This is a genomic window from Bradyrhizobium sp. SMVTL-02 (assembly GCF_051853005.1).
Lineage (GTDB): Bacteria > Pseudomonadota > Alphaproteobacteria > Rhizobiales > Xanthobacteraceae > Bradyrhizobium.
In genome coordinates, this window is sequence record NZ_CP182469.1 from 3,860,381 (window position 1) to 3,914,431 (window position 54,051).

Sequence of the window (54,051 nt, forward strand, 5' to 3'; positions counted from 1 at the left end):
ATGGCCCGTCGCGGACTCTGGCTGAGAGTGCTCCGAAGTCCGCGTCCTGATGGTGACCCGAGAAGGCCCTGCAAGCTGGCCAAGGCAAGCCTTTGACCCAGAGCAGAAGTCTGCCTACGGGATCGTTGCATGCCGCACTTGCGCTCTTTGCCTCGCAATGTCCGCTTCCGAAAGCCGAGCGGAATAGCATCGTGGATGCTGCCCAGGTCGGCCTTTGAGCGGAAATTGCTAGGTTTGCCGAAGGATGGTCAGCTATCGCGAGAGCAGAAGCTAGGTCGCCGCGAGTTGCTTCCTGAGCTTCTTGGGACCGCTTATTCCGCGTGACGCTGCTATTCCTTTCGGATAGCCGGTGCGGTCATCGTAGGTGCGGCGAGGACCGGTCCCCGGTGCATGCCGCGCGCTGACCTCCTTCGCGGTTGCCAAGTCGAGCAGAGTGATGCCTCCAACCATCAGCAAGGCAAGCACAACGTTGCCCCTCTTGGGATTGTCGGCGTGCAAGCCTCCCATCAACATTGCGATGTCGAGACCGTCGCCGGCGACGCGGCTCCACAAGCCTACATTCCTATCGGCCGACAGCGATAGCACGCCAGAGGCTATTTCCCTGGCTCCATAGGCGCGGACAAGCCTTTCCTGGCCTTGCATGCCGAGCGCCCGTGTGACGCGCTCCGGAGCCAGCATTTCCAGTGCGCCAAGCCCGAGGCTGAACCAGCCGAGATTGCGCGCCATCCGGTCCGAAGCTCCGAACGAACTCGGCCCCGTGCTGATGACCTTCGGATCACCCTTCGAGCGTACAAAGTTTGCGATTTTTCCAATAGCCACGGCGTCTGTCCTTCCTTGTCAGTTCTTGAGCACGACCTTCACACAGCTGTCCTGCTTGTCGCGGAACACCTTGTACATCTCCGGCCCCTGTTCGAGGCTCACCGTGTGCGTGACGACAAAGGAGGGATCGATGTGGCCCTCCTGGATGTAGCGGAGCAGCTCGTCGGTCCAGCGGTTGACGTGCGTTTGTCCGGTGCGAACGCTCAATCCCTTGTTCATCAGCTGGCCCATCGGGATCTTGTCGACGAGGCCCCCATAAACCCCCGGGATCGAAAGGATTCCACTGGGGCGGCAGACGTAGATCATCTCACGCAGCACGTGGGGACGGTCGTTCTCCGTCAGCATCAGCTGCTTTGCCCGATCGAGAATCGTATCCGGCTGGCCAAACGAAACATGGGACTCCATTCCGATGCAATCGATGCACTTTTCGGGCCCCTTGCCCTCGGTCAGCTCATTGAGCCGCTCGACGACGCTCTCCTTCTCGAAATTGATCGTGGTCGCCCCGCCTGCTTCCGCCATGCTGAGCCGTTCGGGAATGCGATCGATTGCGATGATCTGGTTTGCCCCGAGCAGCATGGCGCTGCGGATCGCCATCTGCCCGACGGGCCCGCAGCCCCAGATCGCGACCGTGTCGGTCGGCTCGATGTCGCATTGCGCCGCTGCCTGCCATCCGGTCGGCAATATGTCTCCGAGAAACAGCACCTGCTCATCGGTCAATCCGTCGGGCACCTTGATATGGGTGGCGTCGGCAAAAGGCACGCGAAGATACTCGGCCTGGCCGCCGGGATAGCCGCCGGTCAGATGCGTGTAGCCGAACAGCCCCGCGGTCGCATGGCCAAACACCTTGTCCGCAATGTGCTTGTTACGGTTGGTCCGCTCGCATACTGAGAAATTGCCGCGCTTGCACTGCTCGCATTCACCACAGATGATCGTGAAGGGCACCACGATGCGGTCGCCCTTCTTCAATTTTCCATTGACGCCGGAGCCGACCTCGACGACTTCGCCCATCATTTCGTGACCCATGATGTCGCCGGGCAGCATGGCCGGAATGAAATTGTGGAAGAGGTGCAGGTCCGAGCCACAGATGGCACAGCTCGTCACCTTGATGATCGCGTCTCTGGGGTCCTCGATCTCCGGATCGGTTACTCTGTCACACCTGATATCTTCTTTGCCGTGCCAAACGAGTGCCTTCATACCGAACCTCTCCGATTCACGCCCCAGCGAAGCGCGAACTCGTGGACCATTGAACGGTTTCTAATTTGGCAGAAAAGATTTCCGCATCGTCATTCCCGGCTTGCTCGTGCTGATGGTCGTTGCCGCGCGTGTTGCTTTGGACATGAGGGCCGCGACCAACCGGGCCTGCCAAGTCGGCCGGTGTGAAGGACGCAAAGTCAAGTGTCTGCCGAGCAGAGCGCCGGGATTCCGAAGAATGCTTCTTAACCCAGGTTTAGGCCTCCCATCCTCGGACGCGGTTTGAGGTCTCGCAACCGCTCACTCGAAGGAACGATGTCAGAAGGAGAGGATTGTGCCTTGAATTTTCAACGAGAGGACCACTCGATGCGTCCAAACGCGTTCGGCTGCTGCGCGGCAGTGCTAATGTCCATCTCGTCCGCTATCCACGCCCAAACGGCGACGGACGACATCAGGGCCAAGGCCCAACGACTTGTATCTCCTCTGGTCGACACTCGCGACGACCGGCTGCAGGTGGTCGCGACGTTCGAACATCAGGTGACCGGTGTCACGGTCGCACCGGACGGGCGTATATTCGTCAATTTCCCGCGCTGGACCGAGGATACGCCCGTTTCAGTGGCTGAGCTCATGCCGGATGGATCGATCAGGCCCTACCCGAATGAGGATTGGAATAGCTGGCGCAATGCACGGATGTCCGAGGTCTCTCCCAACGATCACTTTGTTTGCGTTCAAAGCGTTGTTGCGGACCAACGGGGATCGCTCTGGGTCGTGGATCCGGCAGCTCCGAACGCCGAGAAGACCATCAAGGGCGGGCCCAAGATTGTCGAGATAGATCTGAAATCAAACAAGGTGAAACGATCCTTCCCGATTCCTCCCGAGATAGCTGGTCCGGGTAGCTATCTGAATGATCGTAACCGGCGTGACGCCCCCACCTAGCCATCCCTCGGCTTGCGCGCGATACAGCCTGGCATGAGCGGTTCGGTGGAGGTGGAACGATGGCAAATGCCATGCTTGATGCCAGGCAGGAAGGCGATTCCTATCGTCGCGTCGAGGTGATCACCGGGGAGCGCCGGCGGCGACGATGGACGGGCGAGGAGAAGGCGCGGATCGCGGCGGAGAGCTTTGAGGAGGGTGCGAACATCTCCGAGGTGGCGCGGCGCAATGGCGTTTCCCGCGGGCTGCTCACGGTGTGGCGACGCCAGGTTGCGGCGGCGGTGGCCGGCAAGGCGCCGAGCTTCGTGCCGATCCAAATTGGTGCCGAGAGCGACGGCGAGACGGCCGGCGAGTCCGAGCGCAGTTCGCCATCACAGACGAGGCCTTTCGAGATCGCCGCGCCGCCGGCGAAGGCCTGCGGGGTGATCGAGATCGAGCTGAGTGGGGTTCGCATCCGGGTTGAGCCGGGCGTGGAGCTGGCGACACTTTCGACGGTGCTGTCGGCGCTTCGGGGCATCCGGTGATTGCACTACGCTCCGACCTCAAGGTGGTGCTGGCGGCGCAGCCGGTCGACTTTCGCAAGTCGGTGCACACGCTGTCGGCGCTGGTGAGCGAAGCGCTGCGTGCGAACCCGTATTGTGGCGACGTCTTCGTGTTCCGCAGCAAACGCATGGACAGAGTGAAGCTCCTGGCGTGGGACGGCAGCGGCATGGTGCTGGTGACGAAGTGGTTGCACCAGGGGCGTTTCACCTGGCCACCGATCCGCGACGGTGTGGTGCATCTAAGTGCGACGCAGCTCGCGATGCTGCTCGACGGGCTTGAGTGGACGCGTGTCTCACCCAAGCCTGTGAAGCAGCCGGCCGTTGTCGGCTGAGAGGTGAGGATTTCGCTGGAGCGTGTAGCGTGCGCATGTATCGTTCGATCATGGCGATTCGCCCCGACGCTCTGCCGACCGATCCGTCAGCTCTGACCGAGATGGTGCTCGCGCTTGACGCCGAGAACGAGAAGCTGCGTGTGGCGATGCAGACGCTCAAGGAGATGATCTTCGGGAAGCGCTCAGAGCGACTTGCGGTGCTCGTGGACGAGCAACTCGCGCTTGAGCTGGGCGATCTCGAGACCGATGCCACGTTGCCTGTGCAGGCCAACGACGATGTGCCTGCGGCGAAGCCGCCCGGCAAGGTGCGCAAGAAGGCGCGCCGCAACATCGGCGCACTCCCAAAGCACCTGCCGCGCTGCGAGCAGGTGCTGGAGCCGGAGGCGACGGCCTGCCTGTGCTGCCAGGGTCAGCTCCACAAGATCGGTGAGGACGTCAGCGAGGTGCTCGACATCATCCCGGCGATCTTGCGGGTGCTGCGCACGATCCGTCCCAAATACGGCTGCCGCAGCTGCACCGATGGCGTGGTCCAGGTGAAGGCGTTGCCGCGCCTGATCGAGAGCGGCATGGCCTCGACCGCGCTCGTGACTCACGTGGTGGTCTCGAAGTTCGCCTGGTATTTGCCGCTGTATCGGCAGGTGCAGATTCTGGCCGGCCAGGGCGTCAATCTCGACCGGGCGACGCTTGCCGGCTGGGTGAAGCGTGCAGCCTGGTGGCTCAAGAGCCTCTATGAGCTCCAGCTGCGCACAATTCAGGCCTCGCCGCGCGTGTTCTGCGACGAGACCCCGATGCCCGTGCTCGATCCCGGACGACATCGCACCCGCATCTGCCAGTTCTGGGCGCATGCCATGGATGACCGGCCATGGGGTGGCCCTTCGCCGCCGGCGGTCGCCTACGTGTTCGCCGACGGCCGCGGCACCGAGGAGATCGCCGGACAATTGACGGATTTTTCCGGCATTCTGCAGGTGGATGGTTATGCCGCCTACAAGGCGCTCGCCCGCGGCCATGGTGGCGCGATCCAGCTTGCTTTTTGTCTCGCCCATGCCCGACGCAAATTCGTCGAGATCTACAAGATGATGCAGTCGCCATTCGCGCACGAGGTGATCGAACGCCTGCAGGCGGTCTATGCTATCGAGGCGGAGATCCGCGGCAGCAGCGCCGAGCAGCGGCTGGCCGCCCGCCGCACCAGGAGCGCACCGTTGATGGCAGCGCTCAAGGCGCGACTGACCGCCATGGTCGACCAGCTCTTCTCGCAGTCGAAGCTGACGGAGGCGATCAACTACACGCTCAATCACTGGGACGGGTTGACGCTGTTTCTCCGCGACGGCCGCGTCGAGGTCGACAGCAATACGGTCGAGCGTTCCATGCGCCCGATTGCCATGGGGAGACGCAACTCATTGTTCAGCGGTAGCGACGGCGGTGCTGAGAGCTGGGCAATCCTGGCGTCGCTCGTGAACACGGCAAAACTCCATGAGCTCGATCCGCAGGCCTATCTGAACGACGTGCTGGAACGCATCGTTTCAGGGCGAACCAAGAGCCATCAGCTGCACGAGCTGCTTGCCTGGAATTGGAAGGCGGCACGCGAGCGCGTCGCACAAGCTGCCGCATGAGCCCACGTCGCCATAAAACATCGTCGTCGATGGCCGCCGCCGCGATGCCGCTTGCGGAACTCGAGAGATGGCTCCAAGCTCGCGTCGATCAGCATCCTGCCGCCACCAGTCTTCCCATGCTCGACGGCTACGTCGCCGCGATCGTGGCTGGACCAGTGTCGATGAGCCCACTCGACTGGATCTGCCCGCTGCTCGCCATCGATGCCGATGCTTTCAACCACGGCGGCACTCCGGAGTTCGCGGCGATCTCCGCCGTTGCGCTGCGTCATAACGAGATCAGCCAGACCCTTTCGACCACGCCTCGCCAGTTCGCGCCGATGCACCGGCGTGAAGTCAATGGCGATATCGATGCGCGTCCCTGGTGCCAGGGCTTCTATGTCGCGATGCGGCTCAGGCTGTCGGCGTGGGCGCCGTTGCTGGACACCAGCAACGTCAATCACGGCCTGCTGCTACCCGTCCTGCTGCACTGTCGCGACGATCAGGGCCGTCCGCTGCTCGGACCGCCGCGAAGCGGCCGCGAGACCGAGGACTTTCTCCGCAACGCCCACCTCGATATTCCAGCGGCCGTCGAGGCGCTGCGCCAATACTGGATGCCGATCCGCTACGCACGCGCCCGCTGATCACAGCGGACGTGGGAGCTCATACCGGTTACGAATGATCTCCGCATCGCTCCCGACGGAAAATACGCCTACCTGACCGACTCCGGCTCACCGGGCGGGCTAATCGTTCTGAACATCCAGTCAGGGCAGGCGTGGCGTGTGCTGAGCGACGATCCTTCGACCCAATTCGATCCGAGCGTCAATGTGATGACCGATGGCCAGCCGCTGCGGCGGCCAGACGGACGGCAACCGCTGTTCAATGCAGATAGCCTCGCGCTATCCAAAGACGGCAGCACGCTGTATTGGCAAGCCCTGACCGGGAAAACCCTTTACCGAATCCCCACATCCAGCATCCAGAATCCCGACACGGCAAGCCGCGCGCGTCCGGAGACGGTGGCCACGACGGAGCCGGCGGACGGGCTCTGGACGGGGGAGAATGACGAGGTCTACCTGAGCTCGATCGGCAACGATGCTGTCAAGATCATCAATCCCCGGGACGGCAGCATACGGCAGCTGTTGACCGACCCACGCCTGCGCTGGCCGGATACTTTTTCGCAAGGTCCTGACGGCCACATCTATGTGACGGCATCGCATATTCAGGATTCACCCTGGTTCCACATGGCCTGGACCGACAAGAAATTCACATTGTTCAGGTTCATGCCGCGCGAACCAAATGCGGCCGCGTCAGACGGTGCACCCAAGCGGAAGTAACAACGGCTGCAACCGGCGACTCAACTGAGGAGGCCGATGGTGCGTTGGTTCGAGCCCATCCTGGGCACCGTGCTGATGGCCGCGGTGCTTGCCGACGTCTTCCTCACGGTTCTCTACGCCCGAGCGGGCACCGGAATCATGAGCGATCGCCTCGCAAGACTGGTCTGGCTGGCAGTGCGCGCGGTTGCGTCGAACCGTAACAAACATCTGCTTTCGTTCTGCGGACCTCTCATCGTGGTCGCGTTGCTACTGACCTGGTCGATTCTGCTCGCGCTGGGGGCTGCACTGGTCGTCCACCCTCTGCTCGGGACGAGCATCACGAACAGCAACCAAGAGACGCCAACCGATTTCGTGACGGCGCTTTACGTGGCAGGAAGCAGCCTCTCGATCGTTGGCGGCAGCAGCTTCGGTCCGCAAAGCTCCGGAGCGAAGCTCTTATTTCTTCTCAATTCGGTGATCGGCACGTCAGTCATATCGCTCACCATCACTTACCTGATGCAGATCTACGGCGCTCTCAGGAGCAGAAACTCACTTTGTCTCAAGATTCACGCGCTTTCTGCCGAGACCGGTGATGCCGCGGAGTTGCTCGCACACCTATTTGCAAAGAACCAGCTCAGCGCGGGTTACAACAATCTCTCGGAGCTCGCGGCAGAGCTCACGGACGCGAAGGAAGCTCACCATTTCTATCCCATTCTTTTCTACTTCCGCTTCCCTGAGCCGATCTACGCAGTGTCCAGGTCGTGGCTTATCGCACTTGATGCTGTGTCGCTGATCAGAAGCGCGTTGCCGAAAGATGCGGATTGGCTGAAGCAATCGGGCGCGGTCACGCAGATGTGGTCCTCCGCGCTACTACTCCTTTCCACCCTCAACGGCGTCTTCCTGGAGAAAAACCCGTCGCATGAACCCGACGATGCGGATCGGCAACTCTGGCGCGCCCGGTGTGACAATGCGCGAAAGCGACTACAGAGCGCCGGAATTCGTGTAGCCGACGATCTTCGTGATTCGTTCGACACGTATATTGAATCCAGAAGAAGGTGGGACCGTCTTGTCCACCTGGTCGGCAACTCCATGGCTTACGAAGTTGCGGACATCGATCCAGCGATGCAGAGAACGCAAACGCCTATCTTTCTTTCGGAGCATCGCGGAGGGGCGCGATGACAAGGAAAGATCGCGGCGGGTGGGGCCATCGGCAGTCGAGACCATCCGAGCTGGCGCGAAGGTGCTCGAGCGACACATGGCCCAATCGCGTCGGCGCGGCTTAGTCGAAACTTGTCTCGGAAGGTTCATGCCCTCCCGGAATATTTTGTGGCTCCTCAGCGCCGATGAGCGGTCGTAGGATTGGATCGCCCGAGCCAACGGGCTCAAGGCTTCAACGCGTTCGTTTTGAACGCGTACGTGGCGCCGGGGGATCGCTCGTCAAAGCCGGCCGCATCCGCGAATAAAAGCACGGGGGTATCATGTCCGCGTTGTCACGCCGCGATTTCCTGGCACTTTCGACGTCAGCCGCAGCAGTTGGTCTCGCCGCGCCTGCGCGCGCTGCGATGGGGCCGAACGACAAGTACGATCTGGTGATCCGCGGGGGAGAGGTTCTCGACCCCAGCCAGTCGTTGCGCGCGAGACGCGATATCGGCATCCGCTGGGGCGTGATCGAAACCGTCCAGGAGACGATCCCCGCCGAGCGCGCCCTGAAGAGCATCGACGCGTCGAGCAAGCTCGTGATGCCCGGCCTCATCGATCTGCATTGTCACGTCTATCCCTACGGCTCGGCGATCGGCATTCCCGCCGACGAGCTGGTGCAATTCCAGGGCACGACGACCGTCGTGTCGGCAGGCGACGCCGGCGTCAACAATCTGGCGGCGCTGCGCCGTTTCATCGTGGCCCAGACGCGGACGCGGATGTACGCCTTCCTCCTGAAATGGACCCGCGGAGCGGGACCGCTTGAACCGGTTTGTTAGTTGGAAACTGACCGCTCCTGATCCTTTCTATCACGCTGCCAGAGACTCTGTCTGCTGCTGTTGCTGTGGGCATGTGGTCAACGCGTCAGCGTTGTCCACCATGTCCACAGCCTTCGCGGCCTGCATCCGTTCGCGCCAGACCGCCATCGGCGTGCGATAGCCGAGGGACTGATGAAGGCGACGATCATTGTAGAAGGCGATCCAGCTCGCGATCCCTGCCTTGGCCTCGCGGCCGTCGGCATAGCCCTTGAGATAGATGTCCTCATGCTTGAGAGACCGCCACAGCCGCTCGATGAAGACGTTGTCCATCCAACGACCGCGGCCATCCATGGAGATCTTGATCTTTGCGGCCGCCAGCGCGCCGGTGAAGGCCACGCTGGTGAACTGGCTGCCCTGGTCGGTGTTGAAAATCTCCGGCGTGCCGTACTTCGCCAGCGCCTCTTCCAGAGCCGCCACGCAGAACGAGACGTCCATCGTGTTCGACAACCGCCACGCCAGAACCGCACGGCTCGCCCAGTCGATGATGGCGACGAGATAAAGAAAGCCGCGGCCGATGGGCAGATACGTGATGTCGGCCGCCCACACCTGGTTTGGCCGGTCGATCGTCATGTTGCGCAGCAGATAGGGATAGATCTTGTGGCCCGGCGCCGGCTTTGTCGTGTTCGGCCTTGGTCCCAGCGCCGCGATGCCCATCTTGCGCATCAACCGCTGCACACGCTTGCGATTGACCTGAAGCCCCTCAGCCTTCAGCATCGCGGTCATTCGCCGCGAGCCCAGGAACGGCCAGGCGGTGAACAGCTCGTCGAGGCGCCGCATCAGGGCGAGGTCGTTGTCGTTGGCCGGCCGTGGCGGCCGGTAGACCCCAGAGCGGGCGATACCAAGCAACATGCATTGCCGGCGAATCGACAGCGCCATGTCGGCGCGATCGAGCATTCCTCGACGGTCCGGCGTGCTCATCTTCCGGACCTCCGCGCTAAAAAATCGCGCTCGACTGTCAGTTGTCCAATCTTGGCGTGCAGCTTCTCGATCTCTCGTTCGCGAGCGTCCTCGCTCTCCCGCCCGACACCCGCGTCAAAGGCCCGGGCCGCCTGGTCCAACAGCTGCTTCTTCCAGGCATAGATCTGGTTCGGGTGAACCTCATAGCGCTGGGCCAGATCGGCCACCGTCGTCTGCTCCCGCACGGCTTCCAGCGCGATCTTTGCCTTCAGTGCCGCGTCGATCTTGCGTCTCGTCTTCGTTGTCATCATGCGCTCCGTCTATCAAACGGAGCAGCCCCTTCCAACTAAGCACGTGGTCCCACAATCGGGGTCCATTTCACTCCACATCGCCAACAACGGGCTTTCGGCGTTTCCCGTCGCAGAGCTCTACAATATCGACTCCGCTCAAACCGAGGCCTGTGCCATGGCTCTCGCCGAGAATTCGGACTTCCTCCTCGGGGTCAAAGTGCGGATGTCGGAGAACGTGATCTTCAAGCACGGGCTCGAGCCGCTCAAGCGCGGGATCCAGGCGTGCGAGATGTGCGGCTGGCCGGCGAAGATGATGGTGCATATCGGCGGCGTCGAGTCCAAGGAGCTGATGTCGCAGATCCTCGACCTGCTGCGCCCGGGCGACGTGCTGACGCATGCCTATTCGGGCGCTCCGAACATGTCCAACAGCTTCACGAATATCGTCCAGGAGGGCAGGTTGCTGCCCGCGGCCCTGGCGGCCAAACAGCGTGGCGTCATGTTCGACGTGGGCCATGGCGGTGGCAGCTTCGACTTCACCGTGGCGGAAGTGGCGATCCCCGGTGGATGCATTCCGGACACCATTTCCTCCGACATCCACGTCTTCTCCGGCAATTCGCCAGGCATTCCCTTCCTGCCCAACGTGATGAGCAAGTTCATGACGCTTGGATTCACGCTGGAGCAGGTGGTCGCAATGGCCACGACAGCCCCGGCGAAGATCATCAATCGCGCGCCGAAAATCGGCACGCTGCAGGTCGGCGCGCCCGGCGACGTCGCCATCATGGAGCTCGTGGAAGGGCCGGTCAGCTTTGTCGACACCCGCAACAACAAGAGAGACGGGAAGGCCCAGCTCAAGCCGATCCAGACCGTCATCAACGGCGTGCCGTTCGGCCGGCCCTACCAGGCGCCGTTCGCTGTGAGGTAGCGAGCCGGCAGGCGCTCAGCGGTGGTTCAGGGGGCATCGAGTCCGGGCAATTCGCGACGAAGCTCGGAGCGCGCTTCGAGTCGGGGGTGAGACCTGCATCTTCGTCCTCCTGCCAAGAAGCGGGTCTCGTAGACCTGAGCTCACCTGCGGATGAAGGGACGGGAAAAAGCGGCAGCAGCCGGAACGTTCGAGAAGATTTCTGAGTTGAAAGTCATGAACGTTGCGGCACGGCTGATGCCCTTTTGGAAAACGACTCTGCGGTGGATTCGCAGCACTGCCGCTCGAGGATCGTCATGTACAAGACTGCGATATACGATGAACTGCGGCAGGTGGAGCGCGATGTCGCCGAAGGGGAACGACGGCTCGCAGAGCAAGAGGCACTCATTCTCGAGATGAGGCGCCAGAATGAAGAAACGGCCAAAGCAGAAGCCGAACTCGAGCGAATGCGCGCGGAGCAACGGTGCCGCGATCAGGACCGGCAACGTCTCCTCTCGCTGCTGCAACCCTGACATTGTGCCGGCGACGAAATCGCGTCACGGTCGTGGCAGCAATATCGCGCGAGATCGAGCAGGATTCATTCGCAGCGCTCGACGCTGATCTTGCCGGTGACGACCGGGATGACGGCGCACGGCACTTGGGCGGGCGCCGGTTTTCGTCGTTCTGAACCGATATTGTCGCCCCCTTCCTTCAGGGAACTCCGGGGAACATCGGTCGTTTTCCACGTTGCTCTCATTCGGAGACGTGAGCCCGTCCTCGCGGCCTGGGTCTTTGCCGCCACGATGGGGCTTCTCGTCGTGCCGAAGCTGCTGGCCTATCTGGTGATGATCAGCAATCGCGAGGAGCGGAGCGGCTTTGCAGGCAGCGTCCGCGTCCTTGCCGGCGTCGTTTGCGAGACGCTTGTCGCGGGATTGATCGCTCCCTGCATGATGATCTTCCAGAGCACGGCGGTCATGGAGATCCTCGTCGGCCGGGACGCCGGCTGGCAGGTGCAGCGCCGGAGCGATGGCGAGCTTGCTCTCGGTGAAGTCTGTCGCAAGTTCGCCGGACCACGTCCTGCGGGCTGGCCCTGTCGCTCGGCGCCTATGCCGTGTCCTTGCCTCTGTTGCTTTGGATGTCGCCCGTGGTGCTGGGCCCGGGTCGCCGGTATGTCTGGCGGAGATCCGTACCCCGCCGGGCTTCCCCTCGCGGGCACTATGGCCTATGACGCTGCAACGCAAAAATCCCCACAAAAGACCCCATGATCCGCCTCGACAACGTCAGCAAGCAAGCCGGCCACCAGATCCTGTTCATCGAAGCCTCCGCGGCCCTCAACAAGGGGGAGAAGATCGGCCTGGTCGGGCCGAACGGCGCCGGCAAGACCACGCTGTTCCGCATGATCGCCGGCGAAGAGCTGCCCGATGAGGGGCAGGTCTCGACCGATCGCGGCATCACGATCGGCTATTTCAACCAGGACGTCGGCGAAATGAGCGGCCACAGCGCCGTGGCCGAGGTCATGAATGGCGCCGGTCCCGTCAGCGAGGTCGCGGCCGAGCTGCGCGAGCTCGAGGCCGCGATGGCCGACCCTGACAAGGCCGATCAGATGGACGAGATCATCGCACGCTATGGCGAGGTGCAGCACCGGTTCGAGGAGCTGGACGGCTATGCGCTCGATGGTCGGGCGCGCGAGGCGCTGTCCGGCCTCGGCTTCAGCCAGGAGATGATGGACGGCGACGTCGGCAAGCTCTCGGGCGGCTGGAAGATGCGCGTGGCGCTGGCGCGCATTCTCCTGATGCGCCCCGATGTCATGCTGCTGGATGAGCCGAGCAACCATCTCGATCTCGAAAGCCTGATCTGGCTGGAAAAATTCCTGCACGACTACGAAGGCACGCTGCTGATGACCTCGCACGACCGCGAGTTCATCAACCGCGTGATCTCCAAGGTGATCGAGATCGACAGCGGCTCGCTCACCACCTACACCGGCAATTACGAGTTCTATGAGCAGCAGCGGGCGCAGAACGAGAAGCAGCAGCAGGCGCAGTTCGAGCGCCAGCAGGCCATGCTCGCCAAGGAGATCAAATTCATCGAGCGCTTCAAGGCGCGCGCCTCGCATGCGGCGCAGGTGCAGAGCCGGGTGAAGAAGCTCGACAAGATCGAGCGGGTCGAGCCGCCGCGCCGCCGCCAGAGCGTCGCCTTCGACTTCCCGCCGGCGCCGCGCTCGGGCGAGGACGTTGTGGCGCTCAAGAACGTCCACAAGGGCTACGGCGCGAAGCGCATCTATGACGGGCTCGATTTCATGATCCGCCGCAAGGAGCGCTGGTGCGTGATGGGCGTCAACGGTGCGGGCAAGTCGACATTGCTCAAGCTGGTTGCCGGTGCGAGCGAGCCGGATGAGGGCTCGGTGGCGCTCGGGGGCAGCGTCAAGATGGGCTATTTCGCCCAGCATGCGATGGATCTGCTCGACGGCGAGCGCACCGTGTTCCAGTCGCTGGAAGACCAGTTTCCGACCGCGGGGCAGGGGTCTTTGCGCGCGCTCGCCGGCTGCTTCGGCTTCTCCGGGGACGACGTCGAGAAGCGCTGCCGGGTGCTGTCAGGCGGCGAGAAGGCGCGGCTGGTGATGGCCAAGATGCTGTTCGATCCGCCGAACTTCCTGGTGCTGGACGAGCCGACCAACCATCTCGACCTCGCCACCAAGGAGATGCTGATCACGGCGCTCGCTGATTTCGAGGGCACCATGCTGTTCGTCTCGCACGACCGCCACTTCTTGGCGACGCTGTCGAACCGCGTGCTCGAGCTGACGCCGGAGGGCATCCATCAGTACGGCGGCGGCTACACCGAATATGTCGCGCGCACGGGGCAGGAAGCGCCGGGGTTGCGGAGCTAAGCGCTCATGGAATGATGCCGAGGCTGCGCCCGGCGGCAACCGGCCGGATGATGCCGAAGCCGTAATCGTAGTTGGGCACCGCGCCGCCCAGGGGCAGCGCCGTCGCCTTCAACGCCGCAATCATGGCTGCCGGATCCGTCGCCGTCGGCGATTGCACGGTCCGCAGCGCAGCGATGCACCCGGATGCGACGGCGCATGACGTCGACGTTCCCGTATCCGGCTCGAAGCCGCGCGGGCCTCGCAGGACCTTCGAGCCGAGAAACTCCGTATAGGCGGTGATGTCTGGCTTCTTTTGAGGCATGCCCGCGATCGATGGCCCTTGGGTGGAATAACAGACGCGCGCGTCGTGGATGTCGCAACCGGCGAGCGTCAGCACTTCGTCGTAGGCGTTCGCGCCCATGATCATTCCTGTCGTCCGCTGCAGACACACGGCAGCGGGGCAGCCGCCGCCGCAATTGCCGGCGGCGAAAACCACGTCGGCCCCGAATGCCGTGAGCAACCAGATGTACAGTCTGAAGGGGTGATTGGGGTTGTCGATGTAGCGCCTGGGATCACCGGGCGGGAAGTCGTCCAGGCTCGGATGGAAGATGCCCCAGCTATTGTTGACCACGAGCGCGGTTTGCGGGATGGTCCCAATGACCGCCCAGCGCCAGATCAGCTTCAAGTAACCGCTCATCATTTCCCCGATCGTGGCACTGACGGTGTGCTCCCCGGCCGGCCGTCCAAGCAGCAAGGGATAATCGAGCAGCGTCACGTTCGGGGCCACCGCGAGCACGCCGTAGGCACACATCGTTCCGTGTCCGATGCGATGGTGGCCCGGTGTCGTCGCCACGGTCGGTGGCGTCCACGAATTGCCGACGTCAAGGTCCGGGTTGAAGCCGAGCCGCTTCGCAAGATGCGGCCGGCAGATGCCGGTATCGACGATCGCGACGGCAACACCCGCGCCATAGAGGCTGTTGTCCTGCAGCACCGCGGTGTTGAGGTCCTGCCGAACCATTTCGATATCGCCCGTGGCCTTATTGGCAGGTGGTAAAGCAAGCTGGCCGCGCACGTCAGGATCCAACCAGACCGGCTCGCCATCGTTGAAATCCGGCTTGGCGAGGCTCTCGGGAGAAACGTAGGCGCGGATCAGGAATTTATTCGACTTATCGAGCGCGAGGAGCGCGGACGCTTTTTCGCCCCTGTCCCTGGTCGAGACTGCAAGTCGCTGATCGGCGCCATCCCAGAGCGGCAGCGCGCCGAACTCGTCGTCGATCAAAAAGTCGGGCGTCGCGTTCCTTTGAATGTATTCGCCCATCGTGCCGACCGGACTACCGCCCTCGAGCAGGTCGTTTGCCGCCCTCAAGAGCATGCCGTTCTGATTACGCTGCATGAGCACCCGGACATAGCCGGGCGGCAATTCCCAAGGCGTCATGGCTGCCTCCGCTGCCGTGGTCAGGTTGCGCGTGGTCTCACTGCCATTCGGTCTTCGCGAGGTTGAGGGTGGCTACGTAGAACGGGCAGGCCGTCAGATAGGGTTTCAAGGCGACCGCGGCCCTGGCGCCCGCGTCGATGTCCTCGCGATAGTGCAATCCCGCGATCACCCGGTTCATGCCGACTCGCGCGGCGAGTGCGCGCAACGCCTCCTTGTATCGAGGCAGCATGTCGGCCAGGCATTCGGAGGTGAGCGTGCCAATGAGCGCGTGTCCGGCCGGATAGGCCGGGTGCCCCGGGACCTGGACCGGCGGATACAGCGTCGGGCAGACCTGGCTTGGTCGCGGCTGGTACCAGTAGGGCGGGGGCGCGGCACCAGCCGGGTTTGGATACTGGAGCTTGAGCTGGATCATCGCAAACTCGCCGACCCGGGCCATGATCTTCATCAGCAGGAACGTATGCGGGTGGGACGTGGCGCTGATGTTGAGAAGCTGCAGCCAGCGCAGCTGAAAATTCTGGTTCTCCTCGACGATTTCGCCAAGCGCTTCCGGCCGCTCCGCGACAGCCAGCACCAGGACCTCGTCGATCATCTTCGCCGTGACGGGGTAGGTGGGTGGCGGCAGCGCGACGGCCGCCTGCCATAGCTTGCCTCCGATGTTCTGCGACAGAAATTCCGGCAGGATCGCTATGGCGCGAAGATCCGGGTCCCATTCCGCGTCTCGGAACTTGGCGTCGTAGTCCCGTGTGATCGCGATCTCGGCAAGTGGCCGATCGGCCCGCATCGCGAACACGGGCGATCCGCCGCCGCCCGAGCCGCCCGACCAGTTTCCTCCAAACCAATTGCCACCAAACCAGTTGCCTCCGAACCAATTGCCCCCCATGACGGGATCCTCCTGTGGTTCGCTGCAAATGCAGCATGGTTTCAATCCGGCAAGCCTGCCTCTCGCAAATGTCCGATGAAGCGTTCCCGCAAGCCAATTTTGAAGGGGCAACGCTCACGATAGGCCGAAAGCTTGAATCGAGGTTGGATGTCCAGAAGCATCCTGGTGACGCTCCGGGCCTCCTCGTCCTGGCCCTTCGCAATATAGGCGGCTGCCAGAATGCGCAGGTTGGCGGACAGCCGTCCGTTCAGAGCTGCGGTCTTGCGGGCCCACACGACCGCCTCGTCGTAATTGCCATTGATGTAATGCGCTTGGCCGAGGAACATCAGGTAGAAATATGCCTGTGTATCGGCGGGCGACAGCCGCAATCCCTGTTCAGCGCGCGTGATCGCTGACTGGCCCTCCTCGAGGTAGCCGTACACGCCACTGCTAAGGGTCCAAGCCATGGCATTTCCGGGCGATGCGCTCAACGCTCTGTCAAAGAGGTCGAGCGCTGCGTCGTAGTCCTTGAACAGCAGCGCCTTGGCGTGTCCCAGAACGGCAAGCGCGAAGCCGTCTGCCGGCGCACGATCGACCGCCGCCGTGGCGAGGCGCGCCGCTTCCGCCGCGTCGGGGCCGCCCTCGGCGCCCCAGCCCTGTGCGACATTGTGAATGTGCCAGAGCGCTGCATAGGCATAGGGCGTCGCATAGCCCGGATCTGCAGCGATCGCGGCCTGCAACAGCTCGCCCGCCCGGCCGAAGTCGAAGAAATTCATGCGATACATGAAGTCGATCGCCTTCATGAGCAGCTCGTAGGCATTGAGATTGTCCGAGCGCTTTTGCAGCGCGCGCTTCAGCTCCGCCTCGCGGACCTGGGGCGCGATGCTCCATACGATGCGTGTCGCAATGCGGCTCTGAAATTCGAACAGTTCGGCGACATCGCCATCATAGTGATCCGCCCAGAGCACGATCCCCGCTTCGACGTCCTGCAGTTCCACGCCGATGCGAAGCCGCTTGTCGGCGCGCCGGATGCTGCCGCTCAGGACGTATCGGACGCCGAGCTCCTGGCCGATGCTCTGGCTGTCGATCGGTCCGCTGCGATACGGAGAGGTGGACATGCTTGAAATGACGAACAGCCCGCGGAGGCTCTGAAGCGCCACGACGATCTCGTCGGCCGTTCCATCGCCGAAGTAGTCGTCCTCCGGGTTCGCGCCTTGCGTCCGAAACGGCAGCACCGCGATGTAGGGCACCTTGGCCTGGCGGCTCGCGTTGCGGCGGTCGCCCGCGGGCAGTCGTTCGGCCTCAGGCAGCAGGAGAGAATAGGCGTGAACGGGGCGTGCGAGATGCTTGAGCCGGAGCACGCCCAGATCCTGGACTGGCACGTCGAGCCGGTCCTTGATCTGCTGGAACATCTCGTCCGAAAGCACCACGCCGCCGGCGGGCGCCGACTGCTCGAGCCTCGCCGCGATGTTCACGCCCTTTCCGAAAATGTCCTCCGATTCGACGATGGTCTGCGCAACGTTCAGGCCCATTCGAAATTGAATCTTCCGGTCGTATCCTTCCCGGGTCTGCGCAGCCGCGACTTCGGCTTGCAAGGCGACCGCACAGCGCGCGGCATCAAGCGAGGAATCGAAAGAAGCGAGAAAGCCGTCCCCCGTATTCTTCACGATCCTGCCGCGGAAGGAGACGATGCACGGATTGATCACGCCGAAACGAAGCGCTCGCAGGCGGACGTGCGTTGCCTCCTCCGCCACCTCGGTCAGGCGAGCATAGCCCACGACGTCGGCCGCCAGAATTGCAAGCACGCGCCGCGATGGCGGGGCGACCTCTGCAATATCGATCCCCGGATGGTTCACCTTGACCACCCCGCTACTTGGCTGAACGAGCGAAGGATAGCAGACCGTTCCGCCGTTGACAGCGTCCGCCGGGCACCTCGTGCGCCAAACAAGGTCAACGCCCGCTTACGCGCACGCCGACATTTTGCTGAATGACGCGCCCCCCAAATCATCTACAGCAAACCTCCCGCCCGGTGAGCGCCATGTCAGCCGAGACCAGGTTGTCGTGTCCGCGCACCTTTGGGAAACGCGCTGCCCGAAACGGGTAGTGGGCCTGAGCCTGCCGGCCTTTTCAGCCAATCTTCACGGAGTCAAAATCAGTTTCAGCAATCCGACCGCAAGACGGAAGGTCCGAGAACCACCGCGTTGCGCAGCTGCACTTTACAGCCGAACTGGAAAAGCGCTGTGAATTAAATCATACATAAACGCATAAATTTATGCCACCCGCCCAGCGGTTGTGTTTCGCCGATTTGCTCGCGTTGACCAGAGCGAAGGAGGGACATGGAGATGCGGAATGGGCGCTGATTGGCGCCCATTCCGTGCGGCCCCTAATCAGCTACCGCAAAATCTCGCGCAGCACTACAGCTTTTGGGTGGATTGCGGGCGTTGGTGCAGGAATGGCCAGTCCGGGTCGAACGTAGGTTCACGGCGATAGCCGCGTCCAATCGACTGATCGCGATCGCAGTTCACGAAGTCAGCTTCCCGGTCTCGCTGACGTCCGGGAAACCGGCAGCATCCGCACGTTGATCTGCGCGGCTTCCGCCAAGCAGTGGGCGACCAGCAGCGATCAGGCGCTGACTTCGCACTTCTTCATAAAACTGTTCTTGGCCGCGCCGGCGAGCGGCTTGCCGTCGGCGCTGACGGCCTTGGGCGCGCAGGCCTCGGCCTTGCACTTCTTCAGGAACGAGGTCTTGGCCGCGCCGGCCAGCGGCTTGCCGTCCTTGCCGACCGCCTTGCTCTCGCAGGTGTCCTCCGCAAAGGCCGAGCCCGCCGCAAAGGTGGCAACGATCGCAGCCAGGAAAATCCGCTTCATCATGGGTGTCTCCCTAAACCAAAAGATGGCGGGCGGATTGGAGCCGGGAATCGTGGCGCAATCAAGCGGGATCGGCGCGTGGCGAACTGGCGTTGCGGATATTTCCGGCGCGATGAACGCACCGAGCGCCGGCCGATAGCGTAATCCGGGGCCTGGCCAACCGGATAGCTCGACCGCCGGTGTGGCTGGAAACCCGGATTACGCTTCGCTCCATCCGGGCTACGGGCTACGAAGTTCGTCGCATTCGCTATACCCCGCGCGCGAGCAGCGCCTTGAAGTCGGCGCGTGCACGCTGGGCCTCGGCGCGTGCGACGTCCGAGGCATCGCCCATGCCGAAATAGCCGTGGATCAGGCCTGGGCCTTCATGGTGCTTGACCCGCACGCCGGCGGCCTCGAGCGCCCGCGCATAGGCTGTGCCCTCATCGCGCAGGGGATCGAACCAGGCGGTGGTGACGACCGCGGGCGCGAGGTCTGCGAGGGATGGCGCGCGCAGCGGCGAAACGCGCCAGTCGTGCGCGTGAGCGGGATCGGCGAGATAATGGCCGCAGAACCATTCCATCGTGGCGCGCGTCAGGAAGTAGCCTTCGGCATTCTCGGCACGTGAGGGAAAGCGCGCGTTCTCGCCCGCATCGGCGTAAGCGCCTACGACGTCGGTCACGGGATAGACCAGCAGCTGCGCAGCGAGCCGGATGCCGGCATCGCGGCAGGCGATCGCCGTCGTCGCCGCGAGATTGCCGCCGGCGCTGTCGCCGGCAACGCCGAAGCGTTTTGCGTCGCCGCCAAATTCCGCGACGCGGCCAAACACGTCGCGCACCGCGGCAAAAGCATCCTCGAAGGCGCCCGGAAAGCGCGTCTCCGGCGGACGGCGATAGTCGACGGAGACGACGACCGCGCTGGTCTCGATCGCGAGATTGCGCGCCTGCCGGTCGTGAGTCTCGAGATCGCCCGCGACCCATCCGCCGCCGTGGAAGAACACAACGGTGGGCGCGGGCGTCGTGCCGGCACGATAGACGCGCGCATCGAGCGGGCCTGCACCGCCTTTCAGCTTGATATCCTGCACATGATCGACCGGCGGCGGCGGGATGGCGGCGCGCGAGGCAGCCAGTGCGCGCAAGGAATCGCGGGCGCTCTGCGGCGTCATGACCGCGGGATCGCGCATCGGCATCAGGGGAATGATCTGGGCGATGATGGGATCGAGCGGCGCGGCCATGGGCAGTCCTCACAGGGTTCTTGGTCTTGCTTGCGGGTTAGCATAGATTTTGCGCGCCGCATCGGCAACCGGCCACGTGTTGTGATGCGCGGGGATGAACGGGCAGGGAGGCCAAGGAGTGGAATTCGAGACGCTGGTCCAGTCGCGCCGCAGCGTGCGCGGTTTCAGAAACGAGCCGGTGCCGCGCGCGGTGATCGAGGCGATCATCGAGAGCGCCAAGCGCGCGCCGTCGTCGATGAACACCCAGCCCTGGCACGTTCACGTGCTCACGGGCGCGCCGCTCGAAGAAGTACGCCGCCGCAACATGGAGGAGATGATCGGCGGCGCCAAGGTCAAGCGCGACATCATCAGCCATGGCGAATACCAGGGCGTGCATCGCTCGCGGCAGGTCGACATCGCCAAGAAGCTGTTCGGCGCGATGGGGATTGCGCGCGACGACAAGCCGATGCGCCAGGACTGGGTGCTGCGCGGTTTCCGCCAGTTCGACGCGCCGGTCTCGCTGGTACTGACCTATGACCGCGTGCTCGATCCCGGCGCGGTCTGCCATTTCGATCTCGGCGCGCTCTGCTACGGCATCGTGCTCGCAGCCTGGGATCGGGGCCTCGGCTCCGTCATCAACGGCCAGGGCATCATGCGCTCCGACATCGTGCGGGAAGTCGCCGATATTCCGGAGGACGAGGTCATCATGACCTGCGTCGCCATGGGCTATCCCGACGACAGCTTTGCTGCGAACGCGGTTCGCTCGGACCGCGAGCACAACGACGAGTTCGTGCGTTACGTGGGTTTTGCGGATTAGCACGACAAAGAGAGGATTGTTCTTCGGCAAAATTTTTGGTGCGGAGGCGTCAGCAAGCTCTTGCAATCTCGATCGTGCGGGAGGAACAATATGCGGGCTGAAAGGTTTGTTGCTGGCGCGAGGGAATTGATATGCGGCGGCTGGCTAGCCTGGTGCGACGGTTGTTCGGCCCGCGAGTGCGGCGTCCGATCGATGATGATCCCAGCCTTCCTTTCACATCCGACGAGTTCGGGCGGCTGATCCGGAGCGGCAAACGCGAGGACATGAAGCGGCTGGCCGAAGGTCTGGCCTGCAACTCGATTCCGCGCGCCAAATACCGCGCCACGCACTAGAGCGCCACGCACCGAAGCTGCGTTGCCCTGGACCGCGGCCGCGGGCGATAGCCCGACAAATCGGTCGGGCGCGCCGCCTGCTTTCATGCTAGCCTGCCAGCCATGAGCAATCGCATCCTCGTCCTCTACGGTTCCTATCGTTCCGACCGCATGGGCATCCGCCTTGCGAATTTCGTCATCGATCGCCTTCGCAGCCGCGGAGAAGAGGTCGAGTTCATCGACGCCAAGGCCATCGGCCTGCCGATGCTCGACCGCATGTACAAGGAATATCCCAAGGGCGCGGCACCCGAGGCGCTGGAGAAGCTGGCCGGGCAGATCCGCGGCGCCGACGGGTTCGTCTTCGTCACCGGCGAATACAATTGGGGCATTCAGCCCGGCCTGAAAAACTTGACCGACCACTTCCTCGAAGAGTGGTTCTGGCGCCCGGCCGCGATCGTGAGCTATTCCGCCGGCCGCTTCTCGGGCGCGCGGGCGGCGACCGCCTGGCACGGCACGCTGTCGGAGATGGGCATGGTGGTGGTGTCGAGCACGATCGGCGTCGGCCCGATCGCGCAGACCTTGTCGGCGGACGCCGAGCCGATCGGCGAGGGCGGCAAGGCGCTGGAACACGCATTCCCGCGCTTTGCCGATGACCTCACCTGGTGGATCGAGGCGGCGAAGGCGCAGCGGGCACGCAAGGCGCCGCCGTATTAGGCGGCCCTGACCTCGCCGAGGAAGCGGTCGAACTGACCGGCGAGATCGCGCGACTGGGTCGAGAGCTGCTCGGCGGCGCCGAGCACTTCCCTGGCGGCGGCTCCGGTATCGTCGGCGGCGCGCTGCACGCCTGAAATGTTGGTGTTGACCTCCTGGGTGCCGCGGGCGGCCTCCTGGACGCCGCGGGCGATCTCCTTGGTCGCCGAGCCCTGTTCTTCGATTGCAACCGCAATCGCGGTGCCGATCTGGTCGATCTCGGCGATGACGTCGGCGACGTTGCGGATCGCGGCCACGGTCTCGTCGCTCGCGGTCTGGATCGCGGTGATCTGCTCGGAGATGTCGGTCGTGGCCTTGGCAGTCTGGCCCGCTAGCGATTTCACTTCGGAGGCGACCACGGCAAAGCCGCGGCCGGCATCGCCGGCGCGGGCGGCCTCGATGGTCGCGTTCAGCGCCAGCAAATTGGTCTGCTCGGCGATGCTCTGGATCAGCGGGACGACGTCGCCGATCTTCTGCGCGCCCTCGGCGAGCGCGCGTGCGGTGTCGCCGGTGCGGCGGGCGTTGTCGACGGCGCGGGCCGCGATCTCGGTGCTTTGCGCGACCTGGCGGCCGATCTCGGCGATGGAGGAGGTGAGCTCTTCGGTCGCGCTTGCGACCGTCTGGACGTTGGTCGAGGTCTGCTCGGAAGCGGCGGCGACGACGGCGGCGGCCTGGCTGTTGGTCTGGGCTGCCGTCGAGGTCATCGATTGCGCCGTGCTCTCCATGGTGGAGGACGCCCGGGCCAGGCCACGACGAGCTCGGTGACCTTGGCCTCGAACGCCGGAGAGGCGCGCTAGCGCGGCGCCTGGTCGAGCCTGGCCAGGATCTCCAGCGTCGCGCCGTCGCGCTCGCCTGCGAAATAGCGGGCGAGCGCCTGATCAAAGACGGGCTCGTCGGACACCGCGTTGAACAGCGTCATCGACGACCGGAATTTGGCGTCATCAGGCGCGCCGAGGATCGCGTTGATGGTGCGCCCTTCGACCGCGAGCACGAGGCGTGTGCATTCGATCAGGCGCGGGCCAAGGACTGGATGGGCGAGGTAGGCCACGGCCTCCGCGCGCGAGCCGATGGCGTAGCGCTGCGACATGGCGCTGAAGCCGAGCCCGGCTACTTGCGGGAAAACGAACCACATCCAGTGGCTCTGCTTCCGGCCCCGGGCCAGCTCGCCCTGGACGTCGCGAAAAACCGGGTTTTGAGCCTGGACGAACCGTTCTAGGTCGAAAGTATCGGTCATTGGATACCCCCGGAGCTGTCTCACCGGCCGCGATTATGCCTCACTTTTGGCTCCCAATGTGGTAGCTGGTATAGAGTCTCTCCGGGTGGGGGTTGGGTCCCCCGGGGGGTCGATTTGGGGATCTGATGGTTTCCGACGCAGCGCACGCCGAGAGGCTGTTGTCGCGCCGCCGTATTGGGCGAGCGGAGACGATAGTGCTGTCTTTGGCCGCCGTCGCGCTGGCGCTGGGCGCTGCTGCCTGGGTCGCCGATTTCGGCGATTCGACCCCGCTGGTCACTGCCGCCCTGCCGCCGGCCAATACTCCTTCGTTCGAGGACCGTTTCGCATCGGCGTCTGCGAACCCGCCGGCCCGCGAGCTCGGCCTGCGCGCGCTGGAGCGCTCCGCCATGAACGCGGTCCAGCTCAAGCTGCGCGACGCCAAGGCGATGCTCGCGCAGAAGCTCCAGGGCGACGAGTGGCGCTCGACCCTGACCGAGGACGACCGCACCGCAGTCGTCGAGGAGCCGCGACCCGCGCAGCGTGCCGATGCCGTCCCGATGCCGCGCTCGCGGCCGGTCCAGGCGGATTTGTCGGCTCAGATCGCCTCGAGCCAGGCCTATGCCGACACCAATCCCAAGGTCGACAACCGCAACTTCTTCGAGAAATTCACCGACAAGATCAGGCTGGCCTCCCTGACCCCCGGCGACGGCCTGCTCGGCAAGGCACCGGACCTCGCCGCGCTCGGCTATGATTCGCGCACGGCGGTCTACGACATCTCGGCCAAGGCGCTGTACCTGCCGAGCGGCGTCGCGCTGGAAGCGCATTCGGGCATGGGCGCGATGATGGACGACCCCCAGCATGTCGACCAGCGCATGGTCGGTGCGACCCCGCCGGCAACCTACGATCTGAAGCCGCGCGAAAAGCTATTCCACGGCGTCCGCGCACTGCGCATGACTCCCACCGATGGGACCAGCGCACTCGGCCGCGTCGGCCTGCTCACCCACAGTTACATGCTCGGGCCCCGCGGCGATTCCAACGGCTGCGTCTCGATCAAGGACTATGATCGCTTCCTGAAGGCGTACGACAACGGCGAGTTCAACCGCCTGGTCGTGGTGCCCAGCCTGAGCGGATCGGCGACCGCCTCGCGGCGCGCCAGCACCGCCTCCTGATATTGCTCGCCGCGGCGGGGCTGCCGTTTCCCCTTCGTTAAGCCGTCATCGTCCAGAAGCAGCCCATGAGTGATCCAGCAAGCTCCGAAACCCCGCTGCGCACCACGTTCAAGATCAAGCTGAACGGTGACACGCTGGCGATTGCGACCGTCGGACAGGCCTATCAATTCCTGACCAATTTCAAATCTGTCGAGTGGATGGAATTCCGCTCGTTGCACGAGGACGCCGTTCACGCGCTGGAAGGCGCGGCCGGCAACGCCATGCTGGCGGTGCAGGCGACCAACGCCGTGCGCGCGCTGTTCGTGAGCGCCAAGCTGCTCTGAGCAGGGTGTCCTTCCACTCCAGGTCGTTGCGATGTTTCCACATCGTCATTGCGAGCGCAGCGAAGCAATCCAGAATCTTCCCGCGGAGGCAGACCCGATTGCTTCCCTGCGCTCGCAATGACGGAGATCGGGGCGCGATCGTGCGCACTCTCGAGCATGCGGCGCGCGGTGACACCGCGCGCCGTGTTGTTCGTGATCTCGCGCCGTTCACTGCCTGCCGTCGCAGCGCCGGTCGTCATCGTCATGGAAGTCGTGGTCGTCGCCGCGCCTGAAGCCGGGGTCGATGCAGGCGAAACTGCCGGCGTCGTTGGTCGGGCCGCTGCCCTTGTAGGATGCGATCTTCGGATAGACGCAGAGCGGCCGCGTGCCGCTGGCCGGGAAGTCGCCGTTTTGCCGGCCGATGGCCGCGGCGCCATGCGTTCTGGCAGCTTGAACTCTGCCTCAGGAACGGGCAAACGGTCCGCCAAGGCCGTGGCCAAAGCCGGTTCACAACGCCACCCATTTCGAGCCTGACGTCAAGGGAGAGCCCCATCGTGAAACGCCGTACATTCCTCAAGGGCGGCGCGGTCGCCGGCGCGACGACGCTGGTTGCTGCCCCTGCGATCGCGCAGAGCGCGCCCGAGATCAAATGGCGCCTGACCTCGAGCTTCCCGAAGTCGCTCGACACCATCTACGGCACGGCGCAGACCTTCGCGAAATACGTGGCCGAGGCCACGGACAACAAATTCCAGATCCAGACGTTTGCGGCGGGCGAGCTCGTTCCCGGCCTGCAGGCGCTCGACGCAGTCAGCGTTGCCTCGGTCGAGATGGCGCAGACCCCGCTCTATTTCTACGTCGGCAAGGAGCCGGCGCTGGCTTACGCCACCGGCGCGCCGTTCGGGATGAACCATCGCCATCAGGAGTCCTGGTGGTATTTCGGCGGCGGTGCCGATCTCGCCAACGAGGCGCTGAAGCCGTTCAAGGCGCACGCCATCCTGTGCGGCAATTCCGGCACCCAGATGGGCGGCTGGTTCCGCAAGGAGATCAAGACCGTCGACGATCTCAAGGGTCTCAAATTCCGCATCGCCGGCATGGGCGGCCATGTGCTGGCGCGGCTCGGCGTGGTGCCGCAGCAGCTCGCCGGCGGCGACGTCTATTCGGCGCTGGAGAAAGGCTCGATCGACGCCGCCGAATTCGTGGGTCCCTATGACGACGAGAAGCTCGGCTTCCAGAAGGTCGCAAAGTACTACTACTTCCCCGGCTGGTGGGAAGGCGGCGCCATGCTGCACATGATCGTCAATGACGAGAAGTGGGCGTCGCTGCCGAAGCAATATCAGGCCATTCTCAACCAGGCCGGCTCTGCGGCCGGCGCCTGGATGCTGGAGAAGTATGACAGCGTGAACCCGGCGGCGCTGAAGCGGCTGATTGCCAACGGCGCCGAGCTGAAGGCATTCCCGCAGCCGGTGCTGGAGGCCTGCTACAACGCCACCCAGGAGCATCTGAACGAGCTCGCCGGCAAGAGCGACCTGTTCAAGCGCACCAAGGACAGCCACGACGCATATATGAAGGAGCTGCTGTTCTACACGCAGATCGCGGAGAATTTTTACGACAACTACTTGCTCAGCAAGATGCGCAACAAGACCTGAGCACGGCGGGCGTGGTCGTTAGGCCGCGCCCTGGAAACTGCACCGTCATTCCGGGGCGCGCCTGTTGGCGCGAACCCGGAATCCATTCACCGATCTGCTGCCCGATGGATTGCGGGCTTGCAACTTCGCCCCGGAATGACGGCAGAGGGGCGATCGCAGTGTATCAGGCCGCCCCCAAGCCCAACTTCGCATAGATCCGCCTTGCATAGGCGCCGAACGCGTCGGTGGTCTTCAGAGGCAGGTCGCGCGGGAAGGGCAGGTCGATCGGGAAATAATCGGCCATCTTGGCCGGGCCCGCGGTCAGCACGGCGCAGTGCGAGGACAGGAACACGGCTTCCTGGATCGAATGCGTGACGAAGATGATGGTCTTGCCGCTCTCGCGCCAGATCCGCAGCATCTCCAGGTTCATCTGCTCGCGCGTCAGCGCATCGAGCGCCCCGAACGGCTCGTCCATCAGGATCAGCTTGGGATCGTGGATGAAGGCGCGCGCGATGGCGGTGCGCTGCTGCATGCCGCCGGAGAGCTGCTGCGGATATCTCTGTTCGTAGCCGGCGAGTCCGACCAGGTTGAGCAGGTCGCGCGCCCGCTCGCGCGCGGCCTTCATCGGCAGTCCGACAATCTCCGCCGGCAGCAGCACGTTGTCCAGGATGGTGCGCCATTTCAGCAGCAGCGCCTGCTGGAACACCATGCCGATGTCGCGGGTCGGATCGAACGGGCTCTTGGCGTGTCCTATTCTGACGGTGCCGCCGTCGGCGCCGTGCAGGCCGGCTAAGATCTTCATCACCGTCGTCTTGCCGCAGCCGGAGGGGCCGACCAGCGAGACGAGCTCACCTTCCTGCACGTCCATGGTGACGTCGGAAACGGCGAGAAACCCCGCGCCGCCGCTGCGGTAGACTTTTCGCACGCCTCGCAGGCTGATGAAGGGCTCGGCCGTCATGCCAGCCATTTGTCCAGATTGGCGGCGACGAACGCGTCGTCGCTGAGGTCGGCATGCTCGCGGCAGACGCGGTCGATCTCCTCCTTCTGGCCGGGGCTGAGGCCCTCGTTCGGATCGAGGCACCACAGGCCCTGCATCAGGCCCTGGCGCCGCAGCACCTCGTGGCAGCCGGCGATGCAGCCGTGAAAATTGTTGGCGACGTCGAAGAAGGCGCTGTTGCAATCGGTGACGCGGGCATCGAGCGCGAGCAGATCGGCCGGCACGCTGTCCTGGTGCCGCGCCTGTTTGCAGCGCTCGAACTGCTTGATCGCTTCGGCCGTCCATACCGACCAGTGGCCGAGCAGGCCGCCCTTGAAATAGGTGCGCGTGGTGACGCCCTTGTCGCGCAGGTCGAACGGCAGCATCAGGTCGAGCAGGATGTGGTCGTCATTGCCGGTGTAGAGCGCGACGCGATCGAGCGCGCCGGCGGCCGCGACGCCGCGCAGCACGTCGAGGGTGCGATAGCGGTTGAACGGCGCGATCTTGATGGCGATAACATTGTCGATCGCGGCGAAGCGCTGCCAGAACCGGCTCGACAGGATGACGCCGCCGACGGCGGGCTGAAGGTAGAAGCCGACCAGCGGGATCTCGGCGGCGACCGCCGTGCAATGCGCGATGATGTCGTCCTCGGAAGCGCTCTTCATCGCGGCAAGGCTGAGCAGGCCGGCGTGATAGCCGATATCGCGTGCGGTGCGGGCCTCGCTGACTGCTTGCGTTGTGGGGCCCGCGAGACCCGCAACCATCGCCAGCGGACGCCTGGTCCAGCTCGCCGCGGTCTCGGCGGCGAGCTCGAGCACGGGGCGGTAGAGACCGACGTCGCGGATCGCGAATTGCGTGGTGTGCACGCCGACGGCAAGGCCGCCAGAGCCGGCGTCGATGTAATAGCGCGTCAGCGCGCGCTGATGCCGTTTGTCGAGCCGGCGCTCGGCGGTGAGGGCGAGGGGATGGGCCGGCAGCACGGTACCGTCGGCGATCAGCTTGCGGACGTCTGCGTTGATCTGGCTGTGGTGCATGATGTCCTATCCGAATTCGGGTCCGGCGACGGCGAAGGGCAGCTCCGCACCGGCGGACGTGGCGGGGCCGAAGCGCATGCGCTGGAACGGGCGCTCGATGGTCCAGCCCGAGGCAGTCAATCCCTCCAGGAACGCGGCTTGCGAGGCAACAGCGTCGATCAGGAGAGGGGCGGTCTCGGAGCGTGCGATCGCGTGAACCAGGTCCAGCCCTTCGGCAGCATGATCGGCAAACAGCGGGCCGATATGGCGCGCAGTCCTGCCGTCGCGGACCAGCGCGATCGCGCCGTTGGCGGCGACGATGCGCGAGCCGGAGCGCCGTGCGAAGGCGGAGAGGAGGGCAGTTCGATCGAAGCCGGTGGCGCGCAGGTCCCGTGCACGAAGCGCATCGATGCCAGCCGATGACGGCGGCGGCCCTTCGGCCCGCGCGGGCCTCACCAGCTTCAGCCGGCGCAATTGCAGCGTCGGCGTGAACCCGAGCGGCCCGTAGACGGCGGCGCCATCAGGCGTGGCGTCGAGCCAGCTGGTCAGACCGTTCTTGCGCGCGGTTTCCAGGCAGGCGTCGACGAGGCGCGTTGCAAGGCCGCGGCGGCGATGCGTTGCCGAGACCAGCACCATGCTGATCCAGGCGTTGTTGCCGGAATAGGGCAGCAGCGCCGCGGTCGCGACCAGCCGCATGCCGTCGCGGATGCCGAACACGACGCCATCGCGCAGGAAGATGCGCCAGTCCTCTTCGGTCTGGTTCCAGTGTGCCTCAGTCGACAGCGAGAGCCCGGGGATCGCGTCTTTGGCGCCGAGCTTGAGGATAAGCGGACCGTCAGTAGCGGCCATCGCGCACCTCGTATTTGGTGGGCTTGCCGAGGCTCGGCATGGCGCGGGAGACCCAGTCCGCGGTCCAGGCGATCAGCTGCTCGGTGCCGACCACTGGCCGGCCGAACAGTTCGACGGCCTTGGACGTGTCCGTGAGCCACGCGGTCGGCTCCTCCTTGCCGGTCAGCACCGGCGTGCGGCCGAACCTTGCGCCGAACTTTTGCGCGAGATCGCGCACCGCAAGAATCTCGTCGCCGCTGACATTGATCGGCGAGGTCGGTGCCGTGCAATGGGCGAGGCACCGCAGTGCCTGCGCGGAGGCATCGCCCTGCCAGATGACATTGACGTGACCGATGCCGACGTCGATCGGCGAACCGTTCAGGAGCTTCGTGGCGATGTCGTGCAGCACGCCGTAGCGCATGTCGATCGCGTAATTGAGCCGGAACAGCCGGCCCGGCGTCGAATACTTGCGCGAAAAATATTCGAACATGCGCTCGCGGCCGACGCAGGATTGGGCGTATTCGCCGGGCGGATTCGGCGCCATCTCCTCTGTCGAGCCCTTGCCGTCAACGGGGACGAACGGATAGACGCAGCCGGTCGAGAACGCCACGATCCGCGACGCGGAGAAGGCCTGCGCGACCAGCGCCGGCACATGCGCGTTCATCGCCCAGGTCAGCGACAGATCGCCCTCGGCGCCGAATTTTCTGCCGGCCATGAAGATGATGTTGGGCGCCTTCGGCAGGGCGTTGATCGCGGCCTCATCCAGCAGGTCGCAATTGATGGTGTCGACACCGCGCGCGTGCAGCCAGTCCTTGACGCTCGCGTCGCTGAAGCGGGCGACGCCGATGACGCGGCGATCGGGCGCGGCCGCCTTCGCAAGTCCGGCCAGCGTCGGTCCCATCTTGCCGGCGACGCCGAGAATCATGATGTCGCCCTCGACCTTGTTGAGGTCGTCGATCAGCGCCTGCGTCGGCCGGCACAGGAGATCGTCGAGGGCTGCGATATCGGGAATGGTTTTCGGCAGCGTCTGGCGGGTGAGGAGCATCGATCGGTCCTTCGTTAGGCTTGTCTGGCATCGCCGACCACGAACATGCGTTCGAGCGCGAGCACGAGGCCGTAGAGGGCGACGCCGAGCAGCGTCAGCAGCACCACGGCCATCACCATCGCGGGCGTGTCGAGCGAGGACTGCACCTGGATCATGAGGTAGCCGAGCCCGCGCTCGGACGCGATGAACTCGCCGACGATGGCGCCGGCGACGGCAAGGATGGCGCCGACCTTCATGCCGGAGAACACGTAAGGCAGCGATCCCGGCAGCTGGATCTTGCGGAACAGCGTCCAGCGCGAACCGCGCAGCGATTTGACGAGGTCGAGCAGGTCAGGCTCGACCTCGCGCAGGCCCCGCGCAGTGGTGAGCAGGATCGGGAAGAAGCAGATGCTGAAGGCGATCAGGATGTTCGGCACGATGCCGTAGGAGAACCAGACGATGAAGAGCGGGCCGAGCGCGACCTTCGGGATCATGTTCAGCGTCACGAACAGCGGCAGCAGCACGAGGCTGACCAGCGGCGCCCAACTGAAGATCACCGCGAGCCCGACGCCGACGAAGGCGCCGAGCGCAAAGCCGCCGAGGATTTCGACCGCGGTGACCACCGTGTTGGCACCCCAGGCGTAGCTCGCGGTTCCCAGTGTCTGCACCGTCGCAAGCGGCGAGGGCAGGATGAATTTCGGCACGTGGAAGGCATCGACCAGGACCTGCCAGAGCACGAGCACGGCAAGATGCACGATCAGGATGACCGCAAAGCTGCGCGCGGTGCGTGCCCCGTCGGCTGCCACGTTCTGCTCCCTGTTGTTCGCGGCCTCTTGGCCACGATCTCAGCGTAACCGGCCTTGGGGCAAGTTTCAACCAGTTGGTTGATTATGGCCGGAGCGACTGCATCACGAGATCGACCACATGGCGGCGGCGGGCGCGGCGCTGGGCGCGGCTCGACAGGTCCTTGCCGAAGATCGCCGACAGCGTCGGCGTGTTGGAAAAGAAGAAATAGCTGAGGCCCGCGATGGAGATGTAGAGCTGGACGGGGTCGATCCCCTTGCGGAAAAGTCCGCCGCGCACGCCTTCATGGAGGATGTGGGACACGCTTTTGACCAGCGGCGAATGCATCGCCTCCAGCCGGGTGGAGCCGCGGACGTGGCGGGCGCCGCCGCGGTTCTCGTCGTTCAGAAGCACGATGAAATCCGGGTTTGCCGCGAGGTGATCGAACGAGGCCTCGATCAGCCGGCGGATCGCCTTGTCCGGCGGCAGGCCTTCGAGATTGAGCTTGCGCTCCTGCTCGCGGATGTCCTCATAGACCCATTCGAGCACGGCGAGGTACAGCGCGTCCTTGTCGCCGAAATAGTGATAGACGAGCTGCTTGTTGACGGCTGCGCGCTCGGCGATCTCGTCGACGCGGGCGCCGGCCAGGCCGTGCCGTGCGAATTCGAGGCGCGCCGCGGTGAGCAGCTTCTTGCGGGTGGCGACGGGATCGCGCCGCTGCGGCGCGGTGTCGCCAGATCGTTTTGCGGGCATTTTCAACCAAACAGTTGACAAGCGGGAGGCGGACTTGTTGCATTGGTATCCTCACAAGGGGAGAGCGACAAGCCGGGTCGCTGGCAATGAGGAGGATGCGATGAAGCGTTTTCAGGCGGCCTTTATGGCGCTAGTGCTCGGCTTGCCGGCGGTGCCGGCGAGCGCAGGCGAGGCAGTCAATCTGATCCTGAATTGGACGCCGACCGCCGACCATTCGCCGTACTACTACGCCAAGGCCCAGGGCTGGTACGAGAAGGCCGGCATCGACCTCACCATCGAGACCGGCAAGGGCTCCGGCGTCTCCGCCGCCAAGGTCGGCTCGGGCGGCTCGCCGTTCGGCGTCGCCGATCTCGCCACCATGCTGGTGGCCAAGAGCAAGGGCGCCGACGCCGTCGCGGTGATGAGTGTCTATGCCAATACCGGCCAGACCTTCTACTGGCTGAAGAGCTACGGCGTGAACGGCGTCAAGGACTTTGCCGGCCACAAGATCGGCAATCCGCCCGGCGATGCCTCGCGCGTGATGTGGCCGGCCTTTGCCAAGGCCGCAGGCCTCGCGCCCGATGCCGTCGGCTTCGTCAATGTCGGGCCGACTGCGAAGATCGCGGCCCTGAAGAGCCACACCGTGGACATCATCAGCGACTTCTACAACGAGCACGATCTCAAGGTGATCGAGTTCGGGCAAGATCTCGGCTATGTCAACTGGAAGGACATCGGCCTCAATCCATACGGCAACTCGCTGATCGTCAACGGTGCGTATCTGCAGAAGAACCCGAAGCTGGTCGAGGATTTCGTCCGCATCACGCAGAAGGCCTTTGCCGCCTGCGTGGCCGACGCCGCGCCGTGCCTGAAGGCGCTGCTCGACCAGGTCTCCGGCCTCGACAAGGAGAACCAGGAGCGGCAGTGGGAGCGCATCAAGTTCCTGATGACCGACGAGTTCACCACCACCAAGGGCCTCGGCTGGATCGACGGCGAACGTATGAAGAAGGACTATGATCTGGTCCAGACGTACCTGGGCATGGAGAAGCCGTTCGACGTGACCACTGCGTTCACGACCAAGATGCTGGATCCCGGCATCAAGATGGATGCGAGCAAGGTGAAGAAGTAGGGGGCAGTAGCAGCCCATACTCCGTCATTGCGAGCGCAGCGAAGCAAATCCAGGGTCTTTCCGGGGGGGGGGGGGACGGCTGTGTCGCGTCGATCGCACACGGCGAGCCTCTCGACGGAATCTCTCGGAGGCATTAACGGGCCGTTAACCAAATCCGCCGCATCGTTAACCATTCAATAACGGGGAACGAGTCGGCCGCTATGGAGGCTGCAGCAAAAGTCCAACGCCAGATGGTGCGCCTGCGGGGGCGCTCCTATGTCGCCTTCGTGTTCGTGCCGACGGTTCCGATCCAGGACTGGCTCCAGGAGATCGACACCACCATCGCGCGTTCGCCGGGCTTCTTTGCCGGCCGACCCGTGGTGATCGACCTGTCCTCGGTCGATCTCAGCCAGGCCGGTATCGCCCATCTGCTCGCCAGCCTGCAGGACCGTAACATCCGCGTGCTCGGCATCGAGGGCGTCGAGGAGGGGCGGCTGACGGCGATGATGCCGCCGCTGCTGACGGGCGGGCGCAGCTGCGTGGTCGAGCCGAGCGCGGCCAAGAAGCCTGAGGCGAAGGCCGAGACCAAGCCCACCTCGCTGCTGCTCGAGGCCCCCGTGCGCTCGGGCCAGACCGTGATCTTTCCCGAAGGCGACGTCACCATTCTCGGCTCGGTCGGATCCGGCGCCGAGGTCGTCGCCGGCGGCTCCATCCACGTCTACGGCGCGCTGCGCGGCCGCGCCATGGCGGGCGTGAACGGTCACACCAGCGCGCGCATCTATTGCCAGAAGATCGAGGCCGAACTGCTTGCAATCGATGGGTTTTACCAGACCGCGGACGACATCGACGCCGCCCTGCGCGGCAAGCCGGCGCAGGCCTGGCTGCAGGGGAATACCATGCGAATTACAGCACTGAACTGACCAGCAAAGGAGACATTTCAGATGAGTAAGGTACTGGTCGTGACATCAGGCAAGGGCGGGGTCGGCAAGACCACGACGACCGCCGCGCTGGGAGCCGCACTGGCTCAGCGCGGCGACAAGGTCGTCGTCGTCGATTTTGACGTCGGCTTGCGCAACCTCGATCTCGTGATGGGCGCCGAACGCCGCGTCGTCTTCGATCTCATCAACGTGGTGCAGGGCGTCGCAAAGCTGCCGCAGGCCCTGATCAAGGACAAACGGCTCGAGAATCTCTGGCTGCTGCCGGCCTCGCAAACCCGCGACAAGGACGCGCTGACGGAAGAGGGCGTCGGCAAGGTCATCGCCGACCTGCGCAGCCGCTTCGACTGGGTGATCTGCGATAGCCCGGCCGGCATCGAGCGCGGCGCCTCCATGGCGATGCGCTTCGCGGATGAGGCCGTGATCGTCACCAATCCGGAAGTCTCCTCGGTGCGCGATTCCGACCGCATCATCGGCATGCTCGACTCCAAGACGGTGCGGGCCGAGAAGGGCGAGCGGGTCGAGAAGCACATTCTCATCACCCGCTACGATCCCTCCCGCGCCGCGCGCGGCGAGATGCTGACGATCGACGACATCCTCGAGATCCTCGCAACACCGTTGCTCGGCATCATCCCCGAGAGCCAGGACGTGTTGAAGGCCTCCAACGTCGGCACGCCGGTGACCCTGTCGAATGCGGATGGAGCGCCGGCGCGGGCCTATATGGACGCGGCCAAGCGCCTTTGCGGGGAGAACGTGACGATGCACGTTCCCGCCGAGCGCAGAGGTCTGATGGATCGTCTCCTGCGACGGAGGGCTGCATGAGCATGGGTCTGCTTCGGCTACTCCGCGGCAACAAGGCCTCGGCACCGGTCGCGCGCGAACGGTTGCAGATCCTGCTTGCGCATGAACGCGGAATGCGCGGCCAGCCCGACCTGCTCGGTGTGCTGCGTGAGGAAATCCTCGCCGTCGTGTCCAAGCACGTGACGCTGGACCCGACCAAGGTCATCGTCCGGCTCGAGCGCGGCGACGAGGTCTCGACCCTGGAGGTCGATATCGAGGTGCCCAACGACATCGAGCGCAAGAAAGTGGCGGTCGCCTAGGGGACGCGACCGACGACCCGCAGGTTTGGGGTGGGTGAGAAGGCGGTCCGCCGGGCATGGCGGGTCGCCTCTGTCATGTGTTCCGGTCTGGACGGAACGGGACCCGGGACTCCGTCGTTTTAGGACAGACGCGGGGCAATCGAGCGAACCCCATGCTTCCGTCAAATGGGAGAGCGCCCATGATGTCCGAGGTCCAGGTCCATACCGTTGCGCGGCAGATGCTCGAAAAGCACGGTTTTGCTGCGATTGCGAAGGCCGCGGAGCAGGCTCAGGCCTGCGAGGGCAGGGGCGAGGCGGACGAGGCCAAGGAGTGGCGCCATATCGTCGACGCCATGAAGATCATGCGCGGTCCGCACCAGAGCTGACCGCGGGAACGGGAGCGCTAGCGCTCCTCACGATCCGTTCCCTGTGCAGGGGCGCGGTGTTGGGTCTACGGCTGCCCGCGTTCGCAGCTTTCCCTGCAGGGAAGTTGCTGCCACGTACCGTCCGGCGCCTTGGGGCGGCGGTTCCGCCGCGCGATGCTTGATGCTTAACGGCTAGAAAAACCCGGTGAAGCCTCGTTCTGACTGACGCGGAACGGGGCTCCAGCTTGTTGTATTACGCTTTTTCTTGACGGATCGGTATCCGCTTCGCGCGAAAGCGCCGCTCAAGCGCGATGGGATTCGAGTGAGTCGTCATCGCGCTTTGGGTTGTTGTTTGCGCATGATCCGCTTCGCACTTTTCCGGATCATGCTTTAGCCGCCCTTGCTGCGGATCAGGCCGGCGAGGTTGGTCTTCTGGGCCTCGCACCAGCTGGACATGCCGAGACGGCGCTGGTCCATATCGGTGGCCTGGGTCGCGACCGCGACCTCGGCCATCAGATCGTCATCCTGCTTCTCGCCCATCTTGCCGCCGGTGTGCATCCAGGCAATCGCCTTGCGCACCTTCTCGGTGGTGCCGTCGGGCAGCTGCATCTGCTGCGCCTTCTGCACAAGGTCCTGATAGACGAGATCGGTGCCGGGACATTCGACCTTGGCGGCGAAGGCCTGGAGAACCATGGTCACGTAGCTCGCCCGCGGCGGCGCGTCCCCGGCCAGGGCCGGCCCGGCCAGCAGCAACAGGCCCGTCGTCAGAAAACCCATGCGCATCCTTGGTACCTCCTCGATTTTTGGAGGAGGCTAGCGTCCGGTACGCCGGTCCGCAATGGTGCGGGCGCGCAATTGTCGTGCCTCGTTGCTGCGCGCTAGATTGGTGGCAGAGGACCCCGGAGAGCGACATGAGCCTGTTCAGTGCGCCGTTCGATTCCGCAACCGACACCGCGCTCGTCACCGGCGCCGGCAACGGCATCGGCCGCGCGATCGCGCGGGCGCTGGTCGGCGAGGGCTTGCGAACCGTGTTTGCCGATATCAGCGCGGAACGGGTGAGTGGCGCGATCGCTGCGAGCGCGAGGCCCGAGTTGGCGGTGCCCTGGGTCGGGGATCTCGCGAAGCTCGACGCCTGCGACGCGCTGCTGGCCGCCTCTCATGCTTCGCTGGGAGAGGTGACGCATTTCGTGCACAGCGCCTCGCCGCCGCGGCGCGAGGCCGATCATGCGCTCGCGGTGGATCGCAAGACTTGGGCGGAGATGCACGCGGTCAATCTCGATGCCGGCTTCCATCTGGCGCGCGAGATCGCAAAACGGCTGATCGCGGCGAAGCGGCCCGGCTCGTTCCTGTTCCTCACCTCGCTGCATGCGGGCACGCCGCGCAACCTGCCGCATTACTCGACGGCGAAGGCCGGAATGGCGATGCTGGTGAAGGAGCTGGCGAAGACCTTCGGGCGGTACAACATCCGCGTCAACGCGCTGGTGCCGGGTGCAATTGCAGCGGGCGGGTTCGTTGCGGACGCGTCGCTGGCGAGACACATTCCGCTGGGGCGTCTCGGCGAGCCGAACGACCTCGCGCCGATGGCGCTGAGCGTGCTGTCGAACAAGCTCTCAGCTTACGTCACCGGCGCGGCCTTCGTCGTCGACGGCGGATTGTCGCTGACGAACTGGTTCGAAGCGCCGACCTGTGACGAGTAGCTAGCGTTGCCAGGCCGGCACGGGATCGAGCGGCGTGCGATAGACCTCGTTATGATCGCGATCGGTGACGCGCACCGCGCAACCCTTCTGCTGCAGCTCCGGCTTCACCTGCGACAGCTCGCATGCCAGCTGGTCCGCGCGGTCGGAAGCAACCTCGATGCCCTCGAGGATGATTCCGCCCTGGTTCTTGAACTCTTCACCAACCACAAGATCGAAGGAGTAGTACGGCATCTGAAGTCCCCCGGTGTGACGACCAAGTCTCAGTTGCAGTCCCGAAAGCAAGTCTTGAACACAAGTCTTCAACGGAAGTCCCGACACAACTCGGATGGTACACTGAGTCGATCTTTTTCGAATGAACAAGCCGCACAATCTCTGTGCCTATGGCGCAGAAATGATGTGCAGCAAGCGGGCTCGTTAAGATTTTATTAAATATGTTAACCCGATCATAAGGCATGGAATTGCAACAGAACCGGGCTCCAGGAACCGGCAGTTGCAAGAGAAGGCCGGCGGCATAGATCCCGACGGCCTTTTCTCTTTGATGGAAACGATCATGGCCTCGTTTCCCGTAATAACCCGGACCCAACGCATCACATCGACTCAGACAGCGTTCGTGACGCTGTTGCTCAAAGGCGCGACGAGATTTTAGCGTAGCGGCATCGGCGGGCGCACGACCGGCCCATCGTCATCGGCAACCGCTTGCGCCGTTGTGGCCGGCGGAGCCGACGGCGGGACGGCGGCAGCTTGCGACGGTGGTGGCGGCGGTGCGAGCGGCGCAGGTGAATAGGCCGGCATGTAGGTGTGCGACACGACGGGCTTCGGCTTGCGAACGGGCGGCGGCGTTGGCATTGGTGCGCGAGGCGCGAGCGCGGACGTGCGTGCGCGCGGATCGACGGGCGGCTTCGCTTCGACGACCGGCTTCGGCGCAGGCGGCTTCGCCATCTCGCGCGCCATCTGCTCCTGGCCGGCCTTCAGCTCGGCGATGCCAGCCTTGAGTGTTTCGATCTGCTGCGCCATGGCCGCGAGATCGCGCGTCATGGATTGTACCGACTGTGCTGCGTCGGTCTGTGTTGCCGCGGGCGCGGCTGCCGCAACCTGAACTGCAGGCGCTGGCGCAGGTTGATCGGCCGCAGCTTGTGCCGCAGCTTGATCGATCGGCTGATCCGTTGCGGCTTGCGCCGCGGCGGTGGCGGCCTGCGCGGCGGCGGCCGGTGCCGTTTGGGACGTCGAAGGCAGCAGCGAGGTCAAGACCGGTGTCCACTCCGCGAGCATGTGCCTCGCGGTATCGCCGTGCTTCTCCCAGGCAACCGCGGCAGCCGCGCTGCCGCCGGCAAACAGGAACGTGAGAAAGGCGCCGCGCAGCCACTTGCCGGCAGCGGAACGCCTGGGCCGGCCGGGACCGTCACCGGCCGCGACGCGCACGGCGGTGTCGACCGAGGGCACGGCAGCAGGCGGCTCCAATACGGGACTGAACTTCGGCTCAGGACTGAACTTCGGCTCGTGACCGGCTTTGGGCTCGGTGACGAATTGCGGCTCCGGGCGGGGCGTGATCTCAGGCGCCAAAGCGGGCGCAGCGCCAATGGGGCGCGAGGCCATGATGATCTCGGGCGAGATCTGGATCGCATCGTGCGGATCGTTGTCCTTGACCGTGTCCTTCACGATCTCATCGACGATCTGCTTGCTGTTCAACGTTGCGAGCATCGCAGCTCCTTCGAAGCTTCGTCGTTTCGCATTGGCGCGAGCCGATCTGTTGAGGTGAGCCCCCTCACGGGCAGATGACGCACGAGTCCAGCCGGGTTTGACCAAAGCAAGGCGAGGGGATGGAGATGATGCGACGCTCTTTCGCCGTTTGTGGTGATGGAACCCGGCCGACTGAACACGCGTAATTGTTCCGACCTGCCTTGTTTTCAGCACGATTTGGGCAGCATCTGGCGGGCGCTTCTATCCGCTATCGGGGGGCCGGTGGTGCCAAGATCTGTTCTCGCTCTCTTCGTCGTTGCCTTGCTGCCGCTGGGCGGTTGCATGCAGACGACGCTTTCGCCCTCGACCGACGCGAGCATGACGCCGCGCGACCGGCAGTTACTCGCGCACACGCCTTACGCCCAGGCCAGCGTGCCCGAGCAATATCTGCGTCACATCGTCGATTATCCGCGCAAGGAGCAGCCGGGCACGATCCTGGTCGATACGGATGCGCGCTACCTCTATTTCGTACTGCCCGACGGCAAGGCGATCCGCTACGGCGTCGCGGTCGGGGAGGAGGCAATGGCCTTCTCCGGCGTTGCGCGCGTCGGCCGCCTCGCGGAATGGCCTGACTGGGTGCCGACGGCGGAGATCCAGGCGCGGCTCGGACCGTATCCGGCGCGGGTACCAGGTGGCCCCGCCAATCCGCTGGGCGCGCGCGGCATCTATCTCTATGTCGGCAACAAGGACACGCTCTACCGCATCCACGGCACCAACCAGCCCGAATATATCGGGCAGGCGATCTCGTCGGGCTGCATCCGGATGCGCAACGAGGACGTGATCGATCTCTACGACCGGGTGAAGCTCAATTCGACCGTCGTAGTGCTGCCGCCCGGACAGAATGCGCAGGTCGGCCCAGGCGCGCGTTGGCGCGGCTAGGAGCTGCGCGGTCGGTCAATTCTGTGTCTGGTCGCGCGCGTAATCCGGCGCGCTAGTTCTCTGGCCGCGCGATATGCCACTGCAGGGTCGTGGCCGTGCCGTTGGCATCGCCCGGCGCCTTGTCGGCCGGCGAGGTGTAGAGTGGACGGTAGCGGTACGCCCACATCTTGCTGCCGTCGTTGCGGTTGATCACGGTGAAGTCGCCGACGGCCTTGGCGTCGGCGGTTGCGGCCAGCGGCACCCAGCTCTCCGCGCACTTGCCGTTGCAGTTCGATGTCTTGCCGGTGGTGTCGCGCTCGTAAGTGTAGAGCGTCATGCCCTTGAGATCGACGAGCTTCGGGCCCTGCTTGGTCAGCACCACCCTGGCCGGCGCGATGGTCGCTTCGGGCTTGGGCGGAGGAGGGGCATCTCCGCCGCCATGGCCGTTCGCGCGTGCAGGGAGGGTCGAGAGCGTGATGACCGCGGCGGCAATGAAGAACCTGAACATCCTGGTCTCCGAACGGCAAAGTCAATCGCGCGTTAAGCGCCGAATGGGGCCGACCGTAGCAGCCGAAGGTTAGTTCCAGGTTTCGTCGCACTGCGACGATTACGCACAAAATCTGCTCATTCGCGCAGCGGGGCCCGGCTGAGCTCGTTGCCGGCGGCGATCGCCTTGCGCAAGAGTCGCATCAGCTCCTCGCTTTCCCCCGACGTCAGGCCGCGCAGCATGACGCGCTGCGCGGACTCGACCGCCGGCGTGATCTTGCGCAGCGTGCGCCGGCCCTCGTCGGTGATCTCGAGCTCGCGGGCCCGGCGGTCGCGGGGACTGGCACGGCGCTCGATCAGACCCTTCTGCACCAGGCGATCGATCACGCCGGTGATGGTGGTGCGGTCGTAGGCGATCAGGCCTGCGAGCGTCACCTGGTCGAGCCCAGGATTGGCCTTGATGGTCGCGAGCGCGGCGTATTGCACCGGCGTGAGGTCGAAGCCGGCATCTCCGACCTCGGCCAGGAACACCGCCACCGCGATCTGCTGGAACCGGCGCGCCAGATGCCCGGGCATGTCGTTGTTGTCTTTCACCGAATTCTCCTCGAGTGCAGGGACGGTGCGGATCATTGACAAGTATACTGATAGTCAGCATACTGAGCAATATCAGAAGACTTTGACGGGAGAGGTGCTCATGCAATTCCATCTGAATGGATTTCAGCCCGGAGACCCCGAAATCGCCGATCCGGTCGAGCGCGTTCAGGCTTCCGGTGCTGCGGGCCCTGTGCCTGACGAGGTCGATGTCCTCATTGTCGGCTGCGGGCCTGCCGGACTCACGCTCGCCGCGCAGCTTGCGCAGTTTCCTGACATCAAGACCTGCATCATCGAGCAGAAGCCCGGCCGGCTGCTGGTCGGGCAGGCCGACGGCATCGCCTGCCGCACCATGGAGATGTTTCACGCCTATGGCTTCAGCGAGCGCGTGCTGAAGGAGGCCTATTGGGTCAACGAGACGACGTTCTGGAAACCCGACGAGCGGACGCCGGACAAGATCGGCCGCAGCGGACGGGTGCAGGACGTCGAGGACGGGCTGTCTGAATTTCCGCATGTCATCCTCAACCAGGCGCGCATCCATGACGGCTTTCTTGACGTCATGCGCAAAGCGCCGGGCAAGCTCGAGCCCTATTACAGTCGCCGCCTGGTCGACCTCGAGGTCGATCCGGCCGCAGGTCCAACGAATCATGCGGTGACGCTGCGGCTCGAACGCGTCGATGCCGGAAACGATGGCAAGGTCGAGACGATCAAAGCGCGCTATGTCGTCGGTTGCGACGGCGCCCGCAGCACGGTGCGCAAATCGATCGGCCGCGAACTGCACGGCGATTCCGCCAACCACGCCTGGGGCGTGATGGACGTGCTGGCGGTAACGGATTTTCCCGACATCCGCTTCAAGTCGCTGATCCAGTCGGCCAAGGACGGCAGTCTGCTGATCATTCCGCGCGAAGGCGGTTACATGGTCCGCATCTATGTCGAACTCGCCAAGCTCGATGTCGGCGAGCGCGTTGCCAACCGCAACATCACCGCCGACGACGTGATCGCGAAAGCGCGGCGGATCCTGAAGCCGTACAAGCTTGACGTGAAGGAGATCGCCTGGTGGTCGGTCTACGAGATCGGCCAGCGCCTGACCGACAAGTTCGACGACGTGCCGGAGGCGGAAGTCGCCAGCCGCCTGCCGCGTATCTTCATCGCCGGCGATGCCTGCCATACCCACAGCCCGAAGGCTGGGCAGGGCATGAACGTCTCGATGCAAGACGCCTTCAATCTCGGCTGGAAGCTTGCCGCCGTTCTGCGCAAGCAATCTGCGCCCCGCCTGCTGCATTCCTATTCGGCGGAGCGCCAGGCGGTTGCGAAGGAGCTGATCGATTTCGATCGGGAGTGGGCCGGCATTCTCGCTTCGGCTGCCAAGGCCGGTGGCGCGGATGCGGCCAGGACGCAGGACTATTTCGTCCGGCACGGCCGCTACACCGCGGGCACGGCGACGCATTACAGGCCATCGCTTCTCACCGGCGCGGCGTCGCATCAGCATCTCGCGCAGGGCCTCGTGATCGGCAAGCGCTTCCATTCCGCGCCGGTGATCCGGCTGGCGGATGCCAAGCCGGTGCATCTCGGCCACGCCGCGCAGGCGGACGGCCGCTTCCGCATCTACGCGTTCTCGCCCGCTGAGGATCCCGCCGCGTCGGGCTCGGCCATTGGTGCCTTGTGCAATTTTCTCACGGAGGCGAGGCAGTCGCCGCTCCGGCGATACACGGCTGCTGGCGCCGACATCGACAGCGTGATCGATCTACGCGCGGTGTTTCAGCAGGAGCATCGCGAACTCGCCATCGAGGCGATGCCGCCGCTGCTGCTCCCGCGCAAGGGGCGCTACGGCCTGATCGATTACGAGAAAATGTTCTGCCCGGATCTCAAGAGCGGCCACGACGTTTTTGCAATGCGCGGCATCGACCGGACAGCCGGCTGCATGGTCGTGGTGCGGCCCGACCAGTATGTCGCGAGCGTGCTGCCGCTCGACGACTTCGCCGGGCTCGCCTCGTTCTTCGACGCCTTCATGCTGCCGGTGAACTGACGCTGGAATTGCTGCGCTCGCCGTACCGATGAACGGCGGATGAATATTGAACTCCGCGCGTGGCGCGCTCCCGTTCTTTCGACCGATGCGACGAGACAGGCGGAACGCTCGTTCCGCCTACGCGTTCCGTCTCGCAGAGGAGGAACACGCCATGAGACTCAGAAGCATTCTTGTTGCTGCATTACTGCTCGCCCCGACTGCTGCGCTGGCCGCGCCGGGCATCGTCACCGTCTCGACCGGCCTGCGCGCCGGTCCAGGCGCCGGCTTTCCCCTGGTCGATCGCGTCCCCGGAGGCGCCCGCGTCAACATCCATGGCTGCCTGCGCGGCAATGCCTGGTGCGACGTCAGCTTCTCCGATGATCGCGGCTGGGTATCGTCGCAATATCTCGAATATCTCTACCGCAATCACTACGTCTATCTCCCCGACTATGTCGACGTGGTCGATGTGCCAATCGTCCCGTTCGTGCTGACCTCTTACTGGTCGAGCTATTACGAGGGGCGGCCCTGGTATCGACGCCACGCCTATTGGAATAATTACTGGACCTCGCATCAGAGCCTGGCGACCAGGATGACGATCGACCCGCGCGCAGCCCGGATCGGTCGTGCGGCGACGCGTGACGCGGCCATCGCACTGGAACGCGAAGGTGTGCGTGGCCGGGGTGCCGCCGCGATCTCCGGACGGGACGCTGCGACCACACGGCGCGACGCCGCGATTGCCACGCGCGACGCTGCGATTACGACAAGGCGCGACGCGGCGATCACGAAACGTGACGCTGCGGTTGCCCCCGACCGGACGCGTGCCGGACGGAGCGAGCGCATCGCGCAAGAGCGGACCAATGTGCAGACTCGCAACCGGCGCGATGGGCAGGCCCGCCTGATGCACGAACAGGCCGCGAGCCGTGCGGTGGTGCGCGCCCAGCCGACGCCACGTGCGCATGAAGCGCCGCGTGTGTCCGCGGCACCTGCCGCGACGCCGCATGTCGCGCAGCCGAATGTGAGCCACGGTGCGCCGATGAATGCCCGTGCGCAGATGCCGGCGCCGCGTGCCGCTGCGCCTGCAGCGCCGCACGGCGGTGGCGGCGGCGCTCCGCACATCAACGCCGCGCCGCGTGGCGGCGGTGCCCCGGCCGGTGGCGCCGGCGGCGGCCACGAGAAGCACTAGCGTTGCGATATGGAAAGCCCGGCCGTCGCGCCGGGCTTTCTGCTGCATCGATTCGGGTTCCCTGCGCGTACAATTTAAGAAAGTTCTTCGCGGGCAGATTTCACCGATCGTAAGATCTCTACCCAAAGATGCAATAATCCACTCGGGGCAGCGGGGGCACGGGAGGATGCGATGAGACAGAGCCAGGCGGAGACGCGCCGCCAGAATGTCGCGAAGCGGTCGATGACCAAAGAGGCCAAGCAGCTGGCCGGCCTGATTGCCGGACTGCGCAAATCCCTCGAGGGGATCCAAAAGGAACGGATGAGCACAAAGCTGACCGGCGCCGAAATGGGCATGCTCGACGAGCGCCGTAACAATCTGCTGCTCACCATCGCAGCCCTCGACGACCGCCTCTCGGCGGTGCAGGGGCTGATCGATCTCGGCCGTCCCCACATCATCCGCGTCCACTGATCGGGCCGCGGACTCAAGGTTATCGGTTTCGTCGCGGCGGCGACGAGGCCAGGCTTTGCTGCCGGCTCTGGGTCGCATAGGGATTGGCGTAGCACTGCGCGGACCTCCCGGAGGCCGTCGCGGCGCACTGCGCGATCGTCGTAAAACTGCAATCGATATTGCTGCCGTCGATGGTGTAGACCTCGATGCAGACGGGAAGGCGCGGGTCGTAGGTCTGCGCCGCTGCCGGCGCCCCGCCCAAGGTGATGCCGAGCAGGCCCGCGACAAGCTGAATCGCATTCATGATCGGGCGCACGATCACCTCCGTCTGACGCCGGAGCCACGCACAACGCTGCCTGCGGATGGCACCAAATTGCCACGCTCCCGGCGAATTGCCGCCAAAGCCCGCTGCCACGAGGGGGCGGGTTCAGGGCAACGCAAGGGGATGCGCATTGGCCTACAAAATGGTCGCAGAACGCGACAATGAGAAGTACAGTTTCGCCCGCGAGAGCCGGCTGCTCATCGTAGCGAAGGCAAAAGTGTGGGCGAGCGAGGGCTGGCACGTCGTCATCACCGACCAGGACGGCAAGGCCTATACGCCATCCGAATTCGATCAGTTGCTGGCGGCGTGACCGCAGGACGGGAGATTTTTGACGTGTTTTCTTGACGCGAACCGGTCATTCACTTCGCTTGAAAACGCTCTGGGGGACGACGTTGACATCGCTATTGCAGCCGGGGCGCGGTTTGATCGCGCCCTTGACCATTGTTGCCGCGGCCGCCGCACTGACGGCGACGGTTGCCTCCGCGCAAAACCTCGATGCCGGCAAGTCGCCCGAGAGGCTGTTTGCCGATGGTTGCTCGACCTGCCACCGCAGCCCCCGCGGCCTGGCCAAGGGGCGCTTCAGCCTGACGCTGTCCTGGTTCCTGAAGGATCATTACGCAACCAGTTCCGACTCCGCCAAGGCGCTCGCGGCGTATCTTCAGTCCGTCGATGCGCCTCCGCCGCGCGCCGCGGCCAAGCGTGGCGCAAGGCCGTCCAAGTCCGCGCCGCGTCCGCCCAAGCCCGTGCAGAGCCAGTAGCCGACACATTTCTGGCCGCACCGCGGATGGAGCTTCGCTCCATCCGGGCCGGAAAGGCAGGAGAGCGGTCGCTATCCGCGCCGATGGGTCTGCGCGATCAGCCGGTCGTGCACGGCGCGCAAATCGGCGCTCATGCGTGTCTGCCCGGTCGTCACAAAGGTCAGCCAGGCTCCGTCGGCAGCGAGACGCACGATCTGCAGCTCGGCGGTGCCGTCGGTTGCGCGGTGGCGCTTCAGTCGGGCCTTCATCCAGTCGCTCCAGAGCCGGCGCAGTGAGGGATCGGTGACGACGACCATGCTCAGTGCCGCCCACGGCGTAGCGAAGCCGAAGGCCTCGCCGGTGAACACGGCGTTGACATAGGCGCGCGTAAAACTCCCGCGCGGCTTGGGATCGGCTTCGATGGCGGCGTCGATCTCGGTATCGACCCGGCCGAGCAGGTCGGCGAACAGCCCCTCGATCAGCGCCTGCTTGCTGCCGAAGTGATGAAACAGCCCGCCTTTGGTGACGCCGGCCGCCGCCGCCACCGCCTGCACGGTGACGCCGGCGACGCCATGGTCCATGGCAATGGCCGCGGCGCGATCGAGCAGGGCGCGCCGCACCTGTTCGGGCTGCTTGGCGCGGGTATAGGCGTTTCCCGGCATCAATGCGCCGTCGTCTCCGAGAACAGGTTGATGATCACGACCCCCGATACGATCAGGCCGATGCCGACGAAGGCCGCGGCGTCCAGCATCTGGCGGAACAGCACGAAAGAGACGGTCGCGGTCAGGATGATGCCGACACCGCCCCAGATCGCATAGGCGATGCTCAAGGGAATGACCCGGATCGCGACCGACAGTGCGTAGAACGAGGCGACGTAGAACAGCACCATGGCCAGCGTCGGCCAGGGGCGCGTGAACTGCGCCGACTGCTGGAGGAAGGCGGACGCGGTGACCTCGAAGACGATGGCGAGAGCAAGCGCTGCATAGGCGTTGAAGGCGGAGGTCATGTCGGGCTCGGGCATGGCAAAGAAAGATACCGCGCGGTAGGTATGTTTAGCATGCAGAGCGCGGCGTGGCCGTCGATCGTTATCACGTGTCCGTGACGAGGCTGCGACAGGCGCGGAAGGCAGGCGAATGCCGCCGCTGGGTGAATCGTCGGCCCGATATCGCTTCTGATTTCGGCGCATGACGGGTTAGCCTCGCGGGAGAACCGCGGGCACGGCGATGCACTGCTCGCCGTCGCCGAGGCGCGTTTGCCAAAGGCGCCCTGGGACCCCGCATGGATGGAGCCGGGCAAGCGCGAGAGCATGCTGGCTGGGGTCCGCGTCATCGATCTCGTAGTCGATACGGTCAGGCCAGGCCAAGCTCAACCAGGACAAGAGCGATGCCGATCACGTCGCGATCGCGGGTCGGCTGGCGCGGTCGGAGGAGACGGCGCACCGGCGGCTGGCGCGGAAGATGCAGGCGCTGCGCCCAGGGCTTGGGTACGATTTTTCGTGATCGGGGCTGCGCTTGCCTTGCACCGCGATTGACCTTACGGACCTCCGCATGCTCGTCATCTCGATTCAAAGCCAGGTCGTCCACGGCCATGTCGGCAACAGCGCTGCCGCCTACGCCATGCAGGCGGAGGGGGTGAACGTCGCGGCGGTGCCCACCACGTTGTTGTCGAACCATCCGCGTTATCCGAGCCTGCACGGGCGGGTGCTGGAGACCGAGCTCGTCGCCGACCTCCTGAAAGGCGTCGAGGAGCGCGGTCTCGTCGATGAGGCCGCGGTGCTGGTCACGGGCTATCTCGGCTCGCCCGGCAATGCGGCTGTCGTCGCCGATTTCGTCGAGCGCGCCCTGATACGCAATTCCAGGCTCGTCTATCTCTGCGATCCCGTGATCGGGGACGACGGCCGCGTCTATGTCGCCGACGGCATCCTGGACGTGGTGCGGCGCCGGCTGCTGCCGGCCGCGAACCTGACGACGCCGAACCAGTTCGAGCTCGAGCTGCTTGCTGAACTCCCGATCGCGGATACGCAGAGCCTGCGCGCGGCGTGCGCGACGCTCGCCGGCGAGGGCCGCATCGACGTCGTTGCGACCGGTTGCACGCTCACCGACACGCCTGACGGGCAGGTGGAGACGATCCTTTGCGCCGACGGCCAGCTGTCACGCTTTGCGACGCCGCGACTGCCGATCCGCCCCTATGGCACCGGCGATCTGCTCGCCGGCCTGATCGCGGCGCATCTGGCCAAGGGCAAGGCGATGGAGGCGGCAGTACGGCTCGCGGTCGAGACCCTCTTTGCCGTGCTGGTGCGCACGCAAGAGGCCGGCACGGCCGAGATGCGGCTCGTGCCGCTGCCGACGGCGGGCCGCAAGCCGTAACGGCTCAGGTCGCGCGCTTGCCGATCGATTGCGCGGATCTCTGCGGCTTGGCCGAGGCTTTCTGCTCACGCGCGGCTTGCGCCTTTGGCAGCTTGGCATGCGCCACGGCCCGCGCCTTCTTCGGCCTGGCGCTGGCGACGTCCTTGCGGTCCGCCGTGCCACGCTTCGAGATGTATTCGGCGCCATCGATCGGGCCGACATGCGGCGGATCGCGGTCGAGGTAGGGCCGGCCGATGCCGAGCGCCTTGCCGTTGGCGTCGACCCATTTCCACAGCACTTCAGTCGAGACCCAGCGCTGTGCGCGGTTGTTGCCGGCGGTCGAGACGATGTCGGCCGCCATGCCGTGGCCATAACCGCCACGCGTGCTGCCGCCATGATAGGAGCGGTCGGAGGCGGCCTTCAGGCCGCTCGCGATCGACTGGCGGTAATCGTCCCGGAACGCGCTGGTGATGCCCGGCGACAGGCCTGCGGCTTCTGCCGCGAGCAGCGTACGGAACAGCTTGCGCTTGAAGCTCTTGTCCATGCCGCCGATGACGTAGTCCATCATCGACATGTTCGCGTGCTCGGCCGCCTTGGGATCCTTCCAGCCGAAATCCTCGTCGACCAGCTTCGTGAAGCTGCGCATCACCGTGACCATCTTGCCCCTGCGCTTGATGGTGACTGCGCGGCGCTCCTGCACCTTGATGGAGTCCTCCTTGGGCGTGCGCTGGTAGAGTGCCCAGAGATAGCGATCGATACAGGCGTCGATGACGAAGCATTCGTCGAGCACGGCGACGGTGTCAGCAGGTGGTGACGCCTTGCTCGCTGCGGGCGCCGGCCCGGTCGCGAGAGAAGCGGGCGACAATGCGTCCGTGGCCACGATCTCGGCGGGGTCGGCGGATGCGAGCTTGACGGGGTCCTGTGCCGGCGCGGCCTCGCTGGCCGCGGGCGCGGGCTCGGGCAGGATTTGCGGTGCGGGCGGCTCGCTCGGGAGGATCAGCGCAGGATCTGCGGAAGCGAGCTCGATGGCGGGTGCGGACACTTCGGGCGCCGCTGCCTCGGTGACCACCGGAAGTGGCATCGCGGCAGCAGCGGCGGCGATGTCGGCAGTCAACGCAATGCCATCCTCGATCGTCGCAGCGCGCGGAACGTCGGCGAGATCGAGACGGCCGAGGTCTTTCGCACCCGAGATTGCCACCGCATTGGCGCCGCTGTTCTCGATCAGGGCAGGGGAATAGGCGGACAGAGAGAGCGCCAGCCAGCCGGCCATGACGGCCGAGGGGCAGGCGACTGCCACCAGAAGAGACCGCCGATCATTCATGATCCCTGCCTCCAAACGGTTCTGCCCCGGTTATCTTGGCGGGCAGTCTTGCACAGAAAGGCACGCAGCACGCCATTGTTCGGGGGACCGTGTGGCGGCGCAATGGCGCAAATCGCGAAAACGGGCTTTTTGGGGGAAGTGTGGCCTTGGTGCCACGCGCGGGTTCCCGCCGTTGCCACTTCGATAAACGCGAAGCGGACGGATTACGGCAACTTTCCCGAGGGGCATGGCGTTTGTCGGCCATGACGCAATCCTCGCTTCGTCCCATGGACGCCTTCGATCCCACCGAGCCCGCCATCCTCCACGAGCGTCTCTCCGGCCGGATCATCACCTGGACCGCCGATCAGGCTGACGATTTTCGGCGGGCCAGCCGCCTACGCGGCGACGGGACCGTGGCTTGGAAGAGCTATGTCTTCGACGGCTGGGGCGATGTCCTCGGTGGCTGACCCGCCGAACCGGGAGGCGCTGGCGCGGCGGCAGCGCCAGGTCCCTCGAAAACGGGAAGGCCGCCCCAGGGGGCGGCCATTCAAGTCTCAAGCAGCAATGCAATCAAACGCGTCGTCGAAATGCCAGCCCCGGGTTGATGAAATAGCTACGCGATACAAAGGCCTGCCCGGCAGAAGGCAGATTACACATTTTTCCCGACTGGGTAAGGGGGATCGTGTGCTCCAGGGCAGGAATCGGCATTAGCGTTACCAGGGCCGGCCTGCCCCGTGCTCAGGCCTTCCTCACGAACTCCGATTTCAGGTTCATCGCGCCGATGCCGTCGATCTTGCAGGCGATGTTGTGTCCGTCGCTGGCGTCCTGGAGGCGGATGTTGCGAACCTTGGTGCCGCCCTTCACGACCGAGGAGGAGCCCTTGATCTTGAGGTCCTTGATCACGATGACGCTGTCGCCGTCGCTGAGCACATTGCCGTTGGCATCGCGCACGCCGGCGTCCGGCGCCGTGTCGGCGGCCGCATCCGCCGTGCCGCTCCATTCGTGGCCGCACTCCGGGCAGACCCAGAGGTCGCGGTCCTGATAGGCGTGCTCGGAGCTGCACGCAGGGCATTTCATCGTGTCGGTCATGTCTGTCTCGTCTGGCGCTTCGTTCGCGGCGCGACCGTAGGGGCGGGAACCGGCAAAGCAAGCGAAAGCTGAAGGATGCCGGGCCGGTCGTCGTCTGCGGGTACGACGTCACCGGAACAGGGCCACGAAGATCACGTAGAGCCAGCCCAGGATGCCGTGGATGATTGCCCACAGGATCGAATGGTTGTCGGTGTAGGAGATCGCGATGGCGAGCGCCGAGCCGAAGCCCACGCCATATTTCGCACCCTCGACGCGGACGCCGTAATAGCGATTGCCGTTCATGGTGATCCTTCCGTTGTTGAAGCCGTGATTCGCAGTGCCGTGGTGGAGACGTCGTGTTCTCTTGTCCGATGGACTCCCCGCTCGCTTGACGCAAATCAATTTGGAGACGCCGCGTAGTGCGGGCTACGCTTCGCCGGCCAATCGCGCAATGGGCCGCCATGACCTTCCTGCTCAACATCGACGTCCCCGACGTCGCGCAAGCCACGACGTTCTATACCGCCGCCTTCGGCCTCGCCGTCGGCCGCCGCTTCGGAAGCGACTTCGTCGAGCTGCTCGGCTGGCCGGCGCCGGTCTATCTGTTGACCAAGCTGGCCGGCACGGTTGGCGCCGGCGGCGACCGCCGCCGCTACGAGCGGCACTGGACGCCGGTGCATATCGATGTCGTGGTCGACGATGTCGATGCCGCGGTCGAGCGCGCGCTCCGCGCCGGCGCGATCCTGGAGGCGCCCGCGCGCGATGCACCCTACGGGCGGATCGCCATGCTGGCCGATCCGTTCGGGCACGGGTTTTGTCTCATGGCGTTCAGCGAGCGGGGATATGACGCGTTGCTCGAGAGATAGTCGCGCGACACGAAATTGCTCATCAAACAGAAACATCGAAAACAACCCCATGCACAGTAGAAATCATCATTGATTTCGGAGTTCTGCGATACCGAAAGTCGGGTGACCCCTCGGGCGAGGCTGACCCCTCAGGGGAATGGCGCGGCGCGAGACTTTTCGAGCCTGCCCAACCGACTTCGGTGATACCGAACAGCATTTGACCCGTCGGGCAAAACAGGGGCATGATGGCATGGTGGCACTGGCGCGACGGCCGGGAACTGATGCGTCGCGGGGCGACATGCCGAAACAACTCAAGAGAAAGCTGAAGACCTACCAGACCTCGCTCGGCTTCTACGACCAGGCCGTTGCTGCGCCCTCGATGAAGGCGGCGCTCGAGGCCTGGGGCGCCAGCTCCAATCTGTTCCATCAGGGCGTCGCGAGGGAGACCGACGATCCCGACATCGTCGCGGCGACCATGGCGAAGCCCGGTGTCGTGCTCAGGCGGCCGGTCGGATCGGACGGTTCGTTCACCGAGAGCTCGGCGCTGCCGTCCGATCTTGCCGACGCCGGGGACAAGCCCAAACGCAAGCCCAAGCCGGGCAGGCGTGCCGCCAAGACGGCACAGAAGCCGTCCCGCAAGATCGACGGCCAGCAGGCGCGCAAGGCCGCCGCGGCGTTCGAGAAGGAGGAGCGGCGGCGCGAAGCCGAGCGCCGGAAGGAGGAGGCCGCCCGCGCCAGGGAGAGCGCGCGCCGGGAGACGGCGGTCGCCGCGGCCGAGGCTGCGCTCGACGAGGCGAGGCGGGAGCACGAGGCGCGCAACAAGGAGATCGAAGCCGAGCGGGCCGCTCTCGACAAACGTGCCGAGGCCGAAGAGACCCGCTGGGGCAAGCAGAGGACGAAGCTGGTGGAAGCGTTGCGCCGGGCGCGCAGGTAGGGCACGACGCCCCTCATCCTCGGTACATTTCCCGATGGCGGCAGGGCATCTGTCGGAACACCTAAGCGGCATTGGCTGCGTTCAAATTGCTGCCGCGCACTCCGTCCTCATCCTGAGGGCCCGCCACGGGCGTCTCGAAGGATGCGATGTGGCGCGCTATCCGCCACTCTTGTTCATATACGATAGCTGCGACGTGGAAGCGAATTCGCTTGCCTTGCCCAGACTCCTTTTGCACTCTGGCGGCGAGGAGACCAACGCATGACAAAAATGACGCTCGCCTGTGCGCTCGGAACGGCTCTGGTGCTGTGCAGCCAGGGAATATCAAGTGCGGAAGCCCGGACGCGGAAGGCCGTCGTCGTGCGCGCACCACAGGAGAGGCTCATCGTCACGGCGCCCGTGCTGAGGCCGACGCCGTGGGACTACAATGTCATTCCCCGCTATCGCTATCGCCCGGAAGACGACCGGGTCGATCCCTACGGTCCGCCGCTGGTGCCGTCATATGTTCGCTATGAGGGATGGCGTTGGCCGTATTGGTGGTAATGATCGAAAATTCGTAACTTGTAGCCCGGATGAGCGAAGCAATATCCGGGACGTTGTGCCGAAGCATTCCCCGATGTCGCTTCGCTCACTCTGCTGTAATCCCCCACCCTCCGCCGCAAGCTGTAAAAACTGCCGCTTCATCGACTCGGCGCTGGCGGCATGGCCCATAACCATGAAAGGTTGTGCGGCGATGAACTCTTCATCACTGCGTGCGGCGTCAGTGATCGGGAAAAAATGGCAAAGCTGCGGCTGTCAAGAATAGATCAGTGTAGCGCGCCACTTACCCCCGTAATAAACCGAATACTGTTTGGGGTTCTGGGTGCGTATTGGGAGGCCAATCATGGCAAGTGTTGAACAATTGCGCAGACGGGAAGGCGTTAACCTGGTCCAGCTCGAGGCGGACATTGCGTCGGTACGCCCGGGAAGCTCTCTCGCTTCCATTGCTTTACCTGATTACGTCGAGCACACCGAGGGCGTCACGCGCGTCGGCGCGCTCAGTGCAGAGGCGGTCATTCGCGACTATGAGTCCGCAGCAAAGGAGATCGAGGCCATGGGCACCGAGCTGATCGACGCCGCGCAAAAATGCGAGGCGCTGACAGCCCAGGTCCACGATGCGATCGCCTTCATGCGGGAAACGGCGGCGGGCTATCGTGAGGAGGGACGCAAGATCTTCAAGCGCATCGAAGAATGCGCGCTGTTCACCGAGGACGTCCGCAAGACATGCGAACAGGTCAAGCGCAGAATGACGGAAGTCTCGGTCGGCCCGTCTTCCGATGACGAGCTTGATCAAGACTCCGAGCTGCCCGGGATCGCCGCCAAGGTGACGATGAGCGAAGTAAAGTGAGGCGGGCGTAGGTCCGGGTTAGCTCCGCAGGGTGGGTTAGCAGAGCGACTGCGCGAAGCGCAGCCGCAGGCTAACCACCCCGCGGCGCGCCTGCCCCTGCGCCTTGCGGCCTCACCAATCCGGATCGCCGTAATAAGGGCCGTAGGGCGGAGGCATCCACGGGCCTCGCGGCGGCGGTCTTGGCCGCCGGGGTGCGGCGTCTGGCACGTGCGGCCGGACACGCGGAGCCGCGTCGTTGTTCATCACGCTGCGCACGGCGGGCTTGGCTGCCGCAGACGCGGATGACGTCAGCTGCGTTTGCAGCGCCTGCACCTGCGCGACGAGGCGCGCATTGTCCGCCGCCTCCTTCTCCTGCGCTGCCTTGAGCTGCTGAATGGTGGCGGCCTGCTCACGCAGGGTCTGCTCGTTGCTGCTTTTCAGTTGCTCCAGCTTGCCGCTGATGCTCGCAAGCTCGCCCGTGATGGCCTTGAGCGATTGCGCGAGCTCGGACGATGACGCCTCGGGCGCCGTGGCGACAGGCTTTGGGGCGCTGTCGTTGTCCTTGGGCGCCGGCGGTGCGGGCAGCGGGCTCGGCCCATCCGCAGCAGCCAGGAGCACAGCCGGCGGCGGCGCGGGACTTTCCACCGAGGCGGCTTGAGGGGGCGCGTTCGCCGCCGGCGGAGCCCATCGTGCGATGATCGATCTGGCCTCATCGCGATATTGCGAAGCGAAGGCGGCACCGAGCAGGCCGATCGCCAGCACGAGGCCAACCAAGGCGCGCATCATGGTCCGATCTCCCTTCAGGCCTTGATCGCGAGGCTTGGTATTCGGAACCCCGGCAGCCGGGGTCGGGGCCTTGTTTCCGGACGTTGCGGCTGCCGTCGCAGCGGCGCTTGCGTGCGAGGCCCCCTTGCCCCCGCTGTCGCGTTCCATTCCGGAAACCAGCCGATCGAGCCGCGCAAGGTCTTCCTCTGCGCTCTTGATCCGGTCATAGGCCCGCGCCAGCCCGCCCTCGGCGCGCGCCTCGTCCGGCTTTGCTGTGTCGGGCTTGGTTGTCTCAGCCTTGTCGCAGTCAGGCTTGGGGTCGTTCGTGTCAG

Annotated in this window: 59 protein-coding genes and 6 pseudogenes (1 of these 65 running past the window's edge); 36 read left to right on the plus strand and 29 right to left on the minus strand. The window is 64.7% G+C overall.

What is annotated here, in order from left to right:
• Positions 1–270: 270 nt before the first annotated feature.
• Positions 271–726 (minus strand): hypothetical protein, encoded by a 456-nt coding sequence (locus ACNJYB_RS18075; RefSeq protein ID WP_439375165.1) that lies wholly within the window; start codon positions 724–726, stop codon positions 271–273.
• A 111-nt stretch (positions 727–837) separates the two neighbouring features.
• Positions 838–2,013 carry a zinc-dependent alcohol dehydrogenase gene (locus ACNJYB_RS18080; RefSeq protein WP_439375166.1) on the minus strand — a complete coding sequence of 392 codons (1,176 nt, stop codon included), beginning with the start codon at positions 2,011–2,013 and terminating at the stop codon, positions 838–840.
• 363 nt (positions 2,014–2,376) lie between these two features.
• Between ACNJYB_RS18080 and ACNJYB_RS18085 the strand changes: the two are divergent.
• The 8 genes and pseudogenes from ACNJYB_RS18085 to ACNJYB_RS18120 all read left to right on the plus strand — a co-directional run.
• A pseudogene (locus ACNJYB_RS18085) lies at positions 2,377–2,919 on the plus strand (L-dopachrome tautomerase-related protein); the annotation flags it as partial.
• Positions 2,920–3,005: 86 nt separating this feature from the next.
• Entirely contained in the window at positions 3,006–3,467 is a 462-nt protein-coding gene (gene tnpA, locus ACNJYB_RS18090; RefSeq protein ID WP_439369410.1) for an IS66-like element accessory protein TnpA, read from the plus strand.
• The gene (gene tnpB / locus ACNJYB_RS18095) at positions 3,464–3,817 is read left to right on the plus strand and encodes an IS66 family insertion sequence element accessory protein TnpB (RefSeq protein WP_027577378.1); all 354 of its coding nucleotides are present in this window, start codon (positions 3,464–3,466) and stop codon (positions 3,815–3,817) included. Before tnpA ends, tnpB begins: the two co-directional genes overlap by 4 nt.
• 50 nt (positions 3,818–3,867) lie before the next feature.
• Positions 3,868–5,427: an IS66 family transposase gene (gene tnpC / locus ACNJYB_RS18100; RefSeq protein WP_439375492.1), complete on the plus strand. Its 1,560-nt coding sequence runs from the start codon at positions 3,868–3,870 to the stop codon at positions 5,425–5,427.
• Complete coding sequence (locus ACNJYB_RS18105; RefSeq protein WP_439369411.1) at positions 5,424–6,047, plus strand: UPF0149 family protein; 624 nt, start codon at positions 5,424–5,426, stop codon at positions 6,045–6,047. Before tnpC ends, ACNJYB_RS18105 begins: the two co-directional genes overlap by 4 nt.
• Before the next feature lie 114 nt (positions 6,048–6,161).
• Positions 6,162–6,737: an L-dopachrome tautomerase-related protein gene (locus tag ACNJYB_RS18110; RefSeq protein WP_439375589.1), complete on the plus strand. Its 576-nt coding sequence runs from the start codon at positions 6,162–6,164 to the stop codon at positions 6,735–6,737.
• A 36-nt stretch (positions 6,738–6,773) separates the two neighbouring features.
• A complete protein-coding gene (locus ACNJYB_RS18115; RefSeq protein ID WP_439375167.1) occupies positions 6,774–7,895 on the plus strand; it encodes a two pore domain potassium channel family protein in 1,122 nt (373 codons plus the stop codon).
• 299 nt (positions 7,896–8,194) lie between these two features.
• Positions 8,195–8,647, plus strand: a pseudogene (locus tag ACNJYB_RS18120) (twin-arginine translocation signal domain-containing protein); the annotation flags it as partial.
• 75 nt (positions 8,648–8,722) lie between these two features.
• Here ACNJYB_RS18120 and ACNJYB_RS18125 read toward each other — a convergent pair.
• Positions 8,723–9,936 (minus strand): IS3 family transposase gene (locus tag ACNJYB_RS18125; protein WP_271580986.1). Its coding sequence is split into 2 segments (ribosomal slippage): positions 8,723–9,660 and positions 9,660–9,936, totalling 1,215 coding nucleotides; the frame shifts between segments, so codons are not numbered across the junction.
• Between the two features lie 73 nt (positions 9,937–10,009).
• Between ACNJYB_RS18125 and ACNJYB_RS18130 the strand changes: the two are divergent.
• Positions 10,010–10,840, plus strand: a pseudogene (locus ACNJYB_RS18130) (amidohydrolase family protein); the annotation flags it as partial.
• Positions 10,841–10,980: 140 nt separating this feature from the next.
• On the opposite strand, the gene ACNJYB_RS18135 reads toward ACNJYB_RS18130, so the two are convergent.
• A complete protein-coding gene (locus tag ACNJYB_RS18135) occupies positions 10,981–11,322 on the minus strand; it encodes a hypothetical protein (protein WP_439375168.1) in 342 nt (113 codons plus the stop codon).
• Positions 11,323–11,580: 258 nt separating this feature from the next.
• On the opposite strand from ACNJYB_RS18135, the pseudogene ACNJYB_RS18140 reads away from it, so the two are divergent.
• Together ACNJYB_RS18140 and ACNJYB_RS18145 are read left to right on the plus strand one after the other, a co-directional pair.
• Positions 11,581–11,972: pseudogene (locus ACNJYB_RS18140) on the plus strand (glucans biosynthesis glucosyltransferase MdoH); the annotation flags it as partial.
• Between the two features lie 105 nt (positions 11,973–12,077).
• Entirely contained in the window at positions 12,078–13,700 is a 1,623-nt protein-coding gene (locus ACNJYB_RS18145) for an ABC-F family ATP-binding cassette domain-containing protein (RefSeq protein ID WP_439375169.1), read from the plus strand.
• Between the two features lie 4 nt (positions 13,701–13,704).
• Here the strand turns inward: ACNJYB_RS18145 and ACNJYB_RS18150 are convergent, their stop codons facing one another.
• The 5 genes from ACNJYB_RS18150 to ACNJYB_RS18170 all read right to left on the minus strand — a co-directional run bounded on the left by ACNJYB_RS18150 (position 13,705) and on the right by ACNJYB_RS18170 (position 20,051).
• Positions 13,705–15,099: a S8 family serine peptidase gene (locus ACNJYB_RS18150; RefSeq protein ID WP_439375170.1), complete on the minus strand. Its 1,395-nt coding sequence runs from the start codon at positions 15,097–15,099 to the stop codon at positions 13,705–13,707.
• A gap of 52 nt (positions 15,100–15,151) precedes the next feature.
• A complete protein-coding gene (locus ACNJYB_RS18155) occupies positions 15,152–15,994 on the minus strand; it encodes a phosphatase PAP2 family protein (RefSeq protein WP_439375171.1) in 843 nt (280 codons plus the stop codon).
• A gap of 41 nt (positions 15,995–16,035) precedes the next feature.
• A complete protein-coding gene (locus tag ACNJYB_RS18160) occupies positions 16,036–17,829 on the minus strand; it encodes an adenylate/guanylate cyclase domain-containing protein (protein WP_439375172.1) in 1,794 nt (597 codons plus the stop codon).
• 766 nt (positions 17,830–18,595) lie between these two features.
• Positions 18,596–18,844, minus strand: coding sequence for a hypothetical protein (locus ACNJYB_RS18165; protein ID WP_439375173.1), 249 nt, complete (start codon positions 18,842–18,844; stop codon positions 18,596–18,598).
• 244 nt (positions 18,845–19,088) lie between these two features.
• On the minus strand, positions 19,089–20,051 hold the full coding sequence (locus ACNJYB_RS18170; protein ID WP_439375174.1) for an alpha/beta hydrolase: 963 nt from the start codon (positions 20,049–20,051) through the stop codon (positions 19,089–19,091).
• Between the two features lie 118 nt (positions 20,052–20,169).
• Between ACNJYB_RS18170 and ACNJYB_RS18175 the strand changes: the two genes are divergently transcribed.
• The 3 genes from ACNJYB_RS18175 to ACNJYB_RS18185 all read left to right on the plus strand — a co-directional run bounded on the left by ACNJYB_RS18175 (position 20,170) and on the right by ACNJYB_RS18185 (position 21,872).
• Positions 20,170–20,847 (plus strand): nitroreductase, encoded by a 678-nt coding sequence (locus ACNJYB_RS18175; RefSeq protein WP_439375175.1) that lies wholly within the window; start codon positions 20,170–20,172, stop codon positions 20,845–20,847.
• Between the two features lie 131 nt (positions 20,848–20,978).
• Positions 20,979–21,179, plus strand: coding sequence for a hypothetical protein (locus ACNJYB_RS18180; RefSeq protein WP_439375176.1), 201 nt, complete (start codon positions 20,979–20,981; stop codon positions 21,177–21,179).
• A gap of 102 nt (positions 21,180–21,281) precedes the next feature.
• On the plus strand, positions 21,282–21,872 hold the full coding sequence (locus ACNJYB_RS18185; protein ID WP_439375177.1) for an NADPH-dependent FMN reductase: 591 nt from the start codon (positions 21,282–21,284) through the stop codon (positions 21,870–21,872).
• On the opposite strand, the pseudogene ACNJYB_RS18190 reads toward ACNJYB_RS18185, so the two are convergent.
• Together ACNJYB_RS18190 and ACNJYB_RS18195 are read right to left on the minus strand one after the other, a co-directional pair.
• Positions 21,869–22,708 (minus strand): annotated as a pseudogene (locus ACNJYB_RS18190) (methyl-accepting chemotaxis protein); the annotation flags it as partial. The gene ACNJYB_RS18185 and the pseudogene ACNJYB_RS18190 sit on opposite strands and share 4 nt — an antisense overlap.
• The gene (locus tag ACNJYB_RS18195) at positions 22,702–23,142 is read right to left on the minus strand and encodes a DUF1810 domain-containing protein (protein ID WP_439375178.1); all 441 of its coding nucleotides are present in this window, start codon (positions 23,140–23,142) and stop codon (positions 22,702–22,704) included. The gene ACNJYB_RS18195 and the pseudogene ACNJYB_RS18190, both read right to left, overlap by 7 nt.
• A 194-nt stretch (positions 23,143–23,336) precedes the next feature.
• On the opposite strand from ACNJYB_RS18195, the gene ACNJYB_RS18200 reads away from it, so the two are divergent.
• From ACNJYB_RS18200 to ACNJYB_RS18210, 3 genes are all read left to right on the plus strand, one after another.
• Entirely contained in the window at positions 23,337–24,290 is a 954-nt protein-coding gene (locus ACNJYB_RS18200) for a DUF2778 domain-containing protein (RefSeq protein ID WP_439375179.1), read from the plus strand.
• Between the two features lie 65 nt (positions 24,291–24,355).
• Positions 24,356–24,613, plus strand: a complete 258-nt coding sequence (locus ACNJYB_RS18205; RefSeq protein WP_258761899.1) for a hypothetical protein — start codon at positions 24,356–24,358, stop codon at positions 24,611–24,613.
• A gap of 533 nt (positions 24,614–25,146) precedes the next feature.
• The gene (locus tag ACNJYB_RS18210) at positions 25,147–26,238 is read left to right on the plus strand and encodes a TRAP transporter substrate-binding protein (RefSeq protein WP_439375180.1); all 1,092 of its coding nucleotides are present in this window, start codon (positions 25,147–25,149) and stop codon (positions 26,236–26,238) included.
• Between the two features lie 163 nt (positions 26,239–26,401).
• Here ACNJYB_RS18210 and ACNJYB_RS18215 read toward each other — a convergent pair whose 3' ends face one another.
• The 6 genes from ACNJYB_RS18215 to ACNJYB_RS18240 form a co-directional block, all read right to left on the minus strand.
• Positions 26,402–27,184: an ABC transporter ATP-binding protein gene (locus ACNJYB_RS18215; protein ID WP_439375181.1), complete on the minus strand. Its 783-nt coding sequence runs from the start codon at positions 27,182–27,184 to the stop codon at positions 26,402–26,404.
• The gene (locus tag ACNJYB_RS18220) at positions 27,172–28,227 is read right to left on the minus strand and encodes a dihydrodipicolinate synthase family protein (RefSeq protein WP_439375182.1); all 1,056 of its coding nucleotides are present in this window, start codon (positions 28,225–28,227) and stop codon (positions 27,172–27,174) included. Before ACNJYB_RS18220 ends, ACNJYB_RS18215 begins: the two co-directional genes overlap by 13 nt.
• Before the next feature lie 6 nt (positions 28,228–28,233).
• The gene (locus ACNJYB_RS18225; protein ID WP_439375183.1) at positions 28,234–29,055 is read right to left on the minus strand and encodes a GNAT family N-acetyltransferase; all 822 of its coding nucleotides are present in this window, start codon (positions 29,053–29,055) and stop codon (positions 28,234–28,236) included.
• Positions 29,042–30,079 carry an NAD-dependent epimerase/dehydratase family protein gene (locus ACNJYB_RS18230; RefSeq protein WP_439375184.1) on the minus strand — a complete coding sequence of 346 codons (1,038 nt, stop codon included), beginning with the start codon at positions 30,077–30,079 and terminating at the stop codon, positions 29,042–29,044. The genes ACNJYB_RS18225 and ACNJYB_RS18230 overlap by 14 nt, the downstream gene beginning before the upstream one ends.
• A gap of 14 nt (positions 30,080–30,093) precedes the next feature.
• Positions 30,094–30,864 (minus strand): ABC transporter permease, encoded by a 771-nt coding sequence (locus ACNJYB_RS18235; protein ID WP_439375185.1) that lies wholly within the window; start codon positions 30,862–30,864, stop codon positions 30,094–30,096.
• An 82-nt stretch (positions 30,865–30,946) separates the two neighbouring features.
• A complete protein-coding gene (locus ACNJYB_RS18240) occupies positions 30,947–31,594 on the minus strand; it encodes a TetR/AcrR family transcriptional regulator (RefSeq protein WP_439375186.1) in 648 nt (215 codons plus the stop codon).
• Positions 31,595–31,694: 100 nt separating this feature from the next.
• Between ACNJYB_RS18240 and ACNJYB_RS18245 the strand changes: the two genes are divergently transcribed.
• From ACNJYB_RS18245 to ACNJYB_RS18265, 5 genes are all read left to right on the plus strand, one after another.
• On the plus strand, positions 31,695–32,699 hold the full coding sequence (locus ACNJYB_RS18245; protein ID WP_439375187.1) for an ABC transporter substrate-binding protein: 1,005 nt from the start codon (positions 31,695–31,697) through the stop codon (positions 32,697–32,699).
• A gap of 200 nt (positions 32,700–32,899) precedes the next feature.
• On the plus strand, positions 32,900–33,598 hold the full coding sequence (gene minC / locus ACNJYB_RS18250) for a septum site-determining protein MinC (RefSeq protein WP_439375188.1): 699 nt from the start codon (positions 32,900–32,902) through the stop codon (positions 33,596–33,598).
• 21 nt (positions 33,599–33,619) lie between these two features.
• Positions 33,620–34,435 (plus strand): septum site-determining protein MinD, encoded by an 816-nt coding sequence (minD, locus tag ACNJYB_RS18255; RefSeq protein ID WP_018644673.1) that lies wholly within the window; start codon positions 33,620–33,622, stop codon positions 34,433–34,435.
• On the plus strand, positions 34,432–34,713 hold the full coding sequence (minE, locus tag ACNJYB_RS18260) for a cell division topological specificity factor MinE (protein ID WP_018644672.1): 282 nt from the start codon (positions 34,432–34,434) through the stop codon (positions 34,711–34,713). The genes minD and minE overlap by 4 nt, the downstream gene beginning before the upstream one ends.
• Positions 34,714–34,892: 179 nt before the next feature.
• A complete protein-coding gene (locus ACNJYB_RS18265; protein WP_439375189.1) occupies positions 34,893–35,078 on the plus strand; it encodes a hypothetical protein in 186 nt (61 codons plus the stop codon).
• Between the two features lie 369 nt (positions 35,079–35,447).
• Here the strand turns inward: ACNJYB_RS18265 and ACNJYB_RS18270 are convergent, their stop codons facing one another.
• Positions 35,448–35,840, minus strand: coding sequence for a hypothetical protein (locus ACNJYB_RS18270; RefSeq protein ID WP_439375190.1), 393 nt, complete (start codon positions 35,838–35,840; stop codon positions 35,448–35,450).
• A 128-nt stretch (positions 35,841–35,968) separates the two neighbouring features.
• On the opposite strand from ACNJYB_RS18270, the gene ACNJYB_RS18275 reads away from it, so the two are divergent.
• Positions 35,969–36,754, plus strand: a complete 786-nt coding sequence (locus tag ACNJYB_RS18275) for an SDR family NAD(P)-dependent oxidoreductase (RefSeq protein WP_439375191.1) — start codon at positions 35,969–35,971, stop codon at positions 36,752–36,754.
• Here the strand turns inward: ACNJYB_RS18275 and ACNJYB_RS18280 are convergent, their stop codons facing one another.
• Positions 36,755–36,985 carry a DUF6894 family protein gene (locus tag ACNJYB_RS18280; RefSeq protein WP_439375192.1) on the minus strand — a complete coding sequence of 77 codons (231 nt, stop codon included), beginning with the start codon at positions 36,983–36,985 and terminating at the stop codon, positions 36,755–36,757.
• Positions 36,986–37,396: 411 nt separating this feature from the next.
• Positions 37,397–38,452 (minus strand): hypothetical protein, encoded by a 1,056-nt coding sequence (locus ACNJYB_RS18285; protein ID WP_439375193.1) that lies wholly within the window; start codon positions 38,450–38,452, stop codon positions 37,397–37,399.
• Positions 38,453–38,773: 321 nt separating this feature from the next.
• Here ACNJYB_RS18285 and ACNJYB_RS18290 point away from each other — a divergent pair, with 321 nt between their 5' ends.
• Entirely contained in the window at positions 38,774–39,370 is a 597-nt protein-coding gene (locus tag ACNJYB_RS18290; protein ID WP_439375194.1) for a L,D-transpeptidase, read from the plus strand.
• A gap of 52 nt (positions 39,371–39,422) precedes the next feature.
• Here the strand turns inward: ACNJYB_RS18290 and ACNJYB_RS18295 are convergent, their stop codons facing one another.
• Together ACNJYB_RS18295 and ACNJYB_RS18300 are read right to left on the minus strand one after the other, a co-directional pair.
• The gene (locus ACNJYB_RS18295; RefSeq protein WP_439375195.1) at positions 39,423–39,857 is read right to left on the minus strand and encodes a COG4315 family predicted lipoprotein; all 435 of its coding nucleotides are present in this window, start codon (positions 39,855–39,857) and stop codon (positions 39,423–39,425) included.
• Positions 39,858–39,973: 116 nt separating this feature from the next.
• Entirely contained in the window at positions 39,974–40,429 is a 456-nt protein-coding gene (locus ACNJYB_RS18300) for a MarR family winged helix-turn-helix transcriptional regulator (protein ID WP_439375196.1), read from the minus strand.
• Positions 40,430–40,529: 100 nt separating this feature from the next.
• Between ACNJYB_RS18300 and ACNJYB_RS18305 the strand changes: the two genes are divergently transcribed.
• The 3 genes from ACNJYB_RS18305 (at position 40,530) to ACNJYB_RS18315 (ending at position 44,064) form a co-directional block, all read left to right on the plus strand.
• Positions 40,530–42,452, plus strand: coding sequence for an FAD-binding monooxygenase (locus ACNJYB_RS18305; RefSeq protein ID WP_439375197.1), 1,923 nt, complete (start codon positions 40,530–40,532; stop codon positions 42,450–42,452).
• Between the two features lie 151 nt (positions 42,453–42,603).
• Positions 42,604–43,614 (plus strand): SH3 domain-containing protein, encoded by a 1,011-nt coding sequence (locus tag ACNJYB_RS18310; RefSeq protein ID WP_439375198.1) that lies wholly within the window; start codon positions 42,604–42,606, stop codon positions 43,612–43,614.
• Positions 43,615–43,785: 171 nt separating this feature from the next.
• A complete protein-coding gene (locus tag ACNJYB_RS18315; protein WP_439375199.1) occupies positions 43,786–44,064 on the plus strand; it encodes a hypothetical protein in 279 nt (92 codons plus the stop codon).
• A 19-nt stretch (positions 44,065–44,083) separates the two neighbouring features.
• Here the strand turns inward: ACNJYB_RS18315 and ACNJYB_RS18320 are convergent, their stop codons facing one another.
• The gene (locus ACNJYB_RS18320) at positions 44,084–44,359 is read right to left on the minus strand and encodes a DUF3551 domain-containing protein (protein ID WP_439375200.1); all 276 of its coding nucleotides are present in this window, start codon (positions 44,357–44,359) and stop codon (positions 44,084–44,086) included.
• A 136-nt stretch (positions 44,360–44,495) separates the two neighbouring features.
• Here ACNJYB_RS18320 and ACNJYB_RS18325 point away from each other — a divergent pair, with 136 nt between their 5' ends.
• Together ACNJYB_RS18325 and ACNJYB_RS18330 are read left to right on the plus strand one after the other, a co-directional pair.
• A complete protein-coding gene (locus ACNJYB_RS18325; RefSeq protein ID WP_439375822.1) occupies positions 44,496–44,675 on the plus strand; it encodes a hypothetical protein in 180 nt (59 codons plus the stop codon).
• A 130-nt stretch (positions 44,676–44,805) separates the two neighbouring features.
• The gene (locus ACNJYB_RS18330; protein ID WP_439375590.1) at positions 44,806–45,123 is read left to right on the plus strand and encodes a hypothetical protein; all 318 of its coding nucleotides are present in this window, start codon (positions 44,806–44,808) and stop codon (positions 45,121–45,123) included.
• Positions 45,124–45,194: 71 nt separating this feature from the next.
• Here ACNJYB_RS18330 and ACNJYB_RS18335 read toward each other — a convergent pair whose 3' ends face one another.
• Together ACNJYB_RS18335 and ACNJYB_RS18340 are read right to left on the minus strand one after the other, a co-directional pair.
• Complete coding sequence (locus ACNJYB_RS18335; RefSeq protein WP_439375591.1) at positions 45,195–45,764, minus strand: TetR family transcriptional regulator; 570 nt, start codon at positions 45,762–45,764, stop codon at positions 45,195–45,197.
• The gene (locus ACNJYB_RS18340; RefSeq protein ID WP_439375201.1) at positions 45,764–46,108 is read right to left on the minus strand and encodes a DMT family transporter; all 345 of its coding nucleotides are present in this window, start codon (positions 46,106–46,108) and stop codon (positions 45,764–45,766) included. Before ACNJYB_RS18340 ends, ACNJYB_RS18335 begins: the two co-directional genes overlap by 1 nt.
• Before the next feature lie 198 nt (positions 46,109–46,306).
• Between ACNJYB_RS18340 and ACNJYB_RS18345 the strand changes: the two are divergent.
• A pseudogene (locus ACNJYB_RS18345) lies at positions 46,307–46,601 on the plus strand (FMN-binding negative transcriptional regulator); the annotation flags it as partial.
• A 48-nt stretch (positions 46,602–46,649) separates the two neighbouring features.
• Entirely contained in the window at positions 46,650–47,468 is an 819-nt protein-coding gene (pdxY, locus tag ACNJYB_RS18350) for a pyridoxal kinase (RefSeq protein WP_439375202.1), read from the plus strand.
• A 4-nt stretch (positions 47,469–47,472) separates the two neighbouring features.
• On the opposite strand, the gene ACNJYB_RS18355 is transcribed toward pdxY, so the two are convergent.
• Entirely contained in the window at positions 47,473–48,768 is a 1,296-nt protein-coding gene (locus tag ACNJYB_RS18355) for a hypothetical protein (RefSeq protein WP_439375203.1), read from the minus strand.
• 242 nt (positions 48,769–49,010) lie between these two features.
• Here ACNJYB_RS18355 and ACNJYB_RS18360 point away from each other — a divergent pair, with 242 nt between their 5' ends.
• Positions 49,011–49,214, plus strand: a complete 204-nt coding sequence (locus ACNJYB_RS18360; RefSeq protein ID WP_439375204.1) for a hypothetical protein — start codon at positions 49,011–49,013, stop codon at positions 49,212–49,214.
• 271 nt (positions 49,215–49,485) lie between these two features.
• Here ACNJYB_RS18360 and ACNJYB_RS18365 read toward each other — a convergent pair whose 3' ends face one another.
• A complete protein-coding gene (locus tag ACNJYB_RS18365; RefSeq protein ID WP_439375205.1) occupies positions 49,486–49,836 on the minus strand; it encodes a zinc ribbon domain-containing protein YjdM in 351 nt (116 codons plus the stop codon).
• 108 nt (positions 49,837–49,944) lie between these two features.
• Positions 49,945–50,118: a hypothetical protein gene (locus ACNJYB_RS18370; RefSeq protein ID WP_167407038.1), complete on the minus strand. Its 174-nt coding sequence runs from the start codon at positions 50,116–50,118 to the stop codon at positions 49,945–49,947.
• A 116-nt stretch (positions 50,119–50,234) separates the two neighbouring features.
• Between ACNJYB_RS18370 and ACNJYB_RS18375 the strand changes: the two genes are divergently transcribed.
• From ACNJYB_RS18375 to ACNJYB_RS18390, 4 genes are all read left to right on the plus strand, one after another.
• Positions 50,235–50,678 (plus strand): VOC family protein, encoded by a 444-nt coding sequence (locus ACNJYB_RS18375; protein ID WP_439375206.1) that lies wholly within the window; start codon positions 50,235–50,237, stop codon positions 50,676–50,678.
• A gap of 277 nt (positions 50,679–50,955) precedes the next feature.
• Positions 50,956–51,591 (plus strand): cell envelope biogenesis protein TolA, encoded by a 636-nt coding sequence (locus ACNJYB_RS18380; RefSeq protein WP_439375207.1) that lies wholly within the window; start codon positions 50,956–50,958, stop codon positions 51,589–51,591.
• A 258-nt stretch (positions 51,592–51,849) separates the two neighbouring features.
• Positions 51,850–52,131 carry a hypothetical protein gene (locus tag ACNJYB_RS18385; RefSeq protein ID WP_439375208.1) on the plus strand — a complete coding sequence of 94 codons (282 nt, stop codon included), beginning with the start codon at positions 51,850–51,852 and terminating at the stop codon, positions 52,129–52,131.
• Positions 52,132–52,438: 307 nt separating this feature from the next.
• A complete protein-coding gene (locus tag ACNJYB_RS18390; RefSeq protein WP_439375209.1) occupies positions 52,439–52,975 on the plus strand; it encodes a hypothetical protein in 537 nt (178 codons plus the stop codon).
• 111 nt (positions 52,976–53,086) lie between these two features.
• Here the strand turns inward: ACNJYB_RS18390 and ACNJYB_RS18395 are convergent, their stop codons facing one another.
• A protein-coding gene (locus tag ACNJYB_RS18395; RefSeq protein WP_439375592.1) for a hypothetical protein crosses the window boundary here: on the minus strand, positions 53,087–54,051 show its 3' portion. It continues 19 nt past the right edge of the window; the window shows 965 of its 984 coding nt (coding positions 20–984); its start codon lies off the right edge, out of view — the gene reads right to left on this strand; it ends in the stop codon at positions 53,087–53,089.

Coding starts and splice junctions, on each gene's coding strand:
- ACNJYB_RS18075 (WP_439375165.1), bottom strand. CDS start 726: ATGGCGCGCAATCTCGGCTGGTTCAGCCTCGGGCTTGGCGCACTGGAA.
- ACNJYB_RS18080 (WP_439375166.1), bottom strand. CDS start 2,013: ATGAAGGCACTCGTTTGGCACGGCAAAGAAGATATCAGGTGTGACAGA.
- tnpA (WP_439369410.1), top strand. CDS start 3,006: ATGGCAAATGCCATGCTTGATGCCAGGCAGGAAGGCGATTCCTATCGT.
- tnpC (WP_439375492.1), top strand. CDS start 3,868: ATGGCGATTCGCCCCGACGCTCTGCCGACCGATCCGTCAGCTCTGACC.
- ACNJYB_RS18105 (WP_439369411.1), top strand. CDS start 5,424: ATGAGCCCACGTCGCCATAAAACATCGTCGTCGATGGCCGCCGCCGCG.
- ACNJYB_RS18115 (WP_439375167.1), top strand. CDS start 6,774: ATGGTGCGTTGGTTCGAGCCCATCCTGGGCACCGTGCTGATGGCCGCG.
- ACNJYB_RS18145 (WP_439375169.1), top strand. CDS start 12,078: ATGATCCGCCTCGACAACGTCAGCAAGCAAGCCGGCCACCAGATCCTG.
- ACNJYB_RS18155 (WP_439375171.1), bottom strand. CDS start 15,994: ATGGGGGGCAATTGGTTCGGAGGCAACTGGTTTGGTGGCAATTGGTTT.
- ACNJYB_RS18165 (WP_439375173.1), bottom strand. CDS start 18,844: ATGATGAAGCGGATTTTCCTGGCTGCGATCGTTGCCACCTTTGCGGCG.
- ACNJYB_RS18170 (WP_439375174.1), bottom strand. CDS start 20,051: ATGGCCGCGCCGCTCGATCCCATCATCGCCCAGATCATTCCCCTGATG.
- ACNJYB_RS18180 (WP_439375176.1), top strand. CDS start 20,979: ATGCGGCGGCTGGCTAGCCTGGTGCGACGGTTGTTCGGCCCGCGAGTG.
- ACNJYB_RS18185 (WP_439375177.1), top strand. CDS start 21,282: ATGAGCAATCGCATCCTCGTCCTCTACGGTTCCTATCGTTCCGACCGC.
- ACNJYB_RS18195 (WP_439375178.1), bottom strand. CDS start 23,142: ATGACCGATACTTTCGACCTAGAACGGTTCGTCCAGGCTCAAAACCCG.
- ACNJYB_RS18205 (WP_258761899.1), top strand. CDS start 24,356: ATGAGTGATCCAGCAAGCTCCGAAACCCCGCTGCGCACCACGTTCAAG.
- ACNJYB_RS18215 (WP_439375181.1), bottom strand. CDS start 27,184: ATGGCTGGCATGACGGCCGAGCCCTTCATCAGCCTGCGAGGCGTGCGA.
- ACNJYB_RS18220 (WP_439375182.1), bottom strand. CDS start 28,227: ATGCACCACAGCCAGATCAACGCAGACGTCCGCAAGCTGATCGCCGAC.
- ACNJYB_RS18225 (WP_439375183.1), bottom strand. CDS start 29,055: ATGGCCGCTACTGACGGTCCGCTTATCCTCAAGCTCGGCGCCAAAGAC.
- ACNJYB_RS18230 (WP_439375184.1), bottom strand. CDS start 30,079: ATGCTCCTCACCCGCCAGACGCTGCCGAAAACCATTCCCGATATCGCA.
- ACNJYB_RS18240 (WP_439375186.1), bottom strand. CDS start 31,594: ATGCCCGCAAAACGATCTGGCGACACCGCGCCGCAGCGGCGCGATCCC.
- ACNJYB_RS18245 (WP_439375187.1), top strand. CDS start 31,695: ATGAAGCGTTTTCAGGCGGCCTTTATGGCGCTAGTGCTCGGCTTGCCG.
- minC (WP_439375188.1), top strand. CDS start 32,900: ATGGAGGCTGCAGCAAAAGTCCAACGCCAGATGGTGCGCCTGCGGGGG.
- minD (WP_018644673.1), top strand. CDS start 33,620: ATGAGTAAGGTACTGGTCGTGACATCAGGCAAGGGCGGGGTCGGCAAG.
- minE (WP_018644672.1), top strand. CDS start 34,432: ATGAGCATGGGTCTGCTTCGGCTACTCCGCGGCAACAAGGCCTCGGCA.
- ACNJYB_RS18265 (WP_439375189.1), top strand. CDS start 34,893: ATGATGTCCGAGGTCCAGGTCCATACCGTTGCGCGGCAGATGCTCGAA.
- ACNJYB_RS18270 (WP_439375190.1), bottom strand. CDS start 35,840: ATGCGCATGGGTTTTCTGACGACGGGCCTGTTGCTGCTGGCCGGGCCG.
- ACNJYB_RS18275 (WP_439375191.1), top strand. CDS start 35,969: ATGAGCCTGTTCAGTGCGCCGTTCGATTCCGCAACCGACACCGCGCTC.
- ACNJYB_RS18280 (WP_439375192.1), bottom strand. CDS start 36,985: ATGCCGTACTACTCCTTCGATCTTGTGGTTGGTGAAGAGTTCAAGAAC.
- ACNJYB_RS18285 (WP_439375193.1), bottom strand. CDS start 38,452: ATGCTCGCAACGTTGAACAGCAAGCAGATCGTCGATGAGATCGTGAAG.
- ACNJYB_RS18290 (WP_439375194.1), top strand. CDS start 38,774: ATGCAGACGACGCTTTCGCCCTCGACCGACGCGAGCATGACGCCGCGC.
- ACNJYB_RS18295 (WP_439375195.1), bottom strand. CDS start 39,857: ATGTTCAGGTTCTTCATTGCCGCCGCGGTCATCACGCTCTCGACCCTC.
- ACNJYB_RS18305 (WP_439375197.1), top strand. CDS start 40,530: ATGCAATTCCATCTGAATGGATTTCAGCCCGGAGACCCCGAAATCGCC.
- ACNJYB_RS18310 (WP_439375198.1), top strand. CDS start 42,604: ATGAGACTCAGAAGCATTCTTGTTGCTGCATTACTGCTCGCCCCGACT.
- ACNJYB_RS18315 (WP_439375199.1), top strand. CDS start 43,786: ATGAGACAGAGCCAGGCGGAGACGCGCCGCCAGAATGTCGCGAAGCGG.
- ACNJYB_RS18335 (WP_439375591.1), bottom strand. CDS start 45,764: ATGCCGGGAAACGCCTATACCCGCGCCAAGCAGCCCGAACAGGTGCGG.
- ACNJYB_RS18340 (WP_439375201.1), bottom strand. CDS start 46,108: ATGACCTCCGCCTTCAACGCCTATGCAGCGCTTGCTCTCGCCATCGTC.
- pdxY (WP_439375202.1), top strand. CDS start 46,650: ATGCTCGTCATCTCGATTCAAAGCCAGGTCGTCCACGGCCATGTCGGC.
- ACNJYB_RS18355 (WP_439375203.1), bottom strand. CDS start 48,768: ATGAATGATCGGCGGTCTCTTCTGGTGGCAGTCGCCTGCCCCTCGGCC.
- ACNJYB_RS18360 (WP_439375204.1), top strand. CDS start 49,011: ATGACGCAATCCTCGCTTCGTCCCATGGACGCCTTCGATCCCACCGAG.
- ACNJYB_RS18365 (WP_439375205.1), bottom strand. CDS start 49,836: ATGACCGACACGATGAAATGCCCTGCGTGCAGCTCCGAGCACGCCTAT.
- ACNJYB_RS18370 (WP_167407038.1), bottom strand. CDS start 50,118: ATGAACGGCAATCGCTATTACGGCGTCCGCGTCGAGGGTGCGAAATAT.
- ACNJYB_RS18380 (WP_439375207.1), top strand. CDS start 50,956: ATGCCGAAACAACTCAAGAGAAAGCTGAAGACCTACCAGACCTCGCTC.
- ACNJYB_RS18385 (WP_439375208.1), top strand. CDS start 51,850: ATGACAAAAATGACGCTCGCCTGTGCGCTCGGAACGGCTCTGGTGCTG.